This window comes from Streptomyces sp. NPDC057623 (assembly GCF_042800355.1).
In the GTDB taxonomy this organism is placed as follows: Bacteria; Actinomycetota; Actinomycetes; order Streptomycetales; family Streptomycetaceae; genus Streptomyces.
Genome location: NZ_JBHVGZ010000005.1, coordinates 40861 through 98531, shown reverse-complemented (window position 1 = coordinate 98531; position 57671 = coordinate 40861). Strand labels below are relative to the sequence as shown.

Annotated in this window: 43 protein-coding genes, 1 tRNA gene and 2 pseudogenes (1 of these 46 running past the window's edge); 31 read left to right on the top strand and 15 right to left on the bottom strand. The window is 71.0% G+C overall.

The annotated features are described in order from the left end of the window. The 5 genes in view from fdhD to ACFU95_RS07560 are tightly spaced (at most 24 nt apart) and all read right to left on the bottom strand, a layout consistent with a single transcriptional unit that may run on beyond the window. Positions 1–477 carry the 5' portion of a formate dehydrogenase accessory sulfurtransferase FdhD gene (gene fdhD, locus ACFU95_RS07580; protein ID WP_383823162.1) on the bottom strand. The gene continues 387 nt to the left of window position 1, outside the view, so the window shows 477 of its 864 coding nt (coding positions 1–477); its start codon is at positions 475–477; its stop codon lies beyond the left edge, outside the window. A gap of 24 nt (positions 478–501) precedes the next feature. Continuing rightward, a complete protein-coding gene (locus ACFU95_RS07575) occupies positions 502–1362 on the bottom strand; it encodes a 2Fe-2S iron-sulfur cluster-binding protein (protein ID WP_383823160.1) in 861 nt (286 codons plus the stop codon). Then, positions 1359–3182, bottom strand: a complete 1824-nt coding sequence (locus ACFU95_RS07570) for an NADH-ubiquinone oxidoreductase-F iron-sulfur binding region domain-containing protein (RefSeq protein ID WP_383823157.1) — start codon at positions 3180–3182, stop codon at positions 1359–1361. Before ACFU95_RS07570 ends, ACFU95_RS07575 begins: the two co-directional genes overlap by 4 nt. A gap of 6 nt (positions 3183–3188) precedes the next feature. Further along, positions 3189–5114, bottom strand: coding sequence for a molybdopterin oxidoreductase family protein (locus ACFU95_RS07565; RefSeq protein WP_383823154.1), 1926 nt, complete (start codon positions 5112–5114; stop codon positions 3189–3191). Positions 5115–5124: 10 nt separating this feature from the next. Next, a complete protein-coding gene (locus ACFU95_RS07560) occupies positions 5125–6096 on the bottom strand; it encodes a 2-dehydropantoate 2-reductase (RefSeq protein ID WP_383823151.1) in 972 nt (323 codons plus the stop codon). Positions 6097–6356: 260 nt separating this feature from the next. Here ACFU95_RS07560 and ACFU95_RS07555 point away from each other — a divergent pair, with 260 nt between their 5' ends. The 4 genes from ACFU95_RS07555 (at position 6357) to ACFU95_RS07540 (ending at position 9710) form a co-directional block, all read left to right on the top strand. Continuing rightward, positions 6357–7688, top strand: coding sequence for an OFA family MFS transporter (locus tag ACFU95_RS07555; RefSeq protein ID WP_383823148.1), 1332 nt, complete (start codon positions 6357–6359; stop codon positions 7686–7688). Continuing rightward, complete coding sequence (locus tag ACFU95_RS07550) at positions 7669–7803, top strand: hypothetical protein (RefSeq protein WP_383823145.1); 135 nt, start codon at positions 7669–7671, stop codon at positions 7801–7803. The genes ACFU95_RS07555 and ACFU95_RS07550 overlap by 20 nt, the downstream gene beginning before the upstream one ends. 149 nt (positions 7804–7952) lie before the next feature. Then, positions 7953–8891, top strand: coding sequence for a beta-ketoacyl-ACP synthase III (locus ACFU95_RS07545; protein WP_383823143.1), 939 nt, complete (start codon positions 7953–7955; stop codon positions 8889–8891). A gap of 141 nt (positions 8892–9032) precedes the next feature. Then, positions 9033–9710, top strand: coding sequence for a GntR family transcriptional regulator (locus ACFU95_RS07540; RefSeq protein ID WP_383823140.1), 678 nt, complete (start codon positions 9033–9035; stop codon positions 9708–9710). Between the two features lie 103 nt (positions 9711–9813). Here the strand turns inward: ACFU95_RS07540 and ACFU95_RS07535 are convergent, their stop codons facing one another. Continuing rightward, positions 9814–10371 (bottom strand): DUF4231 domain-containing protein, encoded by a 558-nt coding sequence (locus ACFU95_RS07535; protein ID WP_383823137.1) that lies wholly within the window; start codon positions 10369–10371, stop codon positions 9814–9816. A 270-nt stretch (positions 10372–10641) separates the two neighbouring features. On the opposite strand from ACFU95_RS07535, the gene ACFU95_RS07530 reads away from it, so the two are divergent. The 15 genes and pseudogenes from ACFU95_RS07530 (at position 10642) to ACFU95_RS07460 (ending at position 31846) form a co-directional block, all read left to right on the top strand. Next, entirely contained in the window at positions 10642–11823 is a 1182-nt protein-coding gene (locus ACFU95_RS07530) for an ROK family protein (protein ID WP_383823657.1), read from the top strand. A gap of 118 nt (positions 11824–11941) precedes the next feature. Continuing rightward, complete coding sequence (locus ACFU95_RS07525) at positions 11942–13465, top strand: sugar ABC transporter ATP-binding protein (protein ID WP_383823134.1); 1524 nt, start codon at positions 11942–11944, stop codon at positions 13463–13465. Beyond that, entirely contained in the window at positions 13462–14481 is a 1020-nt protein-coding gene (locus ACFU95_RS07520; protein ID WP_383823131.1) for an ABC transporter permease, read from the top strand. Before ACFU95_RS07525 ends, ACFU95_RS07520 begins: the two co-directional genes overlap by 4 nt. 50 nt (positions 14482–14531) lie before the next feature. Further along, complete coding sequence (locus tag ACFU95_RS07515) at positions 14532–15569, top strand: substrate-binding domain-containing protein (protein WP_370266252.1); 1038 nt, start codon at positions 14532–14534, stop codon at positions 15567–15569. 612 nt (positions 15570–16181) lie between these two features. Beyond that, entirely contained in the window at positions 16182–17507 is a 1326-nt protein-coding gene (locus ACFU95_RS07510; protein ID WP_383823128.1) for a Gfo/Idh/MocA family protein, read from the top strand. Positions 17508–17543: 36 nt separating this feature from the next. Next, entirely contained in the window at positions 17544–18542 is a 999-nt protein-coding gene (locus tag ACFU95_RS07505; protein WP_383823125.1) for a sugar phosphate isomerase/epimerase family protein, read from the top strand. A 262-nt stretch (positions 18543–18804) separates the two neighbouring features. After that, positions 18805–22536: a ThuA domain-containing protein gene (locus ACFU95_RS07500; RefSeq protein ID WP_383823123.1), complete on the top strand. Its 3732-nt coding sequence runs from the start codon at positions 18805–18807 to the stop codon at positions 22534–22536. Positions 22537–22620: 84 nt separating this feature from the next. Continuing rightward, a pseudogene (locus tag ACFU95_RS07495) lies at positions 22621–23757 on the top strand (inositol-3-phosphate synthase); the annotation flags it as partial. 295 nt (positions 23758–24052) lie between these two features. Beyond that, the gene (locus ACFU95_RS07490) at positions 24053–25054 is read left to right on the top strand and encodes an SCO3242 family prenyltransferase (protein ID WP_383823120.1); all 1002 of its coding nucleotides are present in this window, start codon (positions 24053–24055) and stop codon (positions 25052–25054) included. Continuing rightward, on the top strand, positions 25051–26046 hold the full coding sequence (locus ACFU95_RS07485) for a sugar phosphate isomerase/epimerase family protein (protein ID WP_383823118.1): 996 nt from the start codon (positions 25051–25053) through the stop codon (positions 26044–26046). Before ACFU95_RS07490 ends, ACFU95_RS07485 begins: the two co-directional genes overlap by 4 nt. Before the next feature lie 281 nt (positions 26047–26327). Continuing rightward, positions 26328–27023 carry an EboA domain-containing protein gene (locus tag ACFU95_RS07480; RefSeq protein WP_383823654.1) on the top strand — a complete coding sequence of 232 codons (696 nt, stop codon included), beginning with the start codon at positions 26328–26330 and terminating at the stop codon, positions 27021–27023. Then, positions 27023–28003, top strand: coding sequence for a TatD family hydrolase (locus tag ACFU95_RS07475; RefSeq protein WP_383823115.1), 981 nt, complete (start codon positions 27023–27025; stop codon positions 28001–28003). Before ACFU95_RS07480 ends, ACFU95_RS07475 begins: the two co-directional genes overlap by 1 nt. Positions 28004–28006: 3 nt before the next feature. Continuing rightward, entirely contained in the window at positions 28007–29230 is a 1224-nt protein-coding gene (gene eboE / locus ACFU95_RS07470; protein ID WP_383823112.1) for a metabolite traffic protein EboE, read from the top strand. Further along, positions 29227–30684: an alkaline phosphatase family protein gene (locus ACFU95_RS07465; RefSeq protein ID WP_383823109.1), complete on the top strand. Its 1458-nt coding sequence runs from the start codon at positions 29227–29229 to the stop codon at positions 30682–30684. Before eboE ends, ACFU95_RS07465 begins: the two co-directional genes overlap by 4 nt. A gap of 82 nt (positions 30685–30766) precedes the next feature. Continuing rightward, positions 30767–31846 carry a sugar phosphate isomerase/epimerase family protein gene (locus tag ACFU95_RS07460; RefSeq protein ID WP_383823106.1) on the top strand — a complete coding sequence of 360 codons (1080 nt, stop codon included), beginning with the start codon at positions 30767–30769 and terminating at the stop codon, positions 31844–31846. Between the two features lie 67 nt (positions 31847–31913). On the opposite strand, the gene ACFU95_RS07455 is transcribed toward ACFU95_RS07460, so the two are convergent. From ACFU95_RS07455 to ACFU95_RS07435, 5 genes are all read right to left on the bottom strand, one after another. Continuing rightward, entirely contained in the window at positions 31914–33305 is a 1392-nt protein-coding gene (locus ACFU95_RS07455) for an OFA family MFS transporter (RefSeq protein ID WP_383823103.1), read from the bottom strand. 1 nt (position 33306) lies between these two features. Beyond that, positions 33307–34692, bottom strand: coding sequence for an OFA family MFS transporter (locus ACFU95_RS07450; protein WP_383823099.1), 1386 nt, complete (start codon positions 34690–34692; stop codon positions 33307–33309). A 120-nt stretch (positions 34693–34812) separates the two neighbouring features. Continuing rightward, entirely contained in the window at positions 34813–36957 is a 2145-nt protein-coding gene (locus tag ACFU95_RS07445) for an acetate--CoA ligase family protein (RefSeq protein ID WP_383823097.1), read from the bottom strand. 4 nt (positions 36958–36961) lie between these two features. After that, a complete protein-coding gene (gene frc, locus ACFU95_RS07440; protein WP_383823094.1) occupies positions 36962–38212 on the bottom strand; it encodes a formyl-CoA transferase in 1251 nt (416 codons plus the stop codon). 10 nt (positions 38213–38222) lie between these two features. Beyond that, entirely contained in the window at positions 38223–39905 is a 1683-nt protein-coding gene (locus ACFU95_RS07435; protein WP_383823091.1) for a thiamine pyrophosphate-binding protein, read from the bottom strand. A 145-nt stretch (positions 39906–40050) separates the two neighbouring features. On the opposite strand from ACFU95_RS07435, the gene sucC reads away from it, so the two are divergent. The 4 genes from sucC to ACFU95_RS07415 all read left to right on the top strand — a co-directional run bounded on the left by sucC (position 40051) and on the right by ACFU95_RS07415 (position 44183). Next, positions 40051–41184: an ADP-forming succinate--CoA ligase subunit beta gene (gene sucC, locus ACFU95_RS07430; RefSeq protein ID WP_383823088.1), complete on the top strand. Its 1134-nt coding sequence runs from the start codon at positions 40051–40053 to the stop codon at positions 41182–41184. A gap of 14 nt (positions 41185–41198) precedes the next feature. After that, positions 41199–42083 carry a succinate--CoA ligase subunit alpha gene (gene sucD / locus ACFU95_RS07425; RefSeq protein WP_383823086.1) on the top strand — a complete coding sequence of 295 codons (885 nt, stop codon included), beginning with the start codon at positions 41199–41201 and terminating at the stop codon, positions 42081–42083. A gap of 243 nt (positions 42084–42326) precedes the next feature. Next, entirely contained in the window at positions 42327–43868 is a 1542-nt protein-coding gene (locus ACFU95_RS07420) for an aldehyde dehydrogenase family protein (protein WP_383823084.1), read from the top strand. A gap of 230 nt (positions 43869–44098) precedes the next feature. Continuing rightward, positions 44099–44183: transfer RNA gene (locus ACFU95_RS07415), tRNA-Leu, on the top strand. A 114-nt stretch (positions 44184–44297) separates the two neighbouring features. On the opposite strand, the gene ACFU95_RS07410 is transcribed toward ACFU95_RS07415, so the two are convergent. Then, positions 44298–45125: an SDR family oxidoreductase gene (locus tag ACFU95_RS07410; protein ID WP_383823083.1), complete on the bottom strand. Its 828-nt coding sequence runs from the start codon at positions 45123–45125 to the stop codon at positions 44298–44300. Between the two features lie 76 nt (positions 45126–45201). On the opposite strand from ACFU95_RS07410, the gene ACFU95_RS07405 reads away from it, so the two are divergent. Further along, on the top strand, positions 45202–45816 hold the full coding sequence (locus ACFU95_RS07405; RefSeq protein WP_383823080.1) for a TetR/AcrR family transcriptional regulator: 615 nt from the start codon (positions 45202–45204) through the stop codon (positions 45814–45816). Positions 45817–45968: 152 nt separating this feature from the next. Here ACFU95_RS07405 and ACFU95_RS07400 read toward each other — a convergent pair. Continuing rightward, a pseudogene (locus ACFU95_RS07400) lies at positions 45969–46424 on the bottom strand (MarR family winged helix-turn-helix transcriptional regulator); the annotation flags it as partial. A 188-nt stretch (positions 46425–46612) separates the two neighbouring features. On the opposite strand from ACFU95_RS07400, the gene ACFU95_RS07395 reads away from it, so the two are divergent. The 3 genes from ACFU95_RS07395 (at position 46613) to fusA (ending at position 50626) form a co-directional block, all read left to right on the top strand. Beyond that, positions 46613–47830 (top strand): cytochrome P450, encoded by a 1218-nt coding sequence (locus tag ACFU95_RS07395; protein WP_383823077.1) that lies wholly within the window; start codon positions 46613–46615, stop codon positions 47828–47830. 43 nt (positions 47831–47873) lie between these two features. After that, on the top strand, positions 47874–48074 hold the full coding sequence (locus ACFU95_RS07390) for a ferredoxin (protein WP_383823652.1): 201 nt from the start codon (positions 47874–47876) through the stop codon (positions 48072–48074). A 467-nt stretch (positions 48075–48541) separates the two neighbouring features. After that, complete coding sequence (gene fusA, locus ACFU95_RS07385) at positions 48542–50626, top strand: elongation factor G (protein ID WP_383823074.1); 2085 nt, start codon at positions 48542–48544, stop codon at positions 50624–50626. A gap of 270 nt (positions 50627–50896) precedes the next feature. Here the strand turns inward: fusA and ACFU95_RS07380 are convergent, their stop codons facing one another. Continuing rightward, positions 50897–51289, bottom strand: coding sequence for an SCO5389 family protein (locus ACFU95_RS07380; protein ID WP_383823072.1), 393 nt, complete (start codon positions 51287–51289; stop codon positions 50897–50899). Positions 51290–51334: 45 nt separating this feature from the next. After that, the gene (locus tag ACFU95_RS07375) at positions 51335–52294 is read right to left on the bottom strand and encodes an AAA family ATPase (RefSeq protein WP_383823649.1); all 960 of its coding nucleotides are present in this window, start codon (positions 52292–52294) and stop codon (positions 51335–51337) included. Positions 52295–52464: 170 nt separating this feature from the next. On the opposite strand from ACFU95_RS07375, the gene ACFU95_RS07370 reads away from it, so the two are divergent. The 4 genes from ACFU95_RS07370 to ACFU95_RS07355 are packed head-to-tail and all read left to right on the top strand — an operon-like array spanning position 52465 to position 57530. Then, the gene (locus tag ACFU95_RS07370) at positions 52465–53001 is read left to right on the top strand and encodes a GNAT family N-acetyltransferase (protein ID WP_383823069.1); all 537 of its coding nucleotides are present in this window, start codon (positions 52465–52467) and stop codon (positions 52999–53001) included. 3 nt (positions 53002–53004) lie between these two features. Then, the gene (locus ACFU95_RS07365; protein WP_383823066.1) at positions 53005–54498 is read left to right on the top strand and encodes an ABC transporter substrate-binding protein; all 1494 of its coding nucleotides are present in this window, start codon (positions 53005–53007) and stop codon (positions 54496–54498) included. A 3-nt stretch (positions 54499–54501) separates the two neighbouring features. Beyond that, positions 54502–56298 (top strand): ABC transporter permease subunit, encoded by a 1797-nt coding sequence (locus ACFU95_RS07360; RefSeq protein ID WP_383823063.1) that lies wholly within the window; start codon positions 54502–54504, stop codon positions 56296–56298. Continuing rightward, entirely contained in the window at positions 56295–57530 is a 1236-nt protein-coding gene (locus tag ACFU95_RS07355; RefSeq protein ID WP_383823060.1) for an MDR family MFS transporter, read from the top strand. The genes ACFU95_RS07360 and ACFU95_RS07355 overlap by 4 nt, the downstream gene beginning before the upstream one ends. Positions 57531–57671: the final 141 nt, after the last annotated feature.

Sequence of the window (57671 nt, the reverse complement as noted above, 5' to 3'; positions counted from 1 at the left end):
CAGCCGGTCGGGGAGGCTCGCGAGCAGGTCGGGGTCGATCCGGACCGGGGGAGTGTGGCCGCCCCGTGTGTCGTCGATCGGCCACCGGGCGGTGGTGCGGACCGCGTCCAGCGACGCCTTGCCGCACAGCCCGCAGGACGACGTCGTGTACACGTTGCGTTCCAGGGTGATGTCGGGGATCACCACCCCGGGCGAGGTCTGCACGTCCACCACGTTGTAGGTGTTCGAGCCGTCCGCCGTGGCGCCCGCGCAGTACACGATGTTCCGCAGGTCGGCCTGCTCCGCGAGCACGCCCTCGCTCACCAGGAACCCGGCGGCGAGCGCGAAGTCGTCGCCGGGCGTGCGCATGGTGATCGCCAGCGGCTTGCCGTTGAGGCGGATCTCCAGAGGTTCCTCGGCGACGAGCGTGTCCGGGCGGGTGGAGACCACCCCGTCCCGGATCCGGATCACCTTGCGTCGTTCCGTGACTCGTCCCATGTTCCCGTCCCCACCAGTTACTGATCAGTCCCGGTTCTGTACGTGCTGATAGCCGAAGCGGCCCTTGATGCACAGGTTGCCGTGGGTCACCGGATTGTCGTGCGGCGAGGTGACCTTCACGATCTCATTGTCCTGCACGTGCAGGGTGAGGTTGCAGCCCACACCGCAGTACGCGCACACCGTGGTCGTCTCGGTCTGCGCCGACTCGTCCCACGTGCCCGCCGCCCGCATGTCGAACTCGGACTTGAAGGACAGGGCGCCGGTCGGGCACACCTCGACGCAGTTCCCGCAGTACACGCACGCCGAGTCGGTCAACGGGGCGTCGTGCTCCACCGCGATCCGGGCGTCGAACCCGCGCCCGGCCACGGAGATCGCGAAGCTGTTCTGCCACTGGTCCCCGCACGCGTCCACGCACTTGTAGCAGAGGATGCACTTGTCGTAGTCACGCACGTACAGCTCGTTGTCGACCCTCGGCTCCTCGCCCAGCCGCGCCGCGTCCGGGCCGAACCGGTCCGGTTTCGCCTCGTACTCCTTGATCCACCCGGCGACCTGCGGGGTCGTCGACAGGTCGACCGACGACGCGAGCAGCTCAAGGACGATCTTGCGACTGTGCCGGGCCCGCTCGGTGTCGGTCCTCACCTCCATCCCCGGTTCGGCCTTGCGCGAGCAGGCAGGGACCAGCGTCCGCGCCCCCTCGACCTCGACGACGCACACACGGCAGGCGTTCTTCGGCCGCAGCGTGTCCCCCTCGCACAGGGTCGGGATGTCCTTCCCGGCCGCCCGGCAGGCGTCGAGGATCGTCGATCCCTCCGCCCCGCGCACGGGCTCCCCGTCGATGGTGAACTCCAGCAGCCGGCGCGGGATCCCCAGCGGTACCACGGTCATTCGTACGCCCCCAGACGGTCGATGGCGGATTCCACGGCGTTCCACGCGGTCTGCCCGAGACCGCAGATCGAGGCGTCCCGCATGGCGCGGCCGACCTCCCTGAGCAGGGCGATGTCGTCGGCGGCCGCCGCACCCGTGCGCTCCACGATCCGGTGCAGCGCCTCCTCCTGCCGTACGGTCCCGACCCGGCACGGCACACACTGACCGCACGACTCGTCCCGGAAGAACTCGGCGATCCGCAGCAGCAGCCGCGGCAGCGGGACCGTGTCGTCGAAGGCCATGACGACGCCGGAACCGAGCGTCGTACCGGCCTCCCGCGTGCCCTCGAAGGTGAGGGGGATGCCCAGCTCGTCGGGCCGTACGAAGCCGCCGGCCGCGCCGCCCAGCAGCACCGCCCGCAGCCGCTCGCGCACCCCGGCCAGCTCCAGCAGCTCGCCCAGCGTCGCGCCGAAGGGGAGCTCGTAGATGCCGGGCCGCTCCACACTCCCGGACACGCAGAACAGCTTCGGACCGGTGGACCTGTCCGTGCCGATCGCCGCGTACGCCGGTGCCCCCCTCGTCAGGACGGGCAGCACATTGACCAGCGTCTCCACGTTGTTCTCCACCGTCGGCTTGCCGAACAGCCCCTTCTCCACCGGGAACGGCGGCTTCGAGCGCGGCTCGCCCCGGTAGCCCTCGATGGAGTTGAACAGAGCCGTCTCCTCACCGCAGATGTACGCCCCCGCGCCCCGCCGGATCTCGATGTCGAAGGCGTAGCCCTGACCGAGGACGTCGTCCCCGAGGAAGCCACGCGCGCGTGCCTGGGCGATGGCGTGCTCCAGGCGCTGCAGGGCGCGCGGGTACTCGCCGCGCAGATACAGGTAGCCCTGGTGGGCGCCGGTCGCGTACGCCGCGATCGTCATCGCCTCGACCAGCGCGTACGGGTCCCCCTCCATGAGCACGCGGTCCTTGAAGGTGCCCGGCTCGGACTCGTCGGCGTTGCAGACGACGTAGTGGGGGTGGTCGGGCTGCGACGCCGTGGCCTGCCATTTGCGGCCGGTGGGGAAGGCGGCGCCGCCACGCCCGACCAGGCCGGAGTCGGTGACCTCGCGGATGACCCCGGCCGGGCCCAGCTCGAAGGCCCGGCGCAGGGCCGTGTAGCCGCCGTGGGCGCGGTAGTCGTCCAGCGAGGAGGGGTCGACGGCTCCGACGCGCCGGAGCAGGGTCAGCGAGGGGTCCCCGGCCTGCGGTACCGCCATCGCCGCCGACGGCTCCTCCGGCGCAGAGTCCGGCGCGCTCGCGGCGAGAACGGCGTCGTGCACGGTCGCCGGTGCCGAGACCGCCGTACGCACCGGATCCCCGGCCTTGACCGCGAGCGCCGCCGGAGCCCGTTCGCACAGCCCCAGACACGGGCTGCGCTCGACCGACACCCCGCTGCCGGCCCCGAGCCGTGCCTCGATCCCGGCGCACAGCTCACTCGCCCCGGCGGCCGCGCACGCGAGGTCCGTGCACACGTGGAGCACGGTCGCGGGGCGTGGCCCGACCGAGAACATGGCGTAGAAGGTGGCCACGCCGTACGCCTCCGCCGGCGGCACCGTCAGCCGCCGGCACAGGTAGTCGAGGGCGCCCTCGCTGATCCAGCCGATCCGGTCGTTGATCGCGTGCAGCCCCGGCAACAGCAGGTCGCGGCGGTCCCGGGCCTCGCGCCCGCCCCGGGCCCACCTCAGGTCGGCGTCGGATCGGTCGGCGCCCTCCCAGGACGACTCGGGCGGGCCGAGGAGGGCGTCGACGGCCGCCCGTTCGTCGTCCGTCGGTTTGCTGTCACCGAAGTGCAGGTCCACTTGAGGTCACCTCACGATGGTCGCGACGGGGAGCTTCTCGATCCGGATCGCCGACGCCTTGAACTCCGCCGTCCCCGCGATCGGGCAGTTCGCCTCGATCGTGAGCTGGTTGGTGTCCACCTCGTCGGGAAAATGCATGGTCATGAAGGCCAGGCCGGGCCGCAGCGCGGTGTCGATCCACACCGGCGCGACGACCGACCCGCGCCGCGAGGTCACCTGGACCTCCTCGCCGACCACCACCCCGTACCGCTCGGCGTCCTCCGGGCACAGCTCGACGAACTCGCCCCGTCGCAGCGGGGACGCGAAACTCCCGCTCTGCACACCGGTGTTGTACGAGTCGAGCCGCCGCCCGGTGGTGAGCCGGACCGGATACTCCTCGTCGGTGAGGTCGACCGGGGGATCGTGCTGGACGATCCCGAACGGCGCCGGCACACCGCGCTCGCCCGGGTCCTTCTCCCACAACCGGCCGTGCAGATACGTCGGTTCCAGCCGCTCGGTGCTCGGGCACGGCCACTGGATGCCCTGGTGCTCCGCCAGGCGTTCGTACGTCATGCCGTAGTGGTCCGGCGAGACGGACCTGAGCTCGTTCCAGACGGCCTCGGCGTCCGCGTACTTCCAGTCGTGGCCGAGTCGCGTCGCCAGCTCGCAGAGGATGTCGATGTCCTCGCGCGCCTCACCGGGCGGAGTGACCGCGCGCCGGACCCGCTGCACGCGCCGCTCGCTGTTGGTGGTGGTGCCGTCGGTCTCGGCCCACCCGGCGGTCGCGGGGAGGACGACGTCCGCCAGCTGGGCCGTCTTCGTCAGGAAGATGTCCTGGACGACGAGGAAGTCCAGCTGCCGCATGCGGCGTACGGCCTGCTCGCTGTCCGCCTCGGACTGCGCCGGGTTCTCGCCGATGCAGTAGACGGCCTTGAGCGTGCCCTCCTCCATGGCCTCGAACATCTGGGTGAGGTTGAGCCCGTAGTGGGGCTGGATCACGGTGTCCCAGGCCGACTCGAACTTCAGACGGGTGTCGGCGTCCAGGATGTCCTGGAAGCCGGGCAGACGGTTCGGGATGGCTCCCATGTCGCCGCCGCCCTGCACGTTGTTCTGGCCGCGCAGGGGTTGCAGGCCCGAGCCGTAGCGGCCCACGTGCCCGGTCAGCAGGGACAGGTTGATCAGGGCGCGGACGTTGTCGGTGCCGTTGTGGTGCTCGGTGATGCCGAGGGTCCAGCACAGCTGGGCGCGCTCGGCACGGGCGTAGGCGTGGGCCAACTCCCTTATGGCGGCGGCCGGTACGCCCGTCACCTTCTCGGCCAGCGACAGCGTCCAGGGCTCGACGAGCGCCTTGTACTCCTCGAAGCCGGAGGTCGCCCGCTCGATGAACGCCTCGTTCGCCAGGCCCGCCTGGATGATCTCGCGGCCGATCGCGTGCGCCATCGGGATGTCGGTGCCGACGTTCAGCCCCATCCAGCTCTCCGCCCACTCGGCGGTGGAGGTACGGCGCGGGTCGACGGCGTACATCCGGGCGCCGTTCCTGATCCCCTTCAGCACGTGCTGGAAGAAGATCGGGTGCGCGAATCGGGCGTTGGAGCCCCACATCACGATGACGTCGGTGTGCTCGATCTCCTCGTACGAGGAGGTGCCGCCGCCGGATCCGAAGGCCGCCGACAGGCCCGCCACGCTGGGCGCGTGGCAGGTGCGGTTGCAGGAGTCGACGTTGTTGGTGCCCATGACGACGCGGGCGAACTTCTGTGCCACGTAGTTCATCTCGTTCGTGGCCCGGGCGCAGGAGAACATGCCGAAGGCGTCCCGGTTGCGGGCCAGGCCCTCGGCCGCGCGGTTCAGGGCCTCCTCCCAGCTCGCCCGTCGGAACGGCTCGTCGCGGGAGTCACGGACGAGCGGGTGGGTCAGCCGGGTGTAGTTCGTCGGAGTACGGTCGCGTTTCCTCATTCAGCACTCCTCATGCGGCGCTCCTCAGCGCGAGCAGGTCCGAGATGGCGTGCACGGTGCGCAGGGTGGGCACCTCCACGCCGGTGATCTCCGCCAACTCGACGACGGCCGCGAGGAGTACGTCGAGTTCGAGCGGCTTGCCGCGCTCCAGGTCCTGGAGCGTGGAGGTGCGGTGGTCGCCGACCCGCTCGGCGCCCGCGAGGCGGCGCTCGATGGAGACGCCGACCTCGCAGCCGAGGGCCTCGGCGACGGCCAGGGTCTCGGCCATCATGGTCTCGATGACCTTGCGGGTGCCGCCGTGCAGGCACATCTGCCGCATGGTGGCGCGGGCCAGCGCGCTGATCGGGTTGAAGGAGATGTTCCCGAGCAGTTTGAGCCAGATGTCGTTGCGCAGGTCCGGCTCCACCGGGCACTTCAGGCCACCGGCCACCATGGCCTCGCTGAGCGCGAGACAGCGCCGGGAGACGCTGCGGTCGGGCTCTCCGACGGAGAACCGGGTGCCTTCCAGATGCCGTACGACACCGGGTCCTTCGAGTTCGGTGGCGGCGTAGACGACGCAGCCGACGGCCCGTTCGGGCGCGAGCACCGCACTGACCGCGCCGTCGGGGTCGACACTCTCGACGCGGTGGCCGTCGTGCGGGCCGCCGTGCCGGTGGAAGTACCACCAGGGGATGCCGTTCTGGGCGGCCACGACCGCCGTGCCGTCGTGCAGAAGGGGCTCGATCAGCGGCCCGCACGCCGCGTACGAGTTGGCCTTCAGACCCAGGAAGACGTAGTCGACCGGGCCGACTTCGGCCGGGTCGTCGGTCGCGTGCGCGCGGGCGGTGAAGTCGCCGCGCGGACTGAGCACCCGCACCCCGTGCCGCCTCATGGCCGCGAGATGCGGTCCACGGGCGATGAGGTGCACGTCGGCGCCGGCGCGATGCAGCGCGGCTCCGACGTAGGCGCCGATCGCACCGGCGCCGAGGACTGCAACTTTCACTTCGGAACGCTCCGTTCGGTCGAGGGAGTACCGCGGAGGTGGCTGGGAAGTAGCGCTCGATCAGGTCGAATCTCGTCGACTGAATATTGTCTACAGTATGGATAGGGGGTCAGCAAGGGGTCGCGCACGGCGTTCGACGAGGCTTTCCGGTCACTTTCCGGACAGTGTTCGACCGTTCGGCGCGCCCTGGATACCGCTCACCGCATACGGTCGACGCGCCGACTTCTCAACTTCCGGCTTCCTCCCTACCGTTCGGGATCATGAGTCCACCGGTCGCACCCCCGGGATGGAGCCGCTGGCTGGTTCCCCCCGCCGCTCTCTCCGTCCATCTCTCCATCGGCCAGGCCTACGCCTGGAGCGTGTTCAAGCCGCCGCTCGAATCAGCCCTCGGCCTGAGCGGCACCCAGAGCGCGCTGCCGTTCCAGCTCGGCATCGTCATGCTCGGTCTGTCGGCCGCGTTCGGCGGCACGCTGGTGGAGCGCAACGGGCCGCGCTGGGCCATGACCGTCGCCCTGATCTGCTTCTCGTCCGGCTTCCTGCTCTCCGCGCTGGGCGCCGCCACCGAGCAGTACTGGCTGATCGTCTTCGGCTACGGCTTCGTCGGCGGCATCGGCCTCGGCATCGGTTACATCTCGCCGGTCTCGACCCTGATCAAGTGGTTCCCGGACCGGCCCGGCATGGCCACCGGCATCGCGATCATGGGCTTCGGCGGCGGCGCCCTCATCGCCTCGCCCTGGTCGGCGCAGATGCTGGAGTCGTTCGGCAGCGACAGCTCCGGGATCGCGCTGGCGTTCCTGGTGCACGGGTTGTCGTACGCCGTCTTCATGCTGCTGGGCGTGCTGCTGGTCCGGGTGCCGCGCACCGAGAAGCCGGTCGGCGACGGGCCCAGTGCCGTCGACGGACCGCAGGTGTCCGCCCGCAACGCCGTGCGCACGCCGCAGTTCTGGTGTCTGTGGGTGGTGCTCTGCATGAACGTCACCGCGGGCATCGGCATCCTGGAGAAGGCCGCGCCGATGATCACGGACTTCTTCGCGAACACCTCCGCCCCGGTGTCGGTGTCGGCCGCCGCCGGCTTCGTCGCCCTGCTGTCCGCCGCCAACATGGCGGGCCGGATCGGCTGGTCGTCCACCTCGGACCTGATCGGACGCAAGAACATCTACCGTTTGTACCTGGGCGTCGGCGCGCTCATGTACGGGCTGATCGCGCTGGCCGGTGACTCGTCGAAGCCGCTGTTCATCCTGTGCGCGCTGGTGATCCTCTCCTTCTACGGCGGCGGCTTCGCGACGATCCCCGCCTATCTGAAGGACCTCTTCGGGACCTACCAGGTGGGAGCCATCCACGGGCGGCTGCTCACCGCCTGGTCCACGGCCGGCGTCCTCGGACCGCTGATCGTGAACTGGATCGCCGACCGGCAGGAGGAGGCCGGCAAGGACGGCGCGTCCCTCTACACCCTGTCCATGTTCATCATGATCGGGCTGCTCGCCGTGGGCTTCGTCGCCAACGAACTCGTCCGGCCCGTCCACCCCCGCCACCACGTTCCCGCCCCGGCGTCGAAGGAGAAGGAGGCCGCCGATGTCCAGCGACAGCAGTAGCGGTCCGACCGGCCGGCGGGGGCTGATCGCCTTGGCCTGGGTGTGGGTCGGGGTGCCGCTCGCGTACGGGCTCTACGAACTCGTACAAAAGGCGACGCAGCTGTTCACCGGGTAGGCGTTCGTCAGGTGTTCGGGCGTCCGAGGGCCTGATGGAAGCCGACAACTCGGGCGCCCGTTTCCTGTGGCATCACGTGCACCCGTACCCGTGAGTCACTGATCAGACTGGTGAATCCCGCTACCCGAGGCCCGAGGGGATCACCATCGATGAACGGCTCGCGCATCGCCGCAGTCGGCCACTATCAGCCCGCCAGGGTGCTCACGAACGCAGAACTGGCGGGCATGGTCGACACCAGTGACGAGTGGATCACATCCCGGGTGGGTATCCGCACGCGACACATCGCCGGGCCCGACGAGCCGGTCGACGAGCTGGCCGCGCACGCCGCCGCCAAGGCGCTCGCGGCGGCGGGCCTCGCACCCGGCGACATCGATCTGGTCCTGGTCGCCACCTCCACCGCCATCGACCGCTCCCCGAACATGGCCGCCCGGGTCGCGGCCCGCATCGGCATCCCCTCGCCCGCCGCGATGGACGTCAACGTCGTGTGCGCCGGTTTCACCCACGCCCTGGCCACCGCCGACCACGCGGTCCGGGCGGGGGCCGCGTCGCGGGCGCTGGTGATCGGCGCCGACAAGATGTCCGACGTGACCGACTGGAGCGACCGTACGACCTGTGTGCTGGTGGGCGACGGGGCCGGTGCGGCCGTCGTGGAGGCGTCCGACGAGGCCCGCATCGGGCCGGTGCTGTGGGGTTCGGTGCCCGAGATGGGGCACGCGGTGCGCATCGAGGGGCAGCCGGCGCGGTTCGCCCAGGAGGGGCAGAGCGTCTACCGCTGGGCGACGACGCAGCTGCCGGCCATCGCCCGCCGGGCCTGCGAACGGGCCGGTCTCGCTCCCGAGGACCTCGCCGGAGTCGTCCTGCACCAGGCCAACCTGCGCATCATCGAACCCCTCGCCCAGAAGATCGGCGCGGTGAACGCCGTGGTCGCGCGCGATGTCTCCGAGTCGGGGAACACCTCGGCGGCGAGCATTCCGCTGGCGTTCTCCAAGCTCGTGGAGCAGGGGCGGATCTCGACCGGCGATCCGGTGCTGCTGTTCGGGTTCGGCGGGAACCTGTCGTACGCCGGGCAGGTCGTCCGCTGTCCCTGACACCTGTGTGACGTGGCCAACTCCTCGGTGCCCTGGCCTTTGTGCGCCGTAGACTGTAGACGAAAGACAATCGATACTGGCTTTCCAGTGACGATCGGCTACCGGATGCAGTCGCCCGGCGTTCGCCCAGGAGGGGAACCGATGTTGTCGACAGGACTGCCGCAGGGTGCGGTGCCCAAGCTCGAACGGCCCGGTCCGCTGCGCGACCGCGTCTACGAGGCGCTGCTCGAACTCATCACGACCCGCGCGCTCCAGCCGGGCCAGCACCTGGTCGAGAGTGAACTGGCAGGTCACCTCGGCGTGTCCCGGCAGCCGGTGCGTGAGGCGCTCCAGCGGCTGAACACCGAGGGCTGGGTCGATCTACGGCCCGCGCAGGGCGCGTTCGTGCACGAGCCCACGGAGGAGGAGGCCGACCAGCTCCTCACCGTCCGTACGCTCCTGGAGGCCGAGGCCGCCCGGCTCGCCGCCGCTCATGCCGACAGCGCCGGTATCGCGGCCCTGGAGGAGCTGTGCGCGGAGGGCGAGAAGGCCGTCGCCGCCGACGAGGTGGACGCCGCCGTCGCCCTCAACGCCCGCTTCCACGCGAAGATCATGGACCTCGCGGGCAACGCGGTCCTCGCCGAGCTGGCGGCCCAGGTCGACCGCCGCGTCCGCTGGTACTACACACCGGTGGCCCGCCAGCGCGGCCAGCAGTCCTGGATCGAGCACCGCGGGATGATCGCCGCGATCACCGCCCGGGACGAGCAGCGCGCGACGCAGCTGATGCGGGAGCACACCGAGCACACGCGCCGGTCGTACCACGCGCGGGCCAAGTCCTGAGATTCACCGCGGAGTTCAGGGCCGATGTCCAGGACCGGCGTGTTCAGGACCGGGGTGTTCAGGACCGGCGTGGTCAGGGTCGGGGTGGACGTCTCGTGCACGGTCATGGCAGCACGTTGTTGCCGGTGGTGTCCGTGCGCGGGCTCGCGAGCTGCGCCCAGGTGCCCATCTCCCGCTGTTCGATGCGGGTGACATGGGCGGCGAGCGTCCGGTCCCGGGTCTCGGGGTCGGCGTAGGGCTCGGCGCCGGTGTAGTAGAGGCGCCGTTCCGCCTCGACGGCCTCGCGGGCCTCGCTGAAGCGCAGGTGGTCGTCCTGCCAGTGGAACACGGACCGTAGACCGGTGATCACCACGACGACGCCGCCCAGCACGGCCGGCACCGCCGCGTTGCCGGGTGAGATCACCGCCGAGACCGGGATCGAGGCGGAGACGAGCAGCAGCAGCGTCTCGGCGAGCCGGAAGCAACGCCGGGCCCGCATGGCCGCGTTGCGATACCAGTCGTACGACCCGTTCGCCACGCGCATCGCGTAGCCGGGGCCGGTGTCGGGCGCACCGCCGGACCGCGGGGGAGTGCCCGGCGCGGGTGGCGAAGGCGCGGGGCCGGCGGCGCCGTGGCCGTCGGGCGTCGGTACCGGTTCGTCGGACGAGGATCCCTGAGCCATCCGCGCTCCCCCCAAAGCACTCCAGTCGGTAGGAAAAGGCTAGCCAAGCCGGCCCCTCCGGACTCCCACCGTGCACAGGGACGATCGGCGACAGGTGTCGTACGCGATCTCTTCTTTGTCCTGTGAGTGGAGAAAGTTGACGGCAATCTCTGCGCAACTTCTTCCCACCTCCGGCGGCCGCTGCTACGTTCCCCTCGAAAGCAGGCCACCTAGGTGGCCGAAACCCGGCGCGCACAGGCCGAATGAGGCGGGGAGGGGCTCGTGAGACGGATGACGGCGCGACCCGCGAACGCCCATCAGGCACGCCTGCTCAAGCTGTTGCGCGACGGCGGACCCAACTCCCGGGCCCAGCTGGGCGATCAGATCGACCTCTCACGGTCCAAGCTGGCCGTGGAGGTGGACCGTCTGCTGGAGACGGACCTGGTGGTGGCTGACGGACTCGCCGCCTCGCGCGGCGGCCGCCGCTCCCACAACGTCCGGCTCAACCCCGGGCTGCGCTTCCTCGGCGTCGACATCGGCGCGACCTCGGTCGACGTCGCCGTCACCAACGCCGAACTGGAGATCCTCGGACATCTCAACCAGCCCATGGACGTACGCGAGGGACCGGTCGCGGTCTTCGAGCAAGTCCTGTCCATGGCGGCCAAGTTGAGGGCCTCCGGGCTCGCGGAAGGGTTCGACGGCGCCGGCATCGGCGTCCCCGGGCCGGTCCGCTTTCCCGAGGGTGTCCCGGTCGCTCCGCCGATCATGCCGGGCTGGGACGGCTTCCCGGTGCGGGAGGCGCTCAGCCAGGAACTCGGCTGCCCGGTCATGGTCGACAACGACGTGAACCTCATGGCGATGGGGGAGCGGCACGCGGGTGTGGCACGCTCCGTGGGCGACTTCCTCTGCGTCAAGATCGGCACCGGCATCGGCTGCGGCATCGTCGCGGGCGGGGACGTCCACCGCGGTGTCACCGGCAGCGCGGGCGACATCGGACACATCCAGGCCGTGCCCGACGGCCGACCCTGTGCCTGCGGCAACCGGGGTTGCCTGGAGGCCCACTTCAGCGGGGCGGCCCTCGCCCGGGACGCCGTGGAGGCGGCCCAGCAGAGACTCTCCGTCGAACTGGCGACCCGGCTGGAGGCGAACGGCACCCTGAGCGCCGTGGATGTCGCGGCCGCGGCCGCCGCGGGCGACGCCACCGCGCTCGACCTGATCCGCGAGGGCGGCAACCGCGTGGGCCAGGTCATCGCCGGACTCGTCAGCTTCTTCAATCCGGGCCTGGTGGTGATCGGCGGCGGGGTGACCGGCCTCGGCCACAACCTGCTCGCCGCGATCCGCACCCAGGTCTACCGCCAGTCGCTGCCGCTGGCGACCGGCAATCTTCCCATCGTCCTGGGGGAGTTGGGCCCCACCGCCGGAGTCATCGGCGCGGCCCGCCTCATCAGCGACCACGTGTTCTCACCCGCGTAAGCCACCCGCTCCACCCGGCTCACCCGCACCACGCGCTGCTCCGCCCCGCCCCTTCCGTCCTGACCTGTCCTGCCCTGCTCTGCCCTGAACCGGCCCGCACGCCCGCCAAGGGGACCTCATGGCACCAGAACCACCGCTGCTCAGCATGTCCGGGATCACCAAGTCGTTCCCCGGAGTCCGCGCCCTCGACGGCGTCGACCTCGACGTCCAGGCCGGTGAAGTGCACTGCCTGCTCGGCCAGAACGGCGCCGGCAAGTCCACCCTCATCAAGGTCCTCGCCGGCGCACACCAGCCCGACACCGGCACCATCCACTGGCGCGGCGAACCGGTCACGCTCCGCTCGCCCATCGCCGCCATGCGCCTCGGCATCGCCACCATCTACCAGGAACTCGATCTGGTCGAGCATCTGTCGGTGGCCGAGAACGTCCACCTCGGCCACGAACCCACGGCCGCAGGATTCGTCGTACGCGGCAAGGTCGCCCGGTCCTCAACCGCGCAGCTCCTCAAGCGACTTGGACACCCGGAGATCGATCCGGCGCGTCTGGTCGGGGAGCTGTCGGCGGCGCAGCAGCAGATCGTCTCCATGGCGCGGGCGCTCTCCCACGACGTACGGCTGATCGTGATGGACGAGCCGTCCGCCGCCCTCGATCCGGACGAGGTCGACAACCTCTTCCGAATCGTCGGCGACCTCACCGCCGCCGGAGTCGCCGTCGTCTACATCTCGCACCGGCTGGAGGAGATCCGCCGGATCGGCGACCGGGTGACCGTGCTGAAGGACGGGCGGGCCGTGGCGGTAGGGCTCCCGGCGAAGGCGACGCCGACGCGCGAGGTCGTGGCGCTGATGACGGGACGCAACGTCGAGTACGTCTTTCCCGAGCGGCCGGCGAAGGACGCCGCGACGGACGGGAAGCCGCTGCTGGAGGTCCGGGGACTCGCCCGGGACGGGGAGTTCGAGCCGCTCGACCTGAGCGTGCGGCCCGGCGAGATCGTCGGGCTCGCCGGGCTGGTGGGCTCGGGGCGCTCCGAGATCCTGGAGACGATCTACGGGGCGAGGAAGCCCAGTGCCGGTCACGTCCGGGTGGACGGGCGCGAGTTGAGGCCCGGCAGTGTGCGGGCCGCGGTGCGCGCCGGGCTCGGCCTCGCGCCCGAGGAACGCAAGGCGCAGGCGCTGCTGATGCTGGAGTCCGTCACCCGCAACGTCTCCGTCTCCTCCATGTCCCGTTTCTCGCGCGGCGGCTGGATCGACCGGGCCGCCGAACTGGGGGCCGCGCGGGCCGCGACGCGCGAGCTGTCGCTGCGGCCCGACAACCCGAACGTGCCGGTCCGCACCCTGTCCGGCGGCAACCAGCAGAAGGCCGTCCTGGCCCGCTGGCTGCTGCGCGGCTGCCGCGTCCTGCTGCTGGACGAACCCACCCGCGGCGTCGACGTCGGAGCCCGCGCCGAACTGTACGCAGTCGTACGGCGGTTGGCCGACGAAGGTCTCGCCGTCCTGCTGGTCTCCAGCGAAGTGCCCGAAGTGCTGGGCCTCGCCGACCGCGTGCTGGTGCTGCGCGAAGGGCGCGTCGTCCACACAGCACCGGCCCGTGAACTCGACGAACACCGCGTACTCGACCTCGTCATGGAAGGAAGCCCGGCGTCATGACGCAGCACGCCTCCCCGCCTCGGGACAGCACCGGCAAGGTGCCGTCGGCCGGTGCGCCGCCCGCCTGGCGCGGCCACCTGGCCCGCGCCGACGTGCGCACCCTCTCTCTGCTCGGTGTCCTCGCCGTACTGGTCCTCATCGGTGGCATCACCAAGCCGGACGAGTTCCTGGACACCCGCAACCTCCAACTCGTCCTCACCCAGGCCTCCGTGATCGGCGTCGTCACCGTCGGCATGACCTTCGTCATCATCTCCGGCGGCATCGACCTGTCCGTCGGCGCGATCGTCGCGCTCGCCTCGGTGTGGGCGACGACGGTCGCGACCCAGGAGTACGGCTTCGTCGGCATCCTGTTCACGGCGGTGATCGTCGGTGTGGGATGCGGGCTGGTCAACGGAATGCTGATCGCGTACGGCGCGATGGTCCCGTTCATCGCCACGCTCGCCATGCTGGCCTCGGCGCGTGGACTCGCCCTCCAGATCACCGACGGCAAGACGCAGATCGTCACCATTCCCTCCGTACTGGACCTCGGCGAGCGCGACGCCTACGTCCTCGGCATCCCGCCGCTGGTCATGGTGTTCGCAGTCGTGACGATCATCGGCTGGCTGGTCCTGAACCGCACGACCTTCGGACGCCGCACGGTCGCCGTCGGCGGCAACGCGGAGGCGGCCCGGCTCGCCGGCATCGACGTCCGCCGTCAGCGGCTCTACCTCTACCTGCTGTCCGGACTGTGCTGCGGCATCGCCGCCTTCCTGCTGATCATCCTCGCCGGCTCCGGCCAGAACACCAACGGCAACCTCTACGAACTCGACGCCATCGCGGCCGCGATCATCGGCGGCACCCTGCTCAGCGGGGGCCGCGGCACCATCACCGGCTCGGTGCTCGGCGTCCTGATCTTCACCACGATCACCAACATCTTCGCCCTGAACAACCTCCAGAGCGACGTCCAGCAGATCGCCAAGGGCGCGATCATCGTCGCCGCCGTGCTGGTCCAGCGCCGTACCGCGAGCACGACCTGAGGGCCGTACCGCTTCCTGCTCAGCAAGACCTGAGGAAAGGGTTCACCGCCATGCCAGAGCTCACCAGTCGCAGAGGGCTGCTGTTCGGATCCGCCGCCATAGGAGCGGGTGCCCTCCTCGTTGGGTGCACGAGCAACGAGTCCGGCGACGAGCCGGCCGCGAACGACCAGCCGGCCGCCGACGACAAGCCAGGCAAGGAGGTCACCATCGGCTTCGCCGGACCGCAGGCCGACCACGGCTGGCTCAACGCCATCAACGACAACGCCAAGAACCGGGCCAAGAAGTACTCGGACGTGACCCTGGAGATCACCGAGGGATCGAACGACACCGCCGCGCAGATCGGCCAGATCGAGACGCTGATCAACAAGAAGGTCGACGTCCTCGTGGTGCTGCCCGCCGACGGCAAGGCGCTCACCCAGGTCGGCCTGAAGGCCATGCGGGCCAGGATCCCCGTCGTCAACCTCGACCGGGTCTTCAACTCCCCGCAGGCGTACCGCTGCTGGATCGGCGGCGACAACTACGGGATGGGGCTGAACGCCGGTCACTACATCGGCGAGAAGCTCAAGGGGAAGTCCGACGCCAAGGTCATCGAACTGGCCGGGCTGGACAACCTGGAGCTGACCCAGCAGCGCACCCAGGGCTTCGACGACGCCCTGAAGAACTACCCCAACATCAAGAAGGTGGCCCGTCAGGCGGCCGAGTTCACGGTCGAGTCCGGGCAGGCCAAGATGGCCCAACTCCTCCAGGCCCAGTCGAAGTTCGACGCCCTGTGGAACCACGACGACGACCAGGGCGTGGGCGCGCTGCGGGCCATCGAGCAGGCCGGGCGCGACGACTTCCTCATGGTCGGCGGCGCGGGCGCGCTGTCCGCGTTCCAGGCGATCAAGCAGGACAACGGCGTCCTCAAGGCGACCGTCCTGTACCCGCCGACCATGGCCGCGTCCGCCATCGACCTGGCCCGTGCGCTGGGTCAGGGCAAGGGTGTCGGCGGCATGGCCGAGTTCGAGATCCCGGCCTCGATCACGCTCTACTCGGCGGTGGTCGACAAGGACAACGTCGACCAGTACATGCCCACCGGCTTCAAGTGAGGCGCACCCTGTCCGGCGGGGCCGAGGCGTCCGTCGGGCAGGGCGGGGAGTGTCCAGCGGATCGAGCCGACCAGGGCGCGGTATCTGACACTGGCCGACCGGGCGGGGTCGAGGAGTCCGGGCGGTGGGGTCGTGGGGCCGAGGGGCCGTATGACCGAGTGGCCCCGGGGCTGGGTGGCCGTGCGGCCCCGTGGCCGTATGTGGGCCGGGCGCCGTGGTACGGGGGGCCGCGGCGGCCGGGACCGGGGTGCTCCGGCGGCTCGGGTCCGGGTGGCCGAGGTGGCCGAGCTGGCCGGGACCGGGAAGCCGGGACGGCCGGGGCTGGGCGGCCGAGGTGGAGGGGCTCGGGAAGCCGAGACCTTCGAGCCTGGGGCGTTCGGGCAGCCGAACCTCGGGAGCTCACGTGGCCGAGGCCGGGGAGCCGTACGTCTGCGGCGGCCGACGCCGCAGACCGGGCGGCGGCGAACGCCGTGGAACACCCGACGGTGACCACCGCACCGCGACGGGCCACGGCCGTAGCTCCGGCGAGACCCGAGCAGTCAGGACGGCAACGATCCGCAGGACGCCCCCCGCAACCCCCCACCGCGGCACGACGACGAGGAGGACTATCGCATGGGAGAGCCGCAGCAGCCCGACGGGGCCGAGGCGCAGGCAAGGGCCACGGTCACCGAGGCGGGCGTGCCAGGGCCCCCGGTCGGAGCGGGCGTGACCGGCCCCGCGGCCGAGACCGGGGCCGAGGCGTCCCCGCCCGGCACGGCGGCAGGAAAGCAGCCGCTGCGCGTCGGCATGGTCGGCTACGCCTTCATGGGAGCCGCGCACTCGCAGGGCTGGCGCACCGCGGGCCGGGTCTTCGACCTGCCCCGCAGCCCGGTCCTGGCCGCGATCTGCGGGCGGGACGCCACCGCCGTGCGGGCGGCGGCCGAGCGGCACGGCTGGGCGACGGCCGAGACCGACTGGCGTGCCCTGATCGCGCGGGACGACATCGACCTCGTCGACATCTGCACCCCCGGCGACAGCCACGCCGAGATCGCGCTCGCGGCGCTGGCGGCCGGCAAGCACGTCCTGTGCGAGAAGCCCCTCGCGAACAGTGTCGAGGAGGCCGAGGCGATGACGACGGCCGCCGAAGAGGCGTACACGCGCGGCCAGTTGGCGATGGTCGGCTTCAACTACCGGCGGGTGCCCGCCACCGCACTCGCCCGCAGCATGGTCGCCGAGGGCCGCGTGGGCCGCCTGCGCCATGTGCGGGTGACATACCTCCAGGACTGGCTCGTGGACCCGCGGGCCCCGTTGACCTGGCGGCTGCGCAAGGAACTGGCCGGTTCGGGCGCGCTCGGCGACCTGGGCGCCCACATCATCGACCTCGCGCAGTACCTGGCGGGGGAGCGGCTCACCGGGGTGTCCGCGGTGACGGAGACCTTCGTCAAGGAACGGCCGCTGCCCGGCGGGGCCGTGAAGGGGCTGTCCGCCGTCTCGTCCGAGGACGCCACCGGACAGGTCACCGTCGACGACGCCGCCCTGTTCACCGGCCGCTTCGGCTCCGGCGCCCTCGCCTCCTTCGAAGCCACCCGCTACGCCACCGGCCGCAAGAACTCCCTGCGCATCGAACTCAACGGCGAGCACGGCTCGTTGGCCTTCGATCTGGAGCGCCTCAACGAACTCGCCTACCACGACGGCACGGAACCCGCGGCCCACGCCGGCTTCCGCCGCATCCTGGTCACCGAGCCCGACCACCCCTACCTGGACGCCTGGTGGCCCCCGGGCCACGGACTCGGCTACGAGCACACCTTCGTCCACCAGGCCCGCGACCTGGTCCACGCCATCGCCGAGGGCCGGCGGCCCGAGCCCTCCTTCGCCGACGGGCTGCAGGTGCAGCGCGTGCTGGCGGCGGTGGAGGAGAGCGCCGCGAAGAACTCCGTCTACACCCCGATCGCCGTCTGACCCATCCCGACAGCGGCCCTAGGAGGCTGACGCGCAATGCCGCGTACGTTCACGCTGTTCACCGGCCAGTGGGCCGACCTGCCGCTCGAGGAGGTCTGCCGGCTCGCCCGCGACTTCGGCTACGACGGACTCGAACTCGCCTGCTGGGGCGACCACTTCGAGGTCGACAAGGCCCTCGCGGACCCGTCGTACATCGACTCCAGGAAGGCGCTGCTCGACAAGTACGGCCTCAAGTGCTGGGCGATCTCCAACCATCTGGTCGGCCAGGCCGTCTGCGACGCCATCATCGACGAGCGCCACCAGGCCATCCTGCCGGACGAGGTGTGGGGCGACGGGGACCCCGAGGGGGTGCGAACGCGGGCCGCGGCCCGGATGAAGGACACCGCGCGAGCCGCAGCCGCCCTCGGCGTCGACACGGTGATCGGCTTCACCGGCTCCGCCATCTGGCACCTGGTCGCCATGTTCCCGCCCGTGCCCGAGTCGATGATCGAGCGCGGTTACGAGGACTTCGCGACCCGCTGGAACCCCATCCTGGACGTCTTCGACGAGGAGGGTGTGCGGTTCGCGCACGAGGTCCATCCCAGCGAGATCGCCTACGACTACTGGACGACCTGGCGGGCCCTGGAGGCCATCGGGGGCCGCCCGGCCTTCGGCCTGAACTTCGACCCCTCCCATTTCGTGTGGCAGGACCTCGACCCCGTCGGCTTCCTCTGGGACTTCCGCGACCGCATCTACCACGTCGACTGCAAGGAGGCCCGCAAACGGCTGGACGGCCGCAACGGCCGCCTCGGCTCCCATCTGCCCTGGGGTGACCCGCGCCGGGGCTGGGACTTCGTGTCGGCCGGGCACGGCGACGTCCCCTGGGAGGACGTCTTCCGGATGCTGCGCTCCATCGACTACACGGGGCCGATCTCCGTGGAGTGGGAGGACGCCGGCATGGACCGGCTCCAGGGCGCGCCCGAGGCGCTGGCCCGCCTCAAGGCGTACGACTTCGAGCCGCCCAGCGCGTCCTTCGACGCCGCGTTCAACAACTGAACCGCGCACCCGGCGCTGGTCGGGGACGGGGACCGGACGCACCGCCGGTCCCCCCTCCGACCTGCGCGAATCCCGCTTTGTCCTGTGCTGGGAGAAAGTGCAACCGAGTCTGACGCAAGGGGTGTTCGCCCCGGACGGACACGGTTACCGTCCCTGAAGTGTTCAGGACACATGCACCTCCGGGGTGACGGCGCACCCCGGCGCCCGCACCGCACGTCTTCGCACCCACCCCGTACGGCCCACCCGTTCCCGGAGGGACTTCGTGCACAGAACCAGACCCAGAAGCATCCGCACCCCCAGGCGCCCCGGACTTCGCGCCGCCGTCGCCCTGTTCACCGGCCTGCTCCTGACCGTGGGCGCCCCGGCCACCGTCGCCGGTGCCCACCCCGGCCACCCGGAACACGACGAACCGGCCGCCGCCGAGGGGCAGTTCCAGCAGGTACCCCTCGCCAAGGGCGAACCGGAGATGGGCGAGCCGATGTCGCTCGCCGTGCTCCCGAACCGCAGCGTGCTGCACACCTCGCGCGACGGCACGCTGCGCATCACCGACCAGGGCGGCGTCACCAAGGTCGCCGGCAAGATCGACGTCTACAGCCACGACGAGGAGGGTCTCCAGGGCGTCGGCATCGACCCCGACTTCGCCGACAACCGGGCGATCTACCTCTACTACGCCCCGCCCCTCGACACCCCCGCGGGCGACGCCCCGGAGACCGGCACCGCCGAGGACTTCAAGAAGTTCGACGGCGTCAACCGCCTCTCCCGCTTCGTCCTGAACGCCAACGGCACGCTGAACACGGCCAGCGAGAAGAAGGTCATCGACGTCGCGGCCTCCCGCGGCACCTGCTGCCACGTCGGCGGCGACATCGACTTCGACGCGGCCGGCAACCTCTACCTGTCGACCGGCGACGACACCAACCCCTTCGCCTCCGACGGCTACACCCCGATCGACGACCGCGAGGGCCGCAACCCCGCCTTCGACGCCCGCCGCAGCGCCGGCAACACCAACGACCTGCGCGGCAAGCTCCTGCGTATCAAGGTCGCCGAGGACGGCTCGTACACCGTCCCGGAGGGCAACCTCTTCGCCCCGGGCACGGACAAGACCCGTCCCGAGATCTACGCGATGGGCTTCCGCAACCCGTTCCGGATGAGCGTCGACGACAAGACCGGCATCGTCTACGTCGGCGACTACGGCCCCGACGCGGGCGCCGCCGACCCGAACCGGGGCCCGGGGGGACAGGTCGAGTTCGCCAAGGTCACGAAGGCCGCCAACTTCGGCTGGCCGTTCTGCACCGGCAACAACGACGCCTATGTCGACTACGACTTCGCCACCGGCGCCTCCGGCGAGAAGTTCGACTGCGCCGCCCCGAAGAACACCTCGCCGTACAACACGGGCCTGGTCGACCTGCCGCCCGCGCAGGCCGCCTGGATCCCGTACGACGGCGACTCCGTGCCCGAGTTCGGCACCGGCTCCGAGTCCCCGATGGCGGGCCCGGTCTACCGCTACGACCCCGACCTCGACTCCAAGGTGAAGTTCCCCGAGGCGTACGACGGCGACTTCTTCGCCGGTGAGTTCGGCCGCCGCTGGATCAAGCGGATCGAGCAGACCTCCGACGGATCCGACGGGTCCGTTGCGAAGATCAACGACTTTCCGTGGACCGGCACCCAGATCATGGACATGGAGTTCGGCCCCGACGGCGCGCTCTACGTCCTCGACTACGGCATCTCCTGGTTCCAGGGCGACGAGCACTCCGCGCTGTACCGCATCGAGAACGCCGAGGACGGCTTCTCGCCGATCGCCGAGGTGAGCGCCGACAAGACGTCCGGAGCGGTCGGCCTGAAGGTCACGTTCACCGGTTCCGCCAAGGACGCCGACTCCCCGGACCTCACCTACAGCTGGGACTTCGGCGACGGCACCAAGGGCGAGGGCCTCAACCCCACCCACCGGTACAGGAAGGCCGGCACCTACACCGCCACCTTCACCGCCAAGGACCCCGAGGGCAACACCGGCAACGCCAGCACCCGGATCGTGGTCGGCAACACCGAGCCCAAGGTCCGGATCGACATCCCCGGCAACGGCGCCATGGCCGAGTTCGGCAAACCCGTCCCGTTCAAGGTGACCGTCACCGACCCCGAGGAGACGATCGACTGCTCCAAGGTCAAGGTCGCCTACAGCCTCGGTCACGACTCCCACGCCCACGAGCTGACCAGCGAGATGGGCTGCCAAGGCACCCTGACCCCGCCCCCCGGTGACGGCGGTCACGACCCCAACGCCAACATCTACGGGGTCGTCGGCGCCAGCTACACCGACGGCGGGGCGAACGGCCAGGAGGCCCTCACCGGCACTGCCCGCGCCGTACTCCAGCCGCTGCACCGCCAGGGCGAGCACTTCACCACCCAGTCGGGCGTGTCGGTGATCGACAAGACCGGCGCCAACGGCGGCAAGACCGTCGGCAACATCAACGACGGCGACTGGATCTCCTTCACCCCCTACCGGTTCGACGGCCAGAAGAAGATGACCGTGCGGGCCTCCTCCGGCGGCGCGGGCGGCTTCATCGAGCTGCGCACCGGATCGCCCGAGGGGCCGCTGCACGGCTCGGCCTACATCCCGCCGACCGGCGGCTGGGAGACCTTCCAGAACGTCGACGTACCGTTGCGGTCCCTGCCCAAGAAGACCACGGAGATCTACCTGGTCTTCAAGGGCGGCGAGGGCGCGCTGTACGACGTGGACGACTTCGAGTTCTCCAAGGAGCCGTTCAGGGGCGGCAAGAAGGTCCTGGTCTTCTCCAAGACCGCCGGCTTCCGGCACGACTCCATCCCGGCGGGCATCGCCGCCCTGAAGGAGCTCGGCGGCCCGGCCGGCATCACGGTCGACGCGACCGAGGAGGCCCGGCAGTTCACCACGACCAACCTCGCCAAGTACGACGCGGTGGCGTTCCTTTCCACCACCGGTGACGTGCTGAACGCCGATCAGCAGAAGGCGTTCGAGGACTACGTGGCGGGCGGCGGCGGTTACATGGGCATCCACGCAGCCGCCGACACCGAGTACGACTGGGCGTTCTACGGCGGCCTCGTCGGCGCCTACTTCGACTCGCACCCGGCCATCCAGAAGGCCACCGTGCGTGTCGAGGACCACGACCACCCGTCGACCGCGCACCTCGGCGACGCCTGGGAGCGCACCGACGAGTGGTACAACTACCGCACCAACCCGCGTGAGCAGGCCAAGGTCCTCGCCACCCTGGACGAGACCACCTACCAGGGCGGGAACATGAAGGGCGACCACCCCATCGCCTGGTGCCAGAGCTACGGCGGCGGCCGCTCCTTCTACACCGGCGGCGGCCACACCAAGGAGTCCTACGCCGAAGAGGCGTTCCGCGCCCATCTCCTCGGCGGCCTCCAGTACGCCACCGGTCAGGTGAAGGCGGACTGCAGGCCGAGCAAGGACTACCGGAAGATCTTCAACGGCCAGACCCTGGACGGCTGGAAGCAGGCCGGCCCCGGCAAGTTCAACGTCCAGGACGGCACCGTGGAGTCCGAGGGCGGCATGGGCCTGCTCTGGTACCAGGCCAAGGAGCTGAAGTCGTACTCGCTCAAGCTCGACTGGAAGATGCGGGGCGACGACAACTCCGGGATCTTCGTGGGCTTCCCCGCCTCCGACGACCCCTGGTCCGCGGTGAACAAGGGCTACGAGATCCAGATCGACGCCACAGACGCACCCGAGCGCACCACGGGATCCGTCTACTCGTTCAAGTCGGCGAACATCAAGGCCCGTGACCAGGTTCTGCGGCCACCCGGCCAGTGGAACTCCTACGAGATCAAGGTCCGCGGCGAACGCCTCCAGGTGTTCCTCAACGGAGTCAAGATCAACGACTTCACCAACAAGGACCCCGAGCGGAGCCTGACCGACGGTCACATCGGCCTCCAGAACCATGGCGCCGACGACCAGGTCTCCTTCCGCGACATCCAGTTGAAGGAACTGCCCGTCCAGGGCGACTGAACGGCGGCGGGCGGGGGACGCCGGACCCCCGCCCGCCGTCTCCACCCCTCCCCCTCGGGTTCGCGCACGACCAGGAGGCTGCCCATGTCCGCGTCCCTCTCCCGACCGCGTGTGGGGGTGTGGCTGATCGGAGCCCGGGGCTCCGTCGCCACCACCGTCGTCACGGGGTGCGCCGCCGTCACCGCGGGACTGCATCCGCCCACCGGCATGGTGACCGAGACCTCGGCGTTCACCGACAGCGCTCTGCCCGCGCTGTCCGACCTCGTCTTCGGAGGCCACGACACCCTCGACTGCCCCCTGCCCAAACGCGCCGAGACCCTGACCGCCGGCGGTGTCCTCCCGCCCGGCATCGCCACCGCCGTCGCCGCCGAACTCGTCGCCGCCGACCGGGAGATCAGGCCCGGCGGCCCCACCCGGGGGGACACCAGAAGCGAGGCCGAACTGATCACGGCCTTCGCCGACGACATACGCGACTTCGTGCGCCGGCATGAGCTGGAGCGGGCGGTCGTGGTGAACGTCGCCTCCACGGAACCCGCGTCCGCTGGGCCCGGCGCCCCGCTGCCCGCCAGCACCCTGTACGCACTGGCGGCCCTGCGCGCGGGCTGTTCCTACGTCAACTTCACCCCCTCCGAGGGCATGCACCACCCCGTCGCCGCCCGCGAGGCCGAGCGCAGCGGACTGCCCTACGCCGGCCGGGACGGCAAGACCGGACAGACACTGCTGCGGGCCGTGCTGGGCCCGATGTTCGCGCAGCGGGCGCTGACGGTCCGGGCCTGGTCCGGCACCAACCTGCTGGGCGGCGGCGACGGCGCTGCCCTCGCCGACCCGGCCGCCGCCGCGGCGAAGAACGCCGGCAAGGAACGCGTCCTCGCCGACACCCTGGGCACGGTCCCCGAGGGCGAGGTGCACATCGACGACGTCCCGGCCCTCGGCGACTGGAAGACCGCCTGGGACCACATCGCCTTCGACGGCTTCCTCGGCACCCGCATGGTCCTCCAGACCATCTGGCAGGGCTGCGACTCGGCGCTCGCGGCACCCCTGGTACTGGACCTGGCCCGGCTCACGGCCCGCGCCCACGAGGCCGGCCTGACCGGCCCGCTCGGCGACCTCGGCTTCTACTTCAAGGACCCGGTGGGGGACGGACCGGCGAGCCTGGGCGAGCAGTACGCGACGCTGACCGGGCTGGGGGAGAGGCTCCGCCGGGCGGGCGGCGACGATGCCGTCCGGGGGACGGCGGCTCGGGGTGGGGCAACCGCCGGGGGCGCCGGACAGCACGGACCGGTGGATGAGGCTGCCGCCGGGGGTGCCGGGGGTGCCGGGGGTGCCGGGGGTGCCGGGGGTGCCGGGGGTGCCGGGGGTGCCGGGGGTGCCGGGGGTGCCGGGGGTGCCGGGGGTGCCGGGGGTGCCGGGGGTGCCGGGAGTGGCGGGGGTGCCGGGGGTGGCGGTCACCGCGAGTCCGCTGAGGAGGCTGCCACAGGGGCGGTCGGTCCGTGCGAGCCCGTTCCGGGGGAGCGCCGTGAGCCATAGCCATAGCCGTGCCTGGGCCGAACTGCTCCGGCTCCCCGCCCTTTTCACCGTCCCCGGCGACGCCCTGAGCGGTGCCGTCGCCGCTGGAGCCCGGCCCAATCCCCGCACCCTGCTCGCCATCGGTTCCTCCCTCTGTTTCTACGAGGCCGGCATGGCCCTCAACGACTGGGCGGACCGCGCCGAGGACGCCGCCGAACGCCCCCACCGCCCCCTGCCCTCCGGCCGCGTCCGGCCGTCCTCCGCCTTCACCGCGGCCTGCGTCCTGACCGCCGCCGGGCTCGGACTGGCCGCCAGGGCCGGCCGCCCCGCTCTGGCGGTGGCCGTCCCGCTGGCCGCCACCGTCTGGGCATACGACCTCGCCCTGAAGAACACTCCCGCCGGCCCCGTGGCCATGGCCGCCGCTCGTGGCCTCGACCATCTCCTCGGCGCCGCTACCACCGGCCATCCGCAAGCGGCCTTGCCCTCCGCCGCCCTCCTCGGCACCCACACCCTCGCCGTGACGACCGTCTCCCGCCGGGAGACCCAGGGCGGCACATCCCTGCCGCCCTTGGCCGCCCTCGCCGTGACGGCCGTCCTCACCCGGCTCGTGGCACGCGGCGCGAGCGGCGGCACCGAGCGAGCCGCGTCGACCGGCACCGGCACGGCTACCGGCATCGGCACGGCTACCGGCACCGGCACGGGCGCCGCCACAGGAACCAGCACCGGCGCACGCCGGACGCCGGCGCACGCCCGGGCCGGCCGCACGCTCGACGAGGCCCTGCGCATCGCGCTGGCCACCGCCTACGCCGCCTCCGCCGGCCGCCGCTATGCCCACGCCGCGCTCAACCCCTCACCGCCCCTGACCCAGCGAGCCGTCGGCGGCGGCATCCGCGCCACCATCCCGCTCCAGGCGGCGCTCGCGGCCCGCGCCGGATCCGGGCTCACCGCCTTGGCCATCGCCGCGCTCGCCCCGATCGGCAGGAAGTACGCGAAGAAGGTGAGCGTCACATGAGCCTTTGGCCCCGCCCGGCGCGGGACCCCGGCGAACCGGCCGCTCCTCGCACCCCCCTCCGCCTCGGCTACGGCACCAACGGACTCGCCGACCTCCGTCTCGACGACGCCCTCGCCCTGCTCGCCGACCTCGGCTATGACGGCGTCGGCCTGACGCTCGACCACATGCACCTCGACCCGCTCGCGCCGGACCTGGCCGCCCGCACCCGCCGCCTCGCACGACGCCTGGACGCGCTCGGCCTGGGTGTCACCGTGGAGACGGGCGCCCGCTATGTGCTCGACCCGCGCCGCAAGCACGGCCCCGGCCTGCTGGACCCCGATCCGGACGACCGTGCCCGCCGCGTCGACCTGCTGATCCGCGCCGTCCGGGTCGCCGCCGACCTCGGTGCTCATGCCGTTCACTGCTTCAGCGGCAGCACGCCCGCGGGCACCGATCCGGACACGGCCTGGGATCGTCTCGCCGATGCACTCACCCCGGTCCTGGACGCCGCCACCACCGCCGGCATCCCTCTCGCCGTCGAACCCGAACCCGGTCACCTCCTCTCCACCCTCGCCGACTTCCACCGACTCCGCCGGTACCTCGGCGACCCGGAACACCTCGGGCTGACCCTCGACATCGGCCACTGCCAATGCCTCGAACCCCTCGCTCCCGCCGCCTGCGTCCGCGCCGCCGGTCCCTGGCTGCGCCACGTCCAGATCGAGGACATGCGCCGCGGCATCCATGAGCACCTCCCGTTCGGCGACGGCGAGATCGACTTCCCACCCGTGCTCGCCGCCCTCTCCGCCACCGGCTATCAGGGCCTGACCGTCGTGGAACTGCCCCGCCACTCCCACGCGGGCCCCCATTTCGCCGAACTGTCCCTCCCGTTCCTCCGCGGCGCCGAGGCCACGGCTGCCCGATCACCGATCCCTGTCCCAGCTCCAGCTCCAGTCCCAGTCCCAGTCCCACTTCATGGCGATCCCTCCGCCACCCCTGAAGGGAGCACCTCATGACCCACCCCCGCACCACCCCGGCGACCCCGGGAGCGGACACCCGACAGCACCGAACGGGCGCCGAGGCCAGAACCGGCGCCGACAGCCGAACCGAGGTCGAAGGCAGAGCGGGCTCCGACAGCCGAGCCGAGGTCGAAGGCAGAGCGGACGCGGAGAGCCGAACCGACGAGGAGGGCAGACCTGGCTCGGACACCAGGGCCGCCGGAACCGGGGGAAGACCCGGCTCGGACATCCGAGGGGGCGTCGCCGGCAGAACGGGCGGCGCAGACCGGCCAGATGCCGTGCACGCGCCGGACACCCGAGGCGGACCCCTGTCCCTCGCCCTCACCGCACCCGCCGACCTGCGCGGCCACCTCGCCGCCCAACTCGGTACGGCCGCCCGCGGCTGGCTCCACCGGGCCCTGGACGAGGCCGCCGCGCATCCTGGCACCCACGGGCCCATCTCCGTCTGGGAATTGCGCATCGCCGAGGCCGGCCGCCGCTGTGGTGCCGAGCACGCCGACGCCGCCCGCGTTCTCATCCTGCACGCGGCCCACGCCGACGTGGACGCTGTCACCCGCGTCTACTTCCAGGGCACCGCCGCCGAACGCCGCGCCGTCCTGCACGCGCTGCCCCACCTCGTCCCCGGCCCCGACGCCCTCCCGCTCGTCGAGGACGCCCTGCGCACCAACGACACACGACTCCTCGCCGCCGCCGTCGGCCCTTACGCCGCCCGGCACCTCGACTCCCACCAGTGGCGCCACGCGGTCCTGAAGTGCCTGTTCACCGGTGTGCCGGTCGACGCCGTGGCCGAGCTGGACCGCCGCGCACACCGCGACGCCGAACTCGCCCGGATGCTCGCCGACTACGCCGACGAACGCACCGCCGCGGGTCGCCCCGTCCCCGAAGACCTGCACCGCGTCCTGACCCTGACCGACCCCACAGCCACTCCGCCGGCCCCCCGGGGCATCCGCGGCACCGACGGCAAGGAGTCCTGATGCGTCTCTTCGACCCCCACATCCACATGACGTCTCGGACCACCGACGACTACGAGGCCATGCATGCCGCCGACATCCGCGCCGTCGTAGAGCCATCCTTCTGGCTCGGTCAACCCCGCACCTCTGTCGCCTCGTTCCTCGACTACTTCGATTCCCTTCTCGGCTGGGAGCCCTTCCGGGCCGCCCAGCACGGCATCGCCCACCACTGCACGCTCGCCCTCAATCCCAAGGAGGCGAACGACCCGCGCTGTGCCCCCGTCCTCGACGAACTGCCCCGCTATCTCGTCAAGGACCAGGTCGTCGCCGTCGGTGAGATCGGCTATGACTCGATGACCCCCGCCGAGGACACGGCCCTCGGCGCCCAGCTCCAGCTGGCCGCCGACCACGAACTGCCCGCGCTCGTCCACACGCCGCACCGCGACAAGCTCGCGGGCCTGCGCCGCACTCTCGACGTCGTCCGGGAGTCCGCTCTGCCCCCGGGCCACGTCCTGGTCGACCACCTCAACGAGACGACGGTGAAGGAGGCCAAGGACAGCGGCTGCTGGCTCGGCTTCTCCGTCTATCCCGACACCAAGATGGACGAGGAGCGGATGGTCGCGATCCTCCGCGAGTACGGAACCGAGCGAGTGCTGGTGAACTCCGCCGCCGACTGGGGCAAGAGCGATCCCCTGAAGACCCGCAAGGTCGCCGACCTGATGCTGGCCGAAGGCTTCGACCCGGACGACATCGATCTCGTGCTGTGGCGCAACCCGGTCGCCTTCTACGGACTCAGCGGCCGCCTCAACCTCGACTTCGCGTCGCCGCAGGCGACCCATGAGGGCAACTCCATCCTCCGCGGTGCTCCGAAAGACCCGCAACAATCGGCCGACCCGGACAGAGACCCCCAAGAATCGGCCGACGCACCCAGGGAGTCGGACGAATCGGCGGGCGCACCGAGAGAGTGGGCCGACCCGGCCGGTGCACCGGCCACGGGGGCGTGAGCCATGCGCTTCCGCCACCCCGACGGCTCCACCGTCCACCTCGCCTACTGCACCAACGTCCACCCGGCCGAGACCCTCGACGGTGTCCTCGCCCAGCTCCGGGACCACTGCGAGCCCGTCCGCCGACGGCTCGGCCGCGACCGCCTCGGCATCGGCCTGTGGCTCGCCAGGGACGCCGCCCATGCCCTTGTCTCCGACCCGTCCGCCCTGCGCGGCCTGCGCACCGAACTCGACCGACGCGGCCTTGAGGTCGTCACCCTCAACGGCTTCCCGTACGAGGGCTTTGGTGCCGAAGAGGTCAAGTACCGCGTCTACAAGCCGGACTGGGCCGATCCCGAGCGCCTCGACCACACCACCGCCCTGGCCCGCGTCCTCGCCGGACTCCTCCCCGACGACGTCACCCAAGGCAGCATCTCCACCCTGCCCCTCGCCTGGCGCACCGCCTACGACGAGCGCCGAGCCGAGACCGCCCGTACCGCTCTCCGCACCCTCGCCGAACGCCTCGACGCCCTGGAGGAGCTGACCGGCCGCGACATCCGCGTCGGCCTCGAACCCGAACCCGGCTGCACCGTCGAGACCACGGGCGACGCCATCGCCCCGCTCGCGGCGATCGGCCACGACCGCATCGGCATCTGCGTAGACACCTGCCACCTCGCCACTTCCTTCGAAGATCCGCACACCGCCCTGGACGCGCTGGCCGAAGCCCGCGTCCCTGTCGTCAAGTCCCAGCTCTCAGCCGCCCTGCATGCCGAACACCCCCATCTCCCCGACGTCCGCGAGGCTCTCGCCGCCTTCGACGAACCCCGCTTCCTGCACCAGACCCGCACCTGCCCCCCTCCCGACTCCGGCCGAAGGGGAGGGGCCCTCACCGCCGGCGGGCCCCCCGTCGCCGCCGGGCTGCGCGGCACCGACGACCTCGGCGAGGCGCTCAAGGGCGACGCCCTGCCCGACGCCTCTCCGTGGCGGGCCCACTTCCACGTCCCACTCCACGCGGCACCCGCCGCGCCGCTCACCTCCACACTCTCCGTCCTCCAGTCCGCACTGACCCGGCTCGTCGGCGGCCCGCGTCCCCTCACCCGCCACCTCGAGGTCGAGACCTACACCTGGCAGGCGCTACCGGCCGAGCTGCGGCCCCGCGCCCGCAGCCGGCTCGCCGACGGCATCGCCGCCGAACTCACCCTCGCCCGCGATCTGTTGACGGACCTCGGACTGAAGGAGCTGCCATGACCGAGCAACCGGATCCGGTAGTCCCGGCCGCCGCGCCGCGCGGTCGCCCAGGCTTGCGAGCCGATGCCACCGCCGGGCGCCGGCCCACCCCTCTCCTCGTCCTCGACGTCGTCGGTCTCACCCCCCGTCTCCTCGACCACATGCCGCACCTCAAGCGCCTCGCCCAGTCCGGCTCCCGGGCGCCGCTCGGCACCGTCCTGCCCGCCGTCACCTGCGCCGCCCAGTCCACCTTCCTCACCGGCACCCACCCTTCGGAGCACGGCATCGTCGGCAACGGCTGGTACTTCCGTGACCTCGGCGACGTACTCCTGTGGCGCCAGCACAACGGACTGGTCGCCGGCGACAGACTCTGGGACGCCGCCCGCCGCGCGCACCCCGGCTACACCGTCGCCAACATCTGCTGGTGGTACGCCATGGGCGCCGACACCGACATCACCGTCACCCCCCGCCCGATCTACTACTCCGACGGGCGCAAGGAGCCCGACTGCTACACCCGGCCGCCCGACCTGCACGACGAACTCACCGAGAAGCTGGGCACCTTCCCGCTCTTCCATTTCTGGGGTCCCGGCGCCGACCTCGTCTCCAGCCGCTGGATCATCGACGCCACGCGCCACATCATGCGCACGCGCCACCCCGACCTGACCCTGTGCTACCTCCCTCATCTCGACTACGACCTACAGCGCTTCGGTCCAGACGACCCGCGCTCGCTCGAAGCGGCCGCCGAGCTGGACGGCGCCATGGCCCCGCTGCTGGACGACGCACGCGCCGAGGGCCGTACCGTCGTCGCGCTGTCCGAGTACGGCATCACCCGCGTGAGCCGTCCCGTCGACATCAACCGCGCCCTGCGGCGGGCAGGCCTGCTGGAAGTGCACACCCAGGACGGCATGGAGTACCTCGACCCGATGGCGTCACGTGCCTTCGCGGTCGCCGACCATCAGATCGCCCACGTCTACGTACGCCGGCCGGAAGACCTCGACGCGACCCGGGCCGCACTGGACGGACTACCCGGCATCGAGCAACTCCTCGACGACGAGGGCAAGAAGGCCCACCATCTCGACCATCCGCGCTCCGGCGAGCTTGTCGCCGTCGCGGAGCCAGACGCCTGGTTCACGTACTACTACTGGCTGGACGACGCCCGCGCGCCCGACTTCGCGCGACTCGTCGAGATCCATCGCAAACCCGGCTACGACCCGGTCGAACTCTTCATGGATCCCCTCGACCCCTACGTCAAGGTCAAGGCCGCGACCGCGCTCGCCCGCAAGAAACTCGGCATGCGTTACCGCATGGCGGTCGTGCCGCTGGATCCCTCACCTATTCGCGGCAGCCATGGCCGCATTCCCGTGAGCGACGACGACGGTCCGCTCCTCATCTGCTCCACCCCCCGCGCTGTCGGCGACCGCGTCGCGGCCACCGATGTGAAGTCACTGCTGCTCCAACTCGCCGGTCTCGGCTGAGTGGTCAGCCCGCTCAGTCCGACAGATCACAAGTGAAGCACTCACCACTGACAACGGCCTTCGATCACAGGGAGTTCCAGGCATGAGCCGCTTTTCCCAGACGGATCCCGAACTCACTCACCGCCTCAGCAGACGAGGCATGCTCGGCGTGGCTGCGGGCACCACGGCCGCCGCCCTGCTGGGGGCCGCCGCAGCCACCGCGACCGCCGCCCCCGGCACCACGTCCGCTCCCGGCACCGGCACGTCCGCCTCCGACGCGTCCTCCCGCGGCGCCGGCCGTGGCCGCCCCGTCCTCCCACCCGGCCGCCTCGGCATTCAGCTATACAGCCTGCGCGACAAGGTCTCCACGCTCGGCTTCGCCCCCGTCTTCGCCGAGTTGGAGAAATACGGCTACGACGAGGTCGAGTTCGCCGGATACACCCAGGGCTCGGCAGGCCCGATCACCCTCGCGCAGCTGAAGCGGCTGGCCCGGAGCCATGGCCTGAACCCGATCGGCAGCCACGTCGGCTACTACTCCAACGATCCGGGCGCCTACACCTTCGCCCAGAACCTCACCAAGGTCCTCGACGACGCCCAGGCCCTCGGCCTCAAGCACATAGGAACCGCCTCCGGGCCGTTCCGCTACGGCTCCACCGTCGACGCCTGGAAGCGTGCGGCCGAGGAGTTCAACACCTACGGCGCGGCGGCCAAGGCGCGCGGGATGAAGTTCTACCAGCACAACCATTCCGAGGAGTTCTCCTTCGCCACCGACAACCCCAGGGTCCGCCTCTACGACGTGCTGCTCGCCGAGACCGACCCCGACCTCGTCTACCTGGAGATGGACATCTTCTGGGCGTACTCGGGCCAGTTCCGGTTCTCGAAGCGGCCCGACGGATCAGCCGCCCCCTTCGAGCCGTTGGACTACGTACGGAAGCAGCCGCACCGCTACCCCCTGTTCCACGTCAAGGACGGTGTGAGCGACCCGACCAACCAGTATGGCTACGACATGGTCGACGTCGGCGACGGCGACATCGACTACAAGCGGTTCATCTCCGCTGTGACCAAGCTGCGCGGACAGCGGTTCGCCCACCACTGGCAGGCGGAACACGACAATCCGACGGAGTCCTTGACGTTCGCACGCCGTTCGAGCCAGCACCTGCACTCGCTGCGGGAGAAGTGCTGACGGTCCGCGCACGGACATGAGGAGGCCCTCCCCGCTCCGGGGAGGGCCTCCTCACATGCGCGACCCGTCAGCGCGCGGGACGTGGGGCTGCCACGCTACGGCCCGGCTGTCGCAGCAGCAGCGCGATCGCCGCCGCCACCAACGACACGCCACCGGCCAGCGCGTACGCGCCGTCATAGCCCCAGGCCGCGACCACCATGGAGCCCAGACCGCCGCCGAACAGGCCGCTGATCAGCTTGCCGCTGTAGACCAGGCCGTAGTTGGTGGCGTTGTAGTTCTCCCCGAAGTAGTCCGGGGTGAGCGCCGCGAACAGCGGGTAGAACGCGCCGCCGCCGAAGCCGGAGAGGAAGGCGAAGAACAGGAACAGCCACTCACTCCTGAGGTCGCCCGCCCAGATCACACCGAACTGGGCGAGGCCCAGCACGACGATCACGAACACCAGCGTCGACCTGCGGCCCCACCGGTCGGACAACCAGCCCACGACACCGCGGCCGATGCCGTTGATGACCGCCATCAAGCCCATCGACGACGCCGCGACCAGCGGGCCGAAGCCCACCTCCTTGGCGTAGTCGACCTGGAAGGAGATACCGAAGATCGACACCCCGGCGGTCAGGACGACGGACAGCCACATCAGGGGCAGCATGCCGGTCCTGATGGCTTCCTTCGGCGTGTACTGCTTCACCGCCGGGGGGTTCTTGGCGAGGCTCGTCGCGTTCTTCGGGTCGCCCGAGTACGTCAGCGGATCGACCTGCGCGGGCCACCAGTTCTTCGGGGGGTCCTTGAAGAAGAACGCGCATCCCACGACGACGATCATGATGTAGCAGCCGATCAGGTCCAGCACCCGGTGGTAGTTCGCGGTGTCGAACCCGTAGTTGAAGATGAAGATGAACGGCAGCGATCCGTACGCGAACCCGCCATTGACGAACCCGGTCCGGGCGCCGCGCCGCTCGGGGAACCACTTGCCGACCATGTTGATGCAGGTCGCGTAGATCAGGCCGGCGCCGATGCCGCCGATGACGCCGAAGCCGAGGATCGCGAGCCAGACGTTGTCCAGGTGCGACAGGGCGAGGAACCCCAGCAGGCACAGGCCGGAGCCGATGTACATGGCCGTGCGGGCCGTCAGGATGCCCTTCTCCCGCAGCCAGCCCGCCGGGAAGGCGACACCGGCCTGGAAGAACACCCAGACACTGAGAATCCAGAACGTGTTGCTCTGCGTCCAGCCATGCGCCTGGGACAGGGTGTCCTCCGCAGAGCCGTACGCGTATTCGAAGACGCTGATGGCCATCATGGCGATCCACGGGAGATACACCATGATCTTGCGGGAGTGGCCGAGGATGTCGCGGTCGGTCTCGCCGACCCGGTAGACGCGCCCGCGCGCGTCGGTCACCTCACGGTAGGGACGGTGTGCGGCGTCGGATGGTGCGGACGAATCGCTTGCTGCGTACGGATCTGCCGTCATGTCAGGCCGTGTCCTCGCCGAGCGGTTGGGGGTTGGCGGCGATGCGCGTTTCCTTGTCGCGTCCCGGTGGGCTGAGGAACACCGCGACGCACCCGGCGAAGAGCGAGATGGAGCCGGCCAGGATGAAGGCACCGGAGTGTCCCCAGGCGCCGACGACGACGGCACCCATGCCCGCGCCCAGACCCGAGACGAGCTTGGCGCTGTAGACCATGCCGTAGTTGGACGCGTTGTTGTTCTCGCCGAAGTAGTCGGCGGTGAGCGCGGCGAACATCGGGAAGATCGCGCCGCCGCCGAAGCCGGAGATCGAGGAGAAGATCAGGAACAGCGGAAGGTTCTTGGCCTCCGCCGACCAGAGGATGCCGTACTGGGAGAGGCCCAGGATGACGCACACGACGAGCAGGCACCGTTTGCGGCCGTAGAGGTCGGAGAGCCAGCCGATGACACCGCGGCCGGTGCCGTTGACGATCGCCTTCAGGGACATGGCCGTGGCGACGATCCCGCCCGCGAATCCGGCCTCCTCGCCGATGTCCACCTGGAAGGCGATACCGAAGATGTTCACGCCGGACGTGCAGGCCAGACAGAACCACATCAGAGCCACCCGGCCGGTCTTCCACGCCTCCTTGGGGGAGTACTGGCGGACCGCCGGCGGGTTCATCCGCATCGAGCGGGCCGCGCGCGGGTCGTTCGGCGGGTTGAGCGGGTCGATCGCGGACGGCCACCAGTTCTTCGGCGGGTCCCTGAAGAAGTAGCCGGAGCAGGCGACGATCCCGGCCAGGAACACGCCCACCGAGACCAGCACCCAGCGGAAGTTGGTCAGGTCCATGTAGCCGTTGAAGAGGAAGACGAACGGCACCGATCCGTAGGCGAAACCGCCGTTGACGAAGCCGGTCTTGCCGCCCTTGCGCTCCGGATACCACTTGCCGACCATGTTGACGCAGGTGGCGTACACCATGCCCGCGCCCATGCCGCTGAACATGCTGAAGCCGATGTAGGCGAAGACGACATGCGGCGCGAACGCCAGCGACAGGTAGCCCAGCAAGGTGCCCGTCGCGCCGCACATCATCGCCCAGCGGGCCGGCAGCTTTCCGCTCTCCCGCAGCTTGCCCGCGGGGAAGGCCACCGCGGCCTGGAAGAAGACCCAGACGGTCATCATCCAGAAGATGTGCATGCTGTTCCAGCTGTGCGCGGTGTGCAGGGTGTCCTCTGCCGACGCGAACGCGTACTCGGCGGAGGAGATGCCCATCATGCCGACCCAGGGCAGGATCACCATCCACTTGCGTTTGCGCCCCATGATGTCGATGTCGGACTCACCGACGCGATAGACGCGTCCGTTCTTGTCGGTCACCTCCCGATAGGCGGCGACCCGTGGAACATCGGTAGTTGTCACGTTAGTTGCACCCCTTGCGTCGAAAGTTCTGGCCAGCGCCCCCTGTCCAATGCCTTTCGTGTGCGCACGGGTCCCGGGGCCGGCCGACGCGCACCGTCGGCCGACCCGCGCCCACTCACCTCATGAACCGCCCCCCAACACCCCCGCCGCCCGGGCCCAGCGGTACTTCGCGCCGAGCACGGCCACCGGCTTCTCGGTCGTGTACGGGTACGCCACGACCCCCCGCTCGTACAGGTACTGGCAGGCATCCTCGACCTCGACGTCGCCCGCGAGCGACGCGACCACGGGCTTCTCGATGCCGCGCTCGCGGAATTCGGCCACCACGCGCGCGGTGAGCTCCGCGAAGACCATCGGGGGAGTGACGATCGTGTGCCAGTAGCCCAGGACCAGCGCGTGGATGCGCGGATCCTCCAGACCGAGCCGGATCGTCGCCTCGTACGTCGACGGCGGCTCGCCGCCCGTGATGTCCACCGGGTTGCCCGCGGCCCCGAAGGGCGGGATGAACTTCCGGAACGCCTCGTCCAGGTCCGGCGGGATCTCCATCAGGGACAGGCCGTTGTCGGTCACGGCGTCCGACAGCAGTACGCCGCTGCCGCCGGCCCCCGTGATGATCACGATGTTGTCGCCCTTGGGGGCGGGAAGCACCGGCAACGCGCGTGCGTACTCCAGCATTTCGTTCAGCCCCGGCGCCCGGATGACGCCGGCCTGCTTCAGGATGTCCTCGTACACGGCGTCGTCACCGGCCAGGGCACCCGTGTGCGAGCCTGCCGCCTTCGCGCCCGCCGCCGTACGTCCCGCCTTCAGCACCACGACCGGCTTCTTCGGTACGGTCGCCCGCGCGGCCTCGACGAAGGCACGCCCGTCCTTGATGTCCTCCAGGTGCATGGCGATGCACTCGGTGTGCGGATCCTCACCGAACCAGGTCAGCAGGTCGTCCTCGTCCAGGTCCGACTTGTTGCCGAGGCCCACGATCGCCGAGACGCCCGTCTTGGTCGTCCGCGCGAAGCCCAGGATGGCCATCCCGATGCCGCCGGACTGCGACGTCAGCGCCACCCCGCCCTTGACGTCGTACGGCGTGCAGAACGTGGCACACAGGTCCTGCCAGGTCGAGTAGTAGCCGTAGATGTTCGGCCCGAGCAGCCGGACGCCGTGCCGCTCGGCGATCTCCACGATCTCCGCCTGGAGTTCGTGCTCGCCGGTCTCCGCGAACCCGGAGGGGATCAGTACGGCGTTCGGGATCTTCTTGCGTCCCACCTCCTCCAGGGCCGAGGCCACGAACTTGGCGGGGATAGCGAAGACCGCCACATCCACCTCACCGGGAACGTCCGTGACACTCTTGTACGCCTTGCGGCCCAGAATGTCATCGGCCTTGGGGTTCACCGGATGGATGTCCCCGGCGAAACCACCGTCGATGAGGTTGCGCATGACCGAATTGCCGATCTTGCCCTGCTCGTTGGAGGCGCCGATGACGGCGACCGACGACGGCTCCATCAGCCGGCGCATGGAGGTGAGGATCTCGTCGCGCGAGTAGCGGCGGCGTGGCTTCGCGGGCGCCTCGGAGAGGATCACGCGGATGTCGGCCGCGACCGCCCCCTCCACGGTCGCGATCACCGGGTTGAGGTCCACCTCGGCTATCTCCGGGAAGTCCGCGACGAGCTGTGAGACACGGCGGATCTGCTCGGCGATGGCCCACCGGTCCACGGCCGCCTGGCCGCGTACCCCGTGCAGGATCTCCGCGGCCCGGATCGAGTCCAGCATGGACAGCGCCTCGTCGGCGGTCACGGGAGCGAGCCGGAAGGTGATGTCCTTGAGGACCTCGACGAGCACCCCGCCGAGCCCGAAGGCCACGACCTTGCCGAACGTCGGGTCGGTGACGGCTCCGACGATGACCTCCTGCCCCTGCGGGAGGAGTTCCTGGACCTGCACGCCCTCGATACGGGCATCCGCGTTGTACGCGCGCGCGTTGTCGATGATCTTGTGGAACGCGGCCCGCACGTCCGTCGCGCCCTCGACACCCACGATCACGCCGCCGGCGTCGGTCTTGTGGAGGATGTCCGGCGAGACGATCTTCATCACCACGGGCCCGCCGAATCGCGCCGCGTACGCCACCGCCTCGTCGACGTCCGTCGCGAGCTCCTCGCCCGGTACGGCGATCCCGTACGCGTCGGCGATCACCTTGCCCTCGGGCGCGGTCAGCGCCGTGCGTCCCTCCGTCCGCACGGAGTCGAGGAGCGTCCGCACCCTCAGGACGCGGTCTTCGGCCATCACGTCAGATCACTCCGTTCGTCTTGAGCAGGCGCAGCTCCTCGTCGCCGAGGCCGAGCTCGCCGATGTAGACCTCTTCGTTGTGCTCGCCCAGCAGCGGTGAACTGGACACCTCGACGGGGGAGTCGGAGAGCTTGAGCGGGTTGCCGACCGTCACGAACTCGCCGCGCTCGGGGTGCGGCACGGTGACCACCATCTCGTTGGCGACCAGCGAGGAGTCCTCGATGATCTCCTTGGTGGACAGGATCGGCCCGCACGGGATGTTGTGCGCGTTGAGCCGCTCCAGCACCTTCCACTTGGGCAGCGTCGAGGACCATTCCTCGATCAGCTGGAACATCTTGTTCAGCTTGGGCAGCCTGGCCTCCGGCGTCGCCCACTCGGGGTCCTCGGCGAGTTCGGGCCGGCCGATCAGCTCGCTCATCGGCTTCCAGCCGACGGGCTGCACGATCACGTACACGTAGTCGTTGGGGCCGCCCGGCGCGCACTTGACCGCCCAGCCGGGCTGACCGCCGCCGGACGCGTTTCCCGAGCGGGGAACTTCCGTGCCGAAGTCCTCGTTCGGATATTCAGCAAGCGGCCCATGTGCCAGGCGCTGCTGGTCCCTCAGCTTCACCCGGCACAGGTTGAGTACAGCGTGCTGCATGGCCACGTTGACCCGCTGCCCACGCCCGGTGTTCTCGCGCTGGAACAGAGCCGCGAGAATCCCCGCGACGGCGTGCACACCCGTCCCCGAGTCCCCGATCTGGGCCCCGGTCGCCAGCGGCGGCCCGTCCTCGAAACCGGTGGTCGACATCGACCCGCCCATGGCCTGCGCGACGACCTCGTACGCCTTGAAGTTGGTGTACGGGCCGTCGCCGAACCCCTTGATGGAGGCATAGACGATACGCGGATTGATCTCCTGTATGCGGTCCCAGGTGAAGCCCATCCGATCGACCGCGCCCGGTCCGAAGTTCTCGACCATGACGTCGGAACGCCGGATCAGCTCGGTGAGGATCTCCTTGCCGCGCTCGGTCTTGGTGTTGAGGGTGATGCTCCGCTTGTTGCAGTTGAGCATCGTGAAATAGAGGGAGTCGACGTCCGGGACGTCACGCAACTGCTTGCGCGTGATGTCTCCGGTCGGCGCCTCCAGCTTGACGACGTCCGCGCCGAGCCAGGCGAGCAGCTGGGTCGCGGAGGGACCGGACTGGACGTGGGTCATGTCCAGGACGCGGATGCCTTCGAGAGCCTTGGGCGGAGTACCCGTCGTGCCGGTCATGCGGGCCACCTCACTTGTACATGGTCTGGTTCATGGTTCCGGGGGCGTACGCGTCCGGGTCGACCCAGACGTTGATCAGCGACGGCTTCCCGGACTCGCGGGCGCGCCGCAGCGCGGGGCCGATGTCGGCGGGGTCACGGACCTCTTCGCCGTAACCGCCCAGCATCTGCGCGAACTTGTCGTAGTGGACGTCGCCGAGGGTGTTGCCGATCCGCTCGCGCTCCTGGCCGTACTTCTGGGCCTGGCCGTAGCGGATCTGGTTCATGGAGGAGTTGTTGCCGACGATGCCGACGAAGGGGAGGTTGTAGCGGACGAGCGTCTCGAAGTCCCAGCCGGTGAGGGAGAACGCGCCGTCGCCGAAGAGCGCGACGACCTCCTTGTCGGGCCGCGCCTGCTTGGCCGCGAGCACGAACGGCACCCCGACGCCGAGCGTGCCCAGCGGTCCCGGGTCCATCCAGTGCCCGGGCGACTTGGGCTGCACGACCTGACCGGAGAAGGTGACGATGTCGCCGCCGTCGCCGATGTAGATCGAGTCCTCGGTGAGGAAGTCGTTGATCTCGCTGACCAGCCGGTACGGGTGGATCGGAGAGGCGTCCGACCGCAGGCTCGGCAACCGCTTCTCCAGAGCGGTCTGCTCGGCGGCGCGCAGCTCGTCGAGCCACTCCTTGCGCCTCGACGCACCGCCGTTGACGCGCCCGGAGGCGGCCTCGGTCACCGACTTCAGCACCAGCCCGGCGTCGCCCACGATCCCGAGGTCGATGTCGCGGTTCTTGCCGACGGTGCGGTAGTCGAGGTCGATCTGCACGACGGTCGCGTCCGGGGAGAGCCGCTTGCCGTAGCCCATGCGGAAGTCGAAGGGTGTGCCGACGATGACGATGACGTCCGCGTTGGAGAAGGCGTACCGGCGTGACAGCTGGAAGTGGTGCGGGTCGCCGGGAGGGAGCGTGCCGCGGCCGGCGCCGTTCATGTAGGCGGGGATGTTGAGGGTGCGCACGAGCTCGATGGCCGCCTCGGTGCCGCGCGTCGTCCACACCTGGCTGCCGAGCAGGATGGCGGGCTTCTCCGCGTGGACCAGCAGGTCGGCGAGCTGCTCGATGGCCTCGGGGTCGCCGGGGGAGCGGGTGGAGGCGCGGTAGGCGCCCTCCTTGGGCACGCGCGCCCGGCTCACCGGCACCTTGGCGTCGAGGACGTCGCGTGGGATCTCCAGGAAGGAGGGACCGGGCGCGCCGTGATAGCACTCGCGGAACGCCATCGACACCATGTCCGCCGCGCGCGCCGTGTCCGGCACGGCCGCCGCGAACTTGGTGATCGGCGTCATCATGTCGACGTGGGGCAGGTCCTGGAGGGACCCCATCTTGTGCTGGGTGAGGGCTCCCTGGCCGCCGATGAGCAGCATCGGTGACTCGGCGCGGAAGGCGTTGGCGACACCGGTGACGGCGTCGGTGGTGCCGGGACCCGCGGTGACGACCGCGCAGCCGGGCTTGCCGGTGATGCGGGCGTAACCGTCGGCGGCGTGGGCGGCGACCTGCTCGTGACGGACGTCGACGACCTCGATGCCCTCGTCGACGCAGCCGTCGTAGATGTCGATGATGTGGCCGCCGCACAGGGTGTAGATGCGGTCGACCCCCTCGGCCTTCAGCGCCTTGGCAACGAGATGACCACCGGAAATGACGTCCTGGGTGTCGTCGGGCATGGCGAAGTCCTGTCCCTTCGTAGGGGGGTGGAACGGATGTCGCGGTACATTGCATACAGTCGACGAATACTGTATGAACCTTGTTATCCCGCATCCGGTGGGTGGTGTCCAGGGGGCGTGCGGCACTTTTGAGTCAGGAGCCGGAATGGACCTGTACGAACACCAGGCAAGGCAACTCTTCGAGGAACACGGCATCTTGGTGCCGCGGGCAGAGGTGACGGACTCACCCAAGGAAGCCCGCGAGATCGCGCGCCGGCTCGGCGGCCGGGTCGTGCTGAAGGCGCAGGTGAAGGTCGGTGGTCGGGGCAAGGCGGGCGGTGTGAAGCTCGCCGCCGACCCCGCGGCCGCCGAGATCACGGCACGCCAGATCCTCGGCATGGACATCAAGGGACACACCGTCGGCAAGGTGATGCTGGCCCAACCCGTCGACATCGAGACCGAGTTCTACGTGTCCTACGTGCTCGACCGTGCGGCGGGCGGCTTCCTCGCCATCGCCTCGGCCGAAGGCGGCATGGAGATCGAGGAGGTCGCCGCCAGTCGGCCCGAGGCTGTGGCCCGTATCCCCGTCGACCCGGCCGCGGGCGTCACCTCCGCGAAGGCGGGCGAGATCGCAGAGGCGGCGGGACTGCCGCCGCAGAGCGTCGACGTGCTGGTACGACTCTGGGAGGTGCTGGTTCGCGAGGACGCCCTGCTCGTCGAGGTCAACCCGCTCGTCCGCACCGCGCAGGGGCAGATCCTCGCCCTCGACGGCAAGGTCACCCTCGACGACAACGCCCGCTTCCGGCAGACGCGCTGGGGCGCCGACGGTGTGGAGCACGACGACGCTCTGGAGGCGGCGGCCGCCGCAAAGGGCCTCAACTACGTCAAGCTCGACGGCGAGGTCGGCATCATCGGCAACGGCGCCGGACTCGTCATGTCGACCCTCGACGTCGTCGCGGGCTGCGGCGCCCGGCCCGCCAACTTCCTCGACATCGGCGGCGGGGCGTCGGCCCAGATCATGGCCGACGGGCTGTCGGTCATCCTCTCCGACCCGGCCGTGAAGTCCGTCTTCGTCAACGTCTTCGGCGGGATCACCGCGTGCGACGCGGTAGCCGACGGCATCGTGCAGGCCCTGGACAGCGTGCAGTTGACCAAGCCGCTCGTCGTCCGCCTCGACGGCAACAACGCCGCCCGCGGGCGCGCCATCCTCGACGGCCGTGCCCATCCCCTGGTCCAGCAGGCCACCACCATGGACGGCGCCGCGCTGCGGGCCGCCCAACTCGCCGCCGCCACAGCCTGAGGAGACATGACGACATGGCCATCTACCTCACCAAGGAGAGCAAGGTCCTCGTCCAGGGCATGACCGGCGGCGAGGGCATGAAGCACACCCGGCGCATGCTCGCCGCGGGCACGAACGTCGTCGGCGGGGTCAACCCGCGCAAGGCGGGGCGCACCGTCGACTTCGACGACCGTGCCGTCCCCGTCTTCGGCTCGGTCGCCGACGGCATCCGGGCGACCGGCGCCGACGTGAGTGTCGTCTTCGTGCCGCCCGCCTTCGCCAGGGCGGCCGTCGTCGAGGCAGCCGACGCCGGCATCGGACTCGCCGTCGTGATCACGGAGGGCATCCCGGTCCACGACTCCGTCGCCTTCACCTCGTACGCGAAGGCGCGCGGCACCCGCGTCATCGGCCCCAACTGCCCCGGCCTGATCACCCCCGGCCAGTCCAACGCGGGCATCATCCCGCCCGACATCACCAAGCCCGGCCGCGTCGGGCTGGTCTCCAAGTCCGGCACGCTCACCTACCAACTGATGTACGAGCTCCGCGACATCGGCTTCTCCACCTGCGTCGGCATCGGCGGCGACCCTGTCGTCGGCACGACCCACATCGACTGCCTGGCCGCCTTCCAGGACGACCCCGACACCGAACTCATCGTCCTCATCGGCGAGATCGGCGGCGACGCGGAGGAGCGCGCGGCCGCGTACGTCCGCGACCACGTCACGAAGCCGGTCGTCGGCTACATCGCCGGGTTCACCGCACCCGAGGGCAAGACGATGGGCCACGCGGGAGCGATCGTGTCCGGCTCGTCCGGCACGGCAGCCGCGAAGAAGGAGGCGCTGGAGGCGGTCGGGGTACGGGTCGGCAGCACGCCCACCGAGACCGCGCGCCTGGTGCTGGACCGCCTGGGAGCCGCGGCGTGACATCACTCGTGGTGGAAGCGAGGTCAGGTTCAGCAGCCGCCGCTCCTCGCCGGCGCCCGCCCCAGCTATGAGCCCCAGCCATGCGCGTCCGCCATGCGCGTCCGCCTTGCGCCCCAGCCATGCGCGTCCGCCATGAGCCCAGCCATGCGCGTCCGCCCTGCACGACCACGACAGCCCTGTCCGAACCCCATCCACGTCCGCCATATATGACCGCCCCGACTGTGCACCGCGAGCGGAGACCTGATGGCAACCACCCTCACCCTCAAATCAGGCACGTCCTGGCCCGACGCCTGGCAGCGATGCCTCGCGGTCGCCCCGGAGGCATTCCGGGACGACCGTGTCCTCAACCTCTGGAACTCCGGCTGGCAGGCGGACGGCCGACCGCTGCCCGCCACCAGCCCCGTGGACGGAAGCCCGATCGCCGGCCCACCGCGCCTGGACCGGGCCACCGCCCACCAGGCCGTACGTGCCTCGCTCGACCAGCACCGCGCGTGGCGGCACATCCCGCTGGAGGAGCGCCGCGCCCGTGTCGCGGCCACGCTCGACGCCCTGACCCAGCACCGGAACCTGCTCGCACTGCTCCTCGTCTGGGAGATCGGCAAGCCGTGGCGGCTCGCGCAGGCGGACGTCGACCGGGCCATCGACGGTGTGCGCTGGTACGTCGACGGCATCGAACCGATGGTCGCGGGCCGTTCCCCCCTGGACGGTCCGGTGTCCAACGTGGCGAGCTGGAACTACCCGATGAGCGTGCTCGTTCACGCAGTGTTGGTACAGGCATTGGCAGGCAACGCGGTCATCGCCAAGACCCCGACCGATGGCGGTGTCGCCTGCTTGACCCTGGCCTGCGCGCTCGCCGCCCGCGAGGGAATTCCCGTCACCCTCGTCAGCGGCAGCGGAGGAGAGCTGTCGGAGGCGCTGGTGCGGGCGCCCGAGATCGGCTGCGTCTCCTTCGTCGGCGGCCGCGACACCGGCGCCGCGGTGGCCACGGCAGTCGCCGACCTCGGCAAACGGCACGTACTCGAACAGGAAGGACTCAACACCTGGGGCATCTGGAACTACACGGACTGGGACGCGCTCACGGCGGTCGTACCCAAGCTCTTCGACTACGGCAAACAACGCTGTACGGCGTACCCGCGCTTCGTCGTCCAGCGTGAGCTGTTCGACGAGTTCCTGGCGGCCTACCTCCCGGCGGTGCGCAGGCTCAGGGTCGGCCACCCTCTGGCGGTGGAGAAGGAGGACGACGCCTACCCGCGGCTGGACTTCGGGCCGGTGATCAACGCGGCCAAGGCGAAGGAACTCCACGACCAGGTCGCCGAGGCGATCGACCGCGGTGCCGTCCCGCTGCACCGGGGGCACCTGTCGGACACCCGCTTCCTGCCCGGCCAGGACACCTCGGCGTACGTCCAGCCGGTCACCCTGCTGAACCCGCCCCCGTCCTCACCGCTGCACCACGCGGAGCCGTTCGGCCCGGTCGACACGATCGTCCTGGTCGACACCGAGGCGGAACTGCTGGCGGCGATGAACGCGTCCAACGGCGCGCTGGTCGCCACCCTGTCCACGGACGACCGGGCTACCTACGACCGCCTGGCCCCGCAGATCCGTGCGTTCAAGGTCGGCCACGGCAGACCGCGCTCCCGTGGCGACCGCGACGAGCTGTTCGGCGGCTTCGGCGCGTCCTGGCGCGGGGCGTTCGTCGGCGGCGAGCTGCTGGTGCGCGCGGTGACCCAGGGGCCGGCGGGGGAGCGGTTGCCCGGGAACTTCCCGGACTACCACCTCATGCCGTGACGGGGACCGGTGGCGCCCCGCGCGGCTGCCACCGGCGCTCGCTCGACCTCACCCGTGGGTGACCCCGCGGTCACCTGCCGTGCCGCCCCCGGGCTGCCCGAGGGCACCCGGCCGCATGGCCCGCAGCGGCTCTCAGGTGCACGGATATGCAGGTGAAGGGCACTCCGAAACCTTGGTATTGTTGTCCACGTCGCCGCGGGGAACACCCCCGGCCAGGCGGCAGACACCTAGTCCGGGTGGCGGAATGGCAGACGCGCTAGCTTGAGGTGCTAGTGCCCTTTATCGGGCGTGGGGGTTCAAGTCCCCCCTCGGACACAGATGGTTACAGCTCATGCGGGCCGAGGTTTCCTCGGCCCGCATGAGCTGTTTTACGAGCCGCTGTATGGCGTTGGCGCGCGTCGAAGCTCGCCGATCATGCGGCAGGTCCGGTCAGGCGGCGCGGTTCGGTCGGTCGGTGTGCAGGGCGGCGACGACACCGCCGTCGACGAGCAGGTCGGTGCCGCTGATGAAGGCCGAGTCCGGGCCGAGCAAGAACGCGGCAGCGGCGGCGATGTCGGCCGGTGTGCCCAGCCGTCCGGCCGCGGAGGCGTCGACCATCGCGCGCATGGCGGTGCCGCTGTCGCCTGCCAGTTCCTGCTGCCCCATGGGGGTGGAGATGACGCCGGGGCTGATCGAGTTGATACGGGCACCGCGCCTGCCCCACGCCACCGCGGCCGCCTGGACACGCAGGTGGTTGGCGCGTTTGGCGAGGCCGTAGCCGACGGCGCCCGATGCCACCTGGGTGAGGAACGGCAGATCGAGCAGTTCGTCGGCGGGAGTGTGGGCGAGCGCCCGCTCCTGCTCGGCATCGAGGGGAGGCGTCAGATGGCCGGCCATGCTGGAGAGGACGACGCCTGCCCCGCCGTGGGCGACGACCCGTCCGAACTCCTCCAGGGTCAGGGCCACGCCGAGCAGATCGACGGCGAGGATCGCGGCGACGGGTGCTTGCGCCGGGGAGAGTCCCGCGGTGTGAACGATCTCGGTGACGTCACCCAGTTCCGCCGCCCGTTCGGCGAGGTCGGCCACCGATGAACGGGAGGAGACGTCGACCGGCGAGGTGACGACGTCGTATCCCTCGCCGAGCAGCGCCTCGGCCGCGGTGCTCAGCACCCTCTCGTCGAAGTCGGCGAGCAGCACCTTCTTGCCCGCACCCTGACGCCGGGCCATGCTCTGCCCCATTCCGCCCACACCGATGACGACCAGAGTGTTGACGCCCATGTGGTGCCTCCTCAAGCTGATTACGTTACGAACCGTTCCGTAATTGAATGCTATACCCGGGCCCTACGATGGGGGCATGGGAGAGGTACGTCGACGAGGTCGGCCCCGCAGTGCGACCGCTGACCAGGCCATCCTCGAAGCGACGCGGGAGTTGCTCGTCGAGAACGGCTACGCCGGGTTGTCCATGGAAGGGGTGGCCGCGCGGACCGGAGTGGGCAAGCCGACCGTTTACCGGCGTTGGCCCTCCAAAGGCGCCCTCGTCGCCGAAGCGGTCAACCACGGTTTCCTGAGCGCGACGCCCGGACACGGCGTCGGCCTGCCCGACACCGGCGACATCGAGGACGATCTCCGCGAGTGGGTGCGCGGGTACGCGCTGCTGGCCGCGGACCCCCGCCACACCCCTCTCGTCCTGGCCCTGACCGCTGCCGCGGCGGAGAGTCCGCAGGACGCCGAGGTCCTCTACCGGCACCTCACCGGCCCGCGGCACGAAGCACTGGTGGAGCGGCTGCGGCGCGCTGTGGAGGCCGGTCAGGTGGGCGCGGACGCAGACCTCGACGCCGTTGCCGACGCTGTCACCGGCGCTCTCCTCTATCAGCTTCTGACCGGAAACGCCGCGGCGTCGGAGCGGCGGGCCGCGGCGCTGGTCGACATCCTCCTCGGCGGGCTTCGCCCCACCTCTGGCGGAGCCTGACTCTGTTGTCAGTGCCTGCCGTCTTCAGCTGGCCGATCCGACTCATCCGACTCATCCAACTCATCCGACACGTTCGACCCATCTGACGCGTCCGACTCGGTCGACTCGTCCGAGCCGCTCGAGGCGCCCAAGCTGTCCGAATCGCCCGCGCCCCTCGGCCAAGGCCGCCCGGTGATCCGCTCGATGTCGGTGTTGAACTGCCGTAGGTCGGCGATGAAGCGGTCCAGGCGCTCGGGTGTCCAGTCGGCCACGACGGTGGACAGACCGGTGACGATTCCCTCGCGTTGTTCGGAGAGGAGTCTGAGGCCCTCCTCGGTGATCCGGAGCTTGCGGGCCACTCCGCCGGCCGGGTCGAGGGTCCGCTCCACCAGGCCGTTGCGCAGGAGGGCCGAGGTCTGGCGGGTGAACGTCGACGCCGCGAGTCCGAAGGCCTCGACGAAGTCGGGGATGGACATCGGCCCCTGGGTCTCCAGCCTGGTGAGGAGTACGTAGGCGCTCTGGTCCAGCGGGTCTCCGCCGCGTGGGCCCCGGGGGGCCCGCATCTCCTTGTGGCGGGTGAGGATCAGCAGCTCTCGCTCGATGCGCTCCGCCGCCTCTCGGGTGCCCATGCCGCTCTCCTCCCCGGCCGCATGGCCAAGTCCCCAGGTCCGCGAGCCCCCAGCCTACGGTGGGATTGCGCCATCCCTGGAAAGTGCATCATGCACTCTTGATGCATGATGCACCAGCCGCGTAACGTGCCGTGCGGTGAACGCTTCTCCGTCGCTCACCCACCTCCCCCCATGCAAGGTGATGCCAGATGCGCGAGAACGACCTGCTTCGGCTGCCACTGCCCAGCGACAACCCCTTGGAGCCGCCGGCCGAATGGGAGCAACTGCGCCGCCGGTGCCCGGTGACCACCGTTGACCTCCCCAGCGGCGACAAAGCGGCCTATCTGACCCGCTACGACGACGTGAAGGCCCTGCTGTCCGACGCCCGTTTCGTCCGCCCGACCGCCGAGGACGTGGGCGCCGCCCGGATCGCCCCCGAAGGAGCCGGCGGTCCCGCCGCCGACGGAAGTACGACCCTGGCCATGCCCGACCGGGGTGAGCCGCACCTGCGGTGGCGACGGCAGGTGGGCAAGTACTTCACCGCCAAGCGCATGACGGCCCTGCGCCCCGGCATGGTGCGGACCGCCGAGGGCCTCGTCGACGACATGGTCCGCGGCGGACAGCCCGCGGATCTCAAGGCCGGCCTCGGCTTCCCGCTGCCCGTCTACGTCATCTGCGACATCCTGGGCGTCCCGGCCGGCGACCGGGACCGTTTCTCACACTGGTCCGACGCCTTCCTCAACGTCAGCCGCTTCACCGGCGACCAGACCCGGGCGGCGTTCGCCGAATTCGCCGAGTACATGTCCGCGCACATCGCCGTGACGCGCGCCGAGCCCGGCGAGGATCTGATCAGCATGGTGATCCGGGAGAGCGAGGAGGAGGGACAGGGGCTGACCGACGACGAGCTGCTCGGTACCGCCATGGGGCTCCTGGTCGCCGGGCACGAGACCACCGCGAACATGATCGGCAAGATGGTCGCGATGCTGCTCGCCGACCGCACCCGGTGGGAGCGGCTGCTCGCCGACCCCACCCTGGTGCGTACCGCGGTCGACGAGGCGCTGCGCTTCGACGCCAACCTCGGCTTCGGCATCCGGCGTTATCTCACCGAGGACGTGGAGGTCGACGGCGAGCTGCTGCCTAGCGGCACCACCGTCGTGTGCAGCATGCCCGCGGCCAACCGGGACGAGCGGGTCTTCACCGACGCGGACGACATGGTGTTGTCCCGCTCCCCGAATCCCCACCTCACCTTCGGCGCGGGCCCGCACTCCTGCCTCGGGCAGAGCCTGGCCCGCACCGAACTCCAGGTCACCCTGGAGGTTCTCCTGCGTAAGCTGCCGGACCTTCGACTGGACGTGCCCGTCGACGAGTTGAAGCGAGTGGAAGGTCTCCTCGTCGGGGGACTGCGCACGGTGCCCGTGCGCTGGTGACGACCCCCGCCAGGCTCCTCCTCAGGAAAGAAAGGCCATGTCCGTGAAAGTCACCGTGGACGAGGGCCGCTGCTGCGGCGCCGGCCAGTGTGTGCTGATCGCACCCGACGTCTTCGACCAACGCGACGACGACGGCATCGTCACCCTCCTCGCCCCCAACCCCGCCGCTGAACTGCACACCGTCACGCGCGAGGCGGCCGCGGTCTGCCCCGCGGCCGCCATCGACATCGACGACGAGGCGTAGCGGCCCGCGGGCCCGGCACCAGCGGCAGCGCCGGCAGCGCCGGCGGGAAAAAATCGCGTGCTTCGAACCGGCCCGGCTCCCTACACTCACGACGGAATCGCGCGCCGCCCACCATTCGGCGGCGCGTCGTCGTGACCAGTCGAGGGGAGCCGGGCCGTGCGTGACCGCACCGCTGTCGTCGTCTCCCCCTCCCGGTACGTGGTGATCCTCGTGTCCTCGTCCGCCCGGTGCCCGCTGCGCGGCCGGCACCGGATGCCTGTGACGAACGTCTGAGAGCGCCCGAGTACGTAAGAAAGCCCCCAGCACGTCCCCAGGACGTTCCTGGTACGTCTCTTACGTCAACACGCCTGCCATGAACCCCTGCTGACGGGGCGACAGGCCTTGCTCGTGTGCGCCTGCGTGTCGTCCGGGAATCGCGCTGACCCGCTTCCGAGTCCGATTCCGGATCATCCGAAAGGCCAAGGGCCGTGCGCACCGACCTCAACACCCTCGCCGTCGTCCGCAACCTGGGCATCCTCGCCCATGTCGACGCCGGCAAGACCACCGTCACCGAGCGGATCCTGTACGCCACCGGGACCACCCACAAGCGGGGCGAGGTCCACGACGGTACGACCGTCACCGACTTCGACCCGCAGGAGCGTGATCGCGGCATCACCATCTTCGCCGCGGCCGTCAGCTGCGCCTGGGACGGTCACCGGATCAACCTCATCGACACGCCCGGGCACGTCGACTTCGCCGACGAGGTGGAGCGTTCGCTGCGCGTCCTGGACGGCGCGGTCGCCGTCTTCGACGCCGTCGCGGGCGTCGAGCCGCAGAGCGAGTCGGTGTGGCGGCAGGCCGATCGGCACGGTGTGCCGAGGATCGCCTTCGTCAACAAGCTGGACCGCGCCGGGGCCGACCTCGACACTGCGGTCGCCTCGATCCGGGAACGGCTGCATCCGGCGCCGCTGGTCGTGCAGTTGCCCATCGGCGCGGAGGACGGGTTCCGCGGCGTCGTGGACCTCGTACGGATGCGGGCGCTGGTGTGGGCCGACGGTGCCGACACCGTCGTAGACGAAGAAGTGCCCGGGGAACTGCGGGAGGAGGCGCTGCGGCGTCGGCGGCTGTTGGAGGAGGCGGTGGCCGAACTGCATGCCGGCGCGTTGGACGAGTTCTGCGCGCGGTCGGCGCTCTCGCCGCGGACCCTGGTCGCCGCCCTGCGTGAGGTGACGCGCAGTGGTGACGGTCTGGTCGTGCTGTGCGGCTCGGCGTACCGCAACCGCGGTGTCGAGCCGTTGCTCGACGCGGTCGTGGCGTATCTGCCGTCGCCGCTGGACGTACCGGCCGTACGCGGGCTGCGCGACGACGTCGAGGAGGAGCGGCCCGCCGATCCGGCGGCGCCGTTCGTGGCGCTGGCGTTCAAGGTGAGCGCGACCTCGACCGGGCGGTTGACCTACCTGCGGGTGTACTCGGGAACGATCGAGAAGGGAGGCGTCGTGCTCGACGCGGGCATGCGGCGCACCGAGCGGATCGGGCGGATCCTGCGGGTCCAGGCCGACCGGCACGCCCACGTGGACCGGGCGGTCGCCGGGGACATCGTGGCGGTGGTCGGCCTGAAGTCGGCCCGCGCGGGCTCCACCCTCTGCACGCCGGACGCCCCGCTCGTCCTCGAACCGCCCGGCGTGGCCGAGCCGGTGGTGTCCGTGGCGGTCGAGGCCCGCAGGTCCACCGACACCGACCGGCTGGCCTCCGCACTGGCACGGTTGGTGGACGAGGACCCCTCGCTGGTCGTGCGGACCGACGCCGAGACCGGCCAGACGGTGCTGTCGGGCATGGGCGAACTGCATCTGGAGGTCGCGGTGGAGAAGATCCGGCGGGACCTCGGGCTGGACGTCAATGTCGGCCGCCCCCGTGTGGCCTACCGCGAGACGGTCGGCCGCGGGGTGTCCGGCCTCGTCTTCCGGCACGTCAAACAGGACGGCGGGGCAGGGCAGTTCGCGCATGTCGTCCTCGACGTCGAGCCGCTGGAGACCGAGTCCGGTTTCGAGTTCCGCTCGGCCGTCGTCGGCGGTCGTGTGCCGCAGGAGTACGTCCGCGCCGTCGAGGCCGGCTGCCGGGATGCCCTCGCCCAGGGCCCGCTCGGCGGCCACCCGGTGACCGGACTGCGTGTCACGCTCACCGACGGGTCGACCCATGTGAAGGACTCCTCCGACACGGCGTTCCGTACGGCCGGCCGACTCGGCCTCCGTGATGCCCTGCGCGTGTGCGCGATGGTCCTCCTGGAGCCGGTCGTCGAGGTCACGGTCACCGTGCCGGACGACGCCGTCGGCGCAGTCCTCGGCGACCTGGCGGCTCGGCGCGGCCGGGTCACCGGGTCCGTCACCCGGATGGGCGCGGCCGTCGTGACGGCGACCGTGCCGCTGGCTGAACTGTTCGGCTACGCAACGCGGTTGCGCAGCCGGACACAGGGCCGCGGCACGTTCACGGCCCGTCCGACCGGATACGCACCGGCACCAGCGTCGGTAACGGCATCGGCATCGGCGTCCGCGTCGGTGGCAACGGCGGCGCGGTAGGCGACAGTGGGCTCCGTCCCCTCGACGGACGGAGCCCACGTCTCGGCGCACCGAGCCCACGCCGCTCCCGTCCGTCCGGGTTCAGGAAGGGAACATCGCGGGTGTCCACGCGGCCACCGACCGCCCCGAGGACGAGGCAGCGGCCCGCCGCGCAGCACCTCGCGGCCTGCGCCTCCGCCGCCCGCAAGGCGCCCCGCCGGCGGGGCGCTTCGCGTGGTCGCTGCCGGTCGACTTCGAGTGGGCCCGCGGGTCGCGCGTACGGCCTGACGGTCAGCAGTCCCGGAACTCCGGCGACTGGTTCAGCACCTGCGACCGCACCGACGTGAACCGCGCGTATGTCGAGCCGTCGCGGCCCTCCGGGCGGAACGCCGCCACGCGGTGGCAGTTCTGGAAGGCGAGGGCCACGCCGAAGTGCCGTTCCAGGCTGCCGCGGATCGCGTCGCTGGCGAGGGCGCGCAGGAGCTGGCCGCGTTCCTTCTCGGACGGGGGAGGGGTCTGGTTGTCCGTGAACTCGGCTGTGCCGTCTCGTAGTTCGGCCGCGAGGGAGGCGATCAGGTCGTAGGCGTAGGGCAGCGAGGTGCGGACCGTGGCCACGAAGTCCTCCTCGCGGATGTCACCGTGTTCGGCTTCGGCGAGGAGCTTGGGGGAGACGTCGAGAGACATGCGGGGGTACCTGTCCAGTGATCGGAGGGGAAGTGGGTGGGGTGGTCAGGCCAGTGCGGCCGGGCCCGGCACGAAGTCCGGGTCCACCTGGGCTGCCAGGTCACCGCCCGTCCGGTCGTCCGCCCAGGCGCGGGCGTTGCGCAGGTGGAACTCGACGGCGTGGCGGTGGGTGGTGGGCCAGTCCTTGGGGCGGGCGTCGACCGCCTCGCGCAGGACGTTCAGGGCGTGGACGTTGTGGGACTCCAGCTCGCCCTGCTCCCGGCCCTGTTCGGCCGCACGGACCCAGGGGGAGTGGACCAGGTGGGTGAGGAGGTCGTCGCCGACCTCCTCCTTCAGGAAGAGCAGGTCGTCCTCGCCCGTCACCTTGTTGCCGACGACCGCGATGCGGATGCCGAACTCCCGGGCGTGGTCGCGGTACTGGCGGTAGACCGAGACGCCCTTGCGGGTGGGTTCCGCCACCAGGAACGTGATGTCGAAGCGGGTGAACAGGCCCGACGCGAACGCGTCCGCGCCCGCCGTCATGTCGACCACCACGTACTCGCCGGGGCCGTCGACCAGGTGGCCGAGGTAGAGCTCGACCCCGCCGAGCTTGGAGTGGTAGCACGCCACCCCGAGGTCGCTCTCGTCGAACTCGCCCGTGACCATCAGGGGGACGTCCACGCCCTGGGCGTTCACGCGCCGGACGTGCCGCGCGTGCAGTTCGTCGTCGCCGAGCAGGCTCAGCAGGCGGGAGCCGCTGCCGGGCGGGGTGGTCTTGATCATGGCGTCCGCGGAGGGGATGCGCGGGTTGGAGCCGCGCAGGAACTCCTTGATGTCCCGCACGTGGGCGCCGAGCGGCGGGGTGTCCAGGGCTTCCCCGTCATGGCCCAGTGCCTCGGCGAGATGCTGGTTGATGTCGCCGTCGATGGCCAGCACGGGCGCGCCGGAGCGTGCCAGGTGGCGGGAGAAGAGCGCCGACAGGGTGGTCTTGCCGCTGCCGCCCTTGCCGACGAACGCGATGCGCATCAGCGGCACGTCGCTTTCGCCACCAGGGTATCCTTTTTGAAAATGGATGTCATGTGGCAAGGTTGAAGGTGATCTTCGATCGGTGTCAAATCGCTTGAGCCGTAAGGGGGTTGCGCGACAGGGTGGGGCGGGCGGAAAGCCCTTTCGGGCTTGATGCATATGATGTGCAAGTGCACGACTACAGCATCAGGGCGGCGAGCCCGGACGACCTCGACGGTGCGCGAGCCCTGATGCTCGACACCGTCTACCACGACTTCGGCACCGGCTACGTACCGCGCTGGCACGCGGACATCATCGACCCGGCCGCCGCCTACCTCGCCCCGCTCCGCCACACCCTCCTCGTCGCGCTCGACCCGCGCGACAACGGTGTCGTCGCCACCGCCGCCCTGGACTCCCGCGGCCCGGCCCACCCGCCGAACCCACGCGACCTCGCCGAGCGCTACCCCTGCGGTGCGACCGCGCAGCTGCGCCGCGTCTACGTCCGCCCCGAGCACCGCAGGCGCGGCCTCGCCGCACGGCTGGTCGACGAACTGCTCGCCTTCGCGGCGGCGGACGGCGGCTACCGCGCCGTCTATCTGCACACCGACCCGCGGGTGCCCGGCGCCGAGTCCTTCTGGCGCTCGCGCGGCAAGGTCGTGCACGACGAGCGCGTGGACCCCGACGGCGCCTTCGGCGTCGTCCACTTCGAGATACCGATGGAGCGCTAGACCGTGCGACGCCGACTCCGCCCGATCCTCGCCCTGGCGCTGGCCCCGGTCCTCGCCGGCTGCTTCGCCTCGGGCGGCGGAACCGACTCCGCCGACGGCGCCGACGCGGGCTCCCGCCTGCGCGTCGCCCTCGCCTTCCCGCCCGCCGAGAACCTCTCGCCGTACGGTGCCGACGCCACCATCCTCAGCCGCCTCGGCGTCACCGAGGGCCTGACCGCGCTGGACGCCAACGGCGCCGCGGCCCCCGCCCTCGCCGCCTCCTGGCGCCAGGAGAACGACCGCACCTGGCTGTTCACCCTGCGTGAGGCCACCTTCCAGGACGGCTCCGCCGTCACCCCGGCCGCGGTGTCCACCGCACTCACCCACGCCGCGCAGGCCAAGCCCGTCCCCGCCGCCCTCTCCGGCGTCACGTTCACCGCGAAGGCCGACGGCGGCACCGGCGTACGGATCACCACCAAGGCCCCCGACCCGGTCCTGCCCCTGCGTCTGTCCAGCCCGTCCCTCGCCGTCCTCTCCGGCAAGGCGTACGGCGAGAAGGGCAAGGCCGACCCGGTCGGCACCGCCACCGGCCCCTTCGAGCTCACCAAGGTCCTCGGCTCCACGGCCGCCACCCTCGACCGCTACGACGACTACTGGGGCGGCCGCGCCCAGGCCCCCGGCATCGACGTCAAGTTCGTCGCCGACGGCACCGCACGCGCGAGCGCCCTGCGCACCGGCCAGGTCGACCTCGCCGAGGCGATCCCCGTGGCCCAGGCCGCCACTCTCGACAAGGCCACCCGCGAGGCGACCGCGACGACCCGCACCACGAGCCTGCTCCTCAACACCGACAAGGGCGCCTTCAAGGACGCCGCGCTCCGGGCCGCCGCCCGCGAGGCCGTCGACACCTCCGCCCTCGCCAAGGGCGTCTACGAGGGATACGCCGACCCCGGCGCCGGAATCTACGGGCCCGCCGTCACCTGGGCCGCCGGCAAGCGGACCGAGCCGGTCGGACGCGCGAAGGCGGGCAAGCCCGACGGAACGCGCATCACGCTCGCCACGTACGACAACCGCCCCGAGCTCCCGGAGGTCGCCCAGGTGCTGAAGCAGCAGCTGGAGGACGCCGGTTTCGAGGTCACGCTGGAGGTGCGCGAGTACTCGCGGCTGGAGAGCGACGCGCTGGACGGCGAGTTCGACGCGTTCGTCGGCGCCCGCAACAGCCTCGTCGACACCGGAGACCCCGTAGGCGTCCTCGCCAGCGACTACACCTGCGACGGCAGCTACAACCTGGCCCTGCTCTGCGACAAGGACGTCGACCGGGCCGTGGCCAAGGCCGCGGACCTCGCCGACACCGCCGAGCGGCAGGACGCGGCGATGGCCGCCGAGGCCCGGATCCTCGGCACCGACGCTGTCGTACCCCTGGTCCACCAGCGCATCATCACCGGCGTCGGCAACTCCGTGCGCGGCGCGCTCCTCGACCCGTACGAGCGCACCCTCGTCGGCACAGGCACCCGGCGCTGACCCGTGCGACGCCAGGCAGGCACGCTCCTTTGGCGTGCGGGGATCGCGGCCGCCCTGGTGTGCGCCATCGGCGTACTGCCCTGGCTCACGCACACCGACCCGGCGCGCACCGTGCTCAAGGCACGGTCGGCGGACCGCGACCCCACCCCCGAGGTGCTGGCCGACATCCGCGCCCAACTCGGCCTGGACGAGGGCCCCTCGCACCTGCTCGGCCAGTGGCTGGCCGGGCTCTGGCGCGGGGACGCCGGCCGGTCGTGGATCTCCGGCAGTGAGGTCACGCCCGCCGTGCTCCAGGCCCTCGGCGTCTCCCTGCTGCTGATGACGGTGGCTCTCGTGGTCGCCGCCGTCACCGCGGCGCTGATCTGCGCCCGCACCCTGTGGCTCGGCGCCCACCGCCGACTCGACGGACGGCGGGCCGCGGGCACCGGCTCCGCCGTCCTCGCAGCCCTCCCCGAGTTCCTCACCGCGTCCGTACTCGCCACCGTCGTCGGCGTCCAACTCGGCTGGCTCCCGGCCCTCGGCTGGTACGGCCCCCAGTGGACGGTCCTGCCCGCCCTCGCCCTCGGCCTGCCCGCCGGGGCCGTGCTCGGCCGGCTCCTCGACGACCTGCTGCCCGGCGCCTTCGCCGAGCCCTGGGCGCTGGCCGCCACGGCACGCGGACTGCCCGGCCGCACCGTCGCCCGCCAGGCCCTGCGCCGCAGCCTGCCCGGGCTGCTCCCCAACACCGGCCTGTTCGTCGTCGGACTGACCGGCGGATCGGTCACCGTCGAGCAGATCTTCGACATCCCCGGCCTGGGCCGCACCACCCTCCAGGCCGCCCTCGCCCAGGACCTGCCCGTCCTCCAGGCCGGCACCCTCGCCCTCGTCCTGCTCGCCGCGGCGGCCGCCGGGCTGGCCCACCCCCTCGCCCGTCTGCTGATCGGCCCGGCCCTGCGCGACGGCGCGCTTCCGTCCCTGCACCGGCCGACACCGCCCGCCCGCACGGCCTTGCCGTTCATCTACGCCGCTCTGCTCGTCGCCGTCATCGCCCTCGGCCTGCCCCGCGACCCGCTGGCCCTCGACACCACCGAACGCCTCGCCGCCCCGTCCCCGTCCCACCCCTTCGGCACCGACGCCCTGGGCAGGGACGTCCTCGCCCGCGTCGGCCACGGCGCCCTCGACACCCTGCTGCTCGCCTTCGCGATCACCGCCGCCACCCTGCTCGTCGGCCTGGCGCTCGGCCTGCTGCCCCGGCTCTCCGGCCCGCTCGTCGACACCGTCACCGCGCTGCCGCCGGTCCTCGTCGCGCTGCTCGTCACCGCGGTCGTCGGCAGCGGAAGCGCCACGCCCGCGCTCGCCGTGGCCACCGTCGCCTGGGCGCCGCTCGCCGCCCACACCTCCGCACTGCTCCGGCAGGAACGCGCCGCGCTGCACCTGACCGCCACCCGAGCCCTGGGCGCCGGCCCCTGGTACCTGCTGCGCCACGAACTCCTCCCCGCCGTGGTGCCGCCCGTCACCCGCCACGCCCTGCTCCGGCTGCCCGGCGTCGCCCTCGCGCTCGCCTCACTGGCCTTCCTCGGACTGGGCGCCCAGCCACCCTCCCCGGAGTGGGGCCTGCTCCTCGCCGAGAACCAGCCCTACGCCGAGCGCGCCCCCTGGGCGGTCCTCGCCCCCGCCGCCGTACTCGCCCTGCTGGGCGCGCTGGCGGTGACGGCGGCGGGCGGTGTGCGGGGCGGGCGGCGACGGCGCGGCGGCCCCGAGCCCGTTCCGCCGCGGCCCGAACACCGGTCACGGGCCAGGGAGTTGGTGAACACCGGATGACCTCACTCGTGTCGCGCGTGGCGGCGCGCTGCCGCAGGGCGCCGGACCGCCCGCGCCTCTCTCCCCTCCTGCGCCTCCTGATCCTCACCCAACTCGCCTTCAACATCGGCTTCTTCGCCGTCCTGCCCTTCCTCTCGGAGCACCTGGGACAGGCCGTCGGCATGGCGGGCTGGCTGGTCGGGTTCGTGCTGGGGCTGCGGACCTTCAGCCAGCAGGGCCTGTTCGTGGTGGGCGGGGCGCTGGCCGACCGGTACGGCATACGGCCGGTCGTGCTCGTGGGCTGCGTGCTGCGCGTCGCCGGATTCGCGTGGCTCGGGTACGCGCAGCAGACCTGGGCGGTCATAGGGGCGGTGCTGCTGATCGGGTTCGCCGCCGCCCTGTTCTCACCCGCCGTGGAGTCAGAGGTCGCCCGGCAGGCGGTGCTGTGGGAGGAGTCGGGAGCCGGTTCCCGCACCCGCGTCCTCGCGCTGCTGACCGTGGCCGGACAAGCGGGCGCGTTCGTCGGACCGCTGCTCGGGGCACTCCTGCTCTCGGTGGACTTCCGTACGGTCTGCCTCGCGGGCGCCGGAATCTTCGTCCTCGTCCTCGCCGGGCACGCATGGCTGCTGCCGCAGCACATACCCGGGCGGGGAGGCGTCCGGTTCCGCGGCGGCACGGGGAAGCTGCTGCGCAACCGTCGCTTCCTCGCCCTGTGCTGCGCGTACGGCGCCTATCTGCTCGCCTACAACCAGCTCTATCTCGCCCTCCCCGACGAGGTGGAGCGCGCCACCGGCTCCCAGGCGCCGCTGGCCTGGCTGTTCGCCCTGTCCTCGCTGCTGGTGGTGACGGCCCAGCTGCCGGTCACCCGCTGGCTGGGGGAGCGGCTCACTCTGCGCCGGTCCATGGTGGCCGGACTGCTGCTGATCGCGGCGGGGTTCGCGGTCGTGGGCGCCGCGCGGCCCGCCGGCTGGACGGGCACGGCGGGGCTGGTGCCCGCGGCCGGCTTCGTCGTCCTGCTCACCCTCGGCCAGATGCTCGTCGCGCCGGTCGCCCGCGCCTGGGTCCCCGACCTCGCCGAGGAGGGGCGACTCGGTCTCTACACCGGCGCGTTGTCCTCCGTGTCGGGCCTGATCGTCCTGATCGGCAGCTCGGCGACGGGGACCCTTCTGGACACCGGTCTGCCCGCCGCCGTTCCCTGGCTGGTGCTGGCGGCCGTACCGCTCGCTGCGATCGGTTTGCTGCCGCGCCGGTAGGGAACGACTTTCCTCGCCCCCGCCGCCCCTACCCGTCCCATCCCCAGGGGCTCCGCCCCTTCGACCCCGCCAGGGGGCTCCGCCCCCTGGACCCCCGTCGGCCTGAACGGCCTCGTCCTCAAACGCCGGACGGGCTGAGAG

Coding starts and splice junctions, on each gene's coding strand:
- ACFU95_RS07575 (WP_383823160.1), bottom strand. CDS start 1,362: ATGACCGTGGTACCGCTGGGGATCCCGCGCCGGCTGCTGGAGTTCACC.
- ACFU95_RS07565 (WP_383823154.1), bottom strand. CDS start 5,114: ATGAGGAAACGCGACCGTACTCCGACGAACTACACCCGGCTGACCCAC.
- ACFU95_RS07555 (WP_383823148.1), top strand. CDS start 6,357: ATGAGTCCACCGGTCGCACCCCCGGGATGGAGCCGCTGGCTGGTTCCC.
- ACFU95_RS07550 (WP_383823145.1), top strand. CDS start 7,669: ATGTCCAGCGACAGCAGTAGCGGTCCGACCGGCCGGCGGGGGCTGATC.
- ACFU95_RS07545 (WP_383823143.1), top strand. CDS start 7,953: ATGAACGGCTCGCGCATCGCCGCAGTCGGCCACTATCAGCCCGCCAGG.
- ACFU95_RS07540 (WP_383823140.1), top strand. CDS start 9,033: ATGTTGTCGACAGGACTGCCGCAGGGTGCGGTGCCCAAGCTCGAACGG.
- ACFU95_RS07535 (WP_383823137.1), bottom strand. CDS start 10,371: ATGGCTCAGGGATCCTCGTCCGACGAACCGGTACCGACGCCCGACGGC.
- ACFU95_RS07530 (WP_383823657.1), top strand. CDS start 10,642: ATGACGGCGCGACCCGCGAACGCCCATCAGGCACGCCTGCTCAAGCTG.
- ACFU95_RS07525 (WP_383823134.1), top strand. CDS start 11,942: ATGGCACCAGAACCACCGCTGCTCAGCATGTCCGGGATCACCAAGTCG.
- ACFU95_RS07520 (WP_383823131.1), top strand. CDS start 13,462: ATGACGCAGCACGCCTCCCCGCCTCGGGACAGCACCGGCAAGGTGCCG.
- ACFU95_RS07515 (WP_370266252.1), top strand. CDS start 14,532: ATGCCAGAGCTCACCAGTCGCAGAGGGCTGCTGTTCGGATCCGCCGCC.
- ACFU95_RS07510 (WP_383823128.1), top strand. CDS start 16,182: ATGGGAGAGCCGCAGCAGCCCGACGGGGCCGAGGCGCAGGCAAGGGCC.
- ACFU95_RS07505 (WP_383823125.1), top strand. CDS start 17,544: ATGCCGCGTACGTTCACGCTGTTCACCGGCCAGTGGGCCGACCTGCCG.
- ACFU95_RS07485 (WP_383823118.1), top strand. CDS start 25,051: ATGAGCCTTTGGCCCCGCCCGGCGCGGGACCCCGGCGAACCGGCCGCT.
- ACFU95_RS07475 (WP_383823115.1), top strand. CDS start 27,023: ATGCGTCTCTTCGACCCCCACATCCACATGACGTCTCGGACCACCGAC.
- eboE (WP_383823112.1), top strand. CDS start 28,007: ATGCGCTTCCGCCACCCCGACGGCTCCACCGTCCACCTCGCCTACTGC.
- ACFU95_RS07465 (WP_383823109.1), top strand. CDS start 29,227: ATGACCGAGCAACCGGATCCGGTAGTCCCGGCCGCCGCGCCGCGCGGT.
- ACFU95_RS07460 (WP_383823106.1), top strand. CDS start 30,767: ATGAGCCGCTTTTCCCAGACGGATCCCGAACTCACTCACCGCCTCAGC.
- ACFU95_RS07455 (WP_383823103.1), bottom strand. CDS start 33,305: ATGACGGCAGATCCGTACGCAGCAAGCGATTCGTCCGCACCATCCGAC.
- ACFU95_RS07445 (WP_383823097.1), bottom strand. CDS start 36,957: ATGGCCGAAGACCGCGTCCTGAGGGTGCGGACGCTCCTCGACTCCGTG.
- frc (WP_383823094.1), bottom strand. CDS start 38,212: ATGACCGGCACGACGGGTACTCCGCCCAAGGCTCTCGAAGGCATCCGC.
- ACFU95_RS07435 (WP_383823091.1), bottom strand. CDS start 39,905: ATGCCCGACGACACCCAGGACGTCATTTCCGGTGGTCATCTCGTTGCC.
- sucC (WP_383823088.1), top strand. CDS start 40,051: ATGGACCTGTACGAACACCAGGCAAGGCAACTCTTCGAGGAACACGGC.
- sucD (WP_383823086.1), top strand. CDS start 41,199: ATGGCCATCTACCTCACCAAGGAGAGCAAGGTCCTCGTCCAGGGCATG.
- ACFU95_RS07420 (WP_383823084.1), top strand. CDS start 42,327: ATGGCAACCACCCTCACCCTCAAATCAGGCACGTCCTGGCCCGACGCC.
- ACFU95_RS07410 (WP_383823083.1), bottom strand. CDS start 45,125: ATGGGCGTCAACACTCTGGTCGTCATCGGTGTGGGCGGAATGGGGCAG.
- ACFU95_RS07405 (WP_383823080.1), top strand. CDS start 45,202: ATGGGAGAGGTACGTCGACGAGGTCGGCCCCGCAGTGCGACCGCTGAC.
- ACFU95_RS07395 (WP_383823077.1), top strand. CDS start 46,613: ATGCGCGAGAACGACCTGCTTCGGCTGCCACTGCCCAGCGACAACCCC.
- ACFU95_RS07380 (WP_383823072.1), bottom strand. CDS start 51,289: ATGTCTCTCGACGTCTCCCCCAAGCTCCTCGCCGAAGCCGAACACGGT.
- ACFU95_RS07375 (WP_383823649.1), bottom strand. CDS start 52,294: ATGCGCATCGCGTTCGTCGGCAAGGGCGGCAGCGGCAAGACCACCCTG.
- ACFU95_RS07355 (WP_383823060.1), top strand. CDS start 56,295: ATGACCTCACTCGTGTCGCGCGTGGCGGCGCGCTGCCGCAGGGCGCCG.